This window comes from Variovorax sp. J22G73 (assembly GCF_030317035.1).
Lineage (GTDB): Bacteria > Pseudomonadota > Gammaproteobacteria > Burkholderiales > Burkholderiaceae_C > Variovorax.
This window is the reverse complement of the sequence record NZ_JASZYK010000018.1, coordinates 56,980-111,922: the sequence shown is the minus strand read 5'-3', so window position 1 is coordinate 111,922 and position 54,943 is coordinate 56,980. Positions and strand designations below refer to the sequence as shown.

56 protein-coding genes and 1 pseudogene (2 of these 57 running past the window's edge) are annotated in these 54,943 nt (G+C 68.8%); 37 read left to right on the top strand and 20 right to left on the bottom strand.

Going from position 1 to position 54,943, the window contains the following annotated elements:
• From QTI51_RS35920 to QTI51_RS35910, 3 genes are all read right to left on the bottom strand, one after another.
• A protein-coding gene (locus tag QTI51_RS35920) for a tautomerase family protein (protein ID WP_286517929.1) crosses the window boundary here: on the bottom strand, nucleotides 1-174 show its 5' portion. The gene continues 48 nt to the left of window position 1, outside the view; 174 of the gene's 222 nt are visible here — the first part of the coding sequence; it begins with the start codon at nucleotides 172-174; the stop codon falls past the left edge of the window.
• A 29-nt stretch (nucleotides 175-203) separates the two neighbouring features.
• Complete coding sequence (locus QTI51_RS35915; RefSeq protein WP_286517930.1) at nucleotides 204-953, bottom strand: SDR family NAD(P)-dependent oxidoreductase; 750 nt, start codon at nucleotides 951-953, stop codon at nucleotides 204-206.
• A gap of 125 nt (nucleotides 954-1,078) precedes the next feature.
• The gene (locus QTI51_RS35910) at nucleotides 1,079-2,059 is read right to left on the bottom strand and encodes a LysR family transcriptional regulator (RefSeq protein WP_286517932.1); all 981 of its coding nucleotides are present in this window, start codon (nucleotides 2,057-2,059) and stop codon (nucleotides 1,079-1,081) included.
• A gap of 125 nt (nucleotides 2,060-2,184) precedes the next feature.
• Here QTI51_RS35910 and QTI51_RS35905 point away from each other — a divergent pair, with 125 nt between their 5' ends.
• Entirely contained in the window at nucleotides 2,185-3,456 is a 1,272-nt protein-coding gene (locus tag QTI51_RS35905) for a YbfB/YjiJ family MFS transporter (protein WP_286517933.1), read from the top strand.
• 28 nt (nucleotides 3,457-3,484) lie between these two features.
• Complete coding sequence (locus tag QTI51_RS35900; RefSeq protein WP_286517934.1) at nucleotides 3,485-3,901, top strand: hypothetical protein; 417 nt, start codon at nucleotides 3,485-3,487, stop codon at nucleotides 3,899-3,901.
• A gap of 39 nt (nucleotides 3,902-3,940) precedes the next feature.
• On the opposite strand, the gene QTI51_RS35895 is transcribed toward QTI51_RS35900, so the two are convergent.
• Complete coding sequence (locus QTI51_RS35895) at nucleotides 3,941-4,717, bottom strand: hypothetical protein (protein ID WP_286517935.1); 777 nt, start codon at nucleotides 4,715-4,717, stop codon at nucleotides 3,941-3,943.
• 53 nt (nucleotides 4,718-4,770) lie between these two features.
• The gene (locus QTI51_RS35890) at nucleotides 4,771-5,688 is read right to left on the bottom strand and encodes an alpha/beta hydrolase (RefSeq protein WP_286517936.1); all 918 of its coding nucleotides are present in this window, start codon (nucleotides 5,686-5,688) and stop codon (nucleotides 4,771-4,773) included.
• Nucleotides 5,689-6,006: 318 nt separating this feature from the next.
• Between QTI51_RS35890 and QTI51_RS35885 the strand changes: the two genes are divergently transcribed.
• The gene (locus tag QTI51_RS35885; protein WP_116910591.1) at nucleotides 6,007-6,276 is read left to right on the top strand and encodes a hypothetical protein; all 270 of its coding nucleotides are present in this window, start codon (nucleotides 6,007-6,009) and stop codon (nucleotides 6,274-6,276) included.
• A 28-nt stretch (nucleotides 6,277-6,304) separates the two neighbouring features.
• Here the strand turns inward: QTI51_RS35885 and QTI51_RS35880 are convergent, their stop codons facing one another.
• From QTI51_RS35880 to QTI51_RS35855, 6 genes and pseudogenes are all read right to left on the bottom strand, one after another.
• Nucleotides 6,305-7,300, bottom strand: a complete 996-nt coding sequence (locus tag QTI51_RS35880; RefSeq protein WP_286517938.1) for a TIGR03571 family LLM class oxidoreductase — start codon at nucleotides 7,298-7,300, stop codon at nucleotides 6,305-6,307.
• The gene (locus tag QTI51_RS35875) at nucleotides 7,300-7,656 is read right to left on the bottom strand and encodes a MoaF-related domain-containing protein (protein ID WP_286517939.1); all 357 of its coding nucleotides are present in this window, start codon (nucleotides 7,654-7,656) and stop codon (nucleotides 7,300-7,302) included. The genes QTI51_RS35880 and QTI51_RS35875 overlap by 1 nt, the downstream gene beginning before the upstream one ends.
• A gap of 23 nt (nucleotides 7,657-7,679) precedes the next feature.
• The gene (gene dkgB, locus QTI51_RS35870; protein WP_286517942.1) at nucleotides 7,680-8,495 is read right to left on the bottom strand and encodes a 2,5-didehydrogluconate reductase DkgB; all 816 of its coding nucleotides are present in this window, start codon (nucleotides 8,493-8,495) and stop codon (nucleotides 7,680-7,682) included.
• Between the two features lie 54 nt (nucleotides 8,496-8,549).
• A complete protein-coding gene (locus QTI51_RS35865) occupies nucleotides 8,550-9,752 on the bottom strand; it encodes an MFS transporter (protein WP_116910589.1) in 1,203 nt (400 codons plus the stop codon).
• Nucleotides 9,753-9,847: 95 nt separating this feature from the next.
• On the bottom strand, nucleotides 9,848-10,150 hold the full coding sequence (locus QTI51_RS35860) for a hypothetical protein (protein ID WP_286517944.1): 303 nt from the start codon (nucleotides 10,148-10,150) through the stop codon (nucleotides 9,848-9,850).
• A 95-nt stretch (nucleotides 10,151-10,245) separates the two neighbouring features.
• Nucleotides 10,246-10,464, bottom strand: a pseudogene (locus tag QTI51_RS35855) (transposase); the annotation flags it as partial.
• Here QTI51_RS35855 and QTI51_RS35850 point away from each other — a divergent pair.
• On the top strand, nucleotides 10,415-10,894 hold the full coding sequence (locus QTI51_RS35850) for an MFS transporter (RefSeq protein ID WP_286547700.1): 480 nt from the start codon (nucleotides 10,415-10,417) through the stop codon (nucleotides 10,892-10,894). The pseudogene QTI51_RS35855 and the gene QTI51_RS35850 sit on opposite strands and share 50 nt — an antisense overlap.
• Before the next feature lie 10 nt (nucleotides 10,895-10,904).
• Here QTI51_RS35850 and QTI51_RS35845 read toward each other — a convergent pair whose 3' ends face one another.
• Nucleotides 10,905-11,315: a hypothetical protein gene (locus QTI51_RS35845; protein WP_132748855.1), complete on the bottom strand. Its 411-nt coding sequence runs from the start codon at nucleotides 11,313-11,315 to the stop codon at nucleotides 10,905-10,907.
• Nucleotides 11,316-11,529: 214 nt separating this feature from the next.
• Here QTI51_RS35845 and QTI51_RS35840 point away from each other — a divergent pair, with 214 nt between their 5' ends.
• The 4 genes from QTI51_RS35840 (at nucleotide 11,530) to QTI51_RS35825 (ending at nucleotide 14,287) form a co-directional block, all read left to right on the top strand.
• On the top strand, nucleotides 11,530-12,096 hold the full coding sequence (locus tag QTI51_RS35840; RefSeq protein ID WP_286517948.1) for a DUF3455 domain-containing protein: 567 nt from the start codon (nucleotides 11,530-11,532) through the stop codon (nucleotides 12,094-12,096).
• A 126-nt stretch (nucleotides 12,097-12,222) separates the two neighbouring features.
• Nucleotides 12,223-12,747, top strand: a complete 525-nt coding sequence (locus QTI51_RS35835) for a sigma-70 family RNA polymerase sigma factor (protein WP_207786733.1) — start codon at nucleotides 12,223-12,225, stop codon at nucleotides 12,745-12,747.
• Nucleotides 12,744-13,472: an anti-sigma factor gene (locus QTI51_RS35830; RefSeq protein ID WP_286517950.1), complete on the top strand. Its 729-nt coding sequence runs from the start codon at nucleotides 12,744-12,746 to the stop codon at nucleotides 13,470-13,472. The genes QTI51_RS35835 and QTI51_RS35830 overlap by 4 nt, the downstream gene beginning before the upstream one ends.
• Nucleotides 13,473-13,660: 188 nt before the next feature.
• A complete protein-coding gene (locus QTI51_RS35825) occupies nucleotides 13,661-14,287 on the top strand; it encodes a 2-hydroxychromene-2-carboxylate isomerase (protein ID WP_116910584.1) in 627 nt (208 codons plus the stop codon).
• A 42-nt stretch (nucleotides 14,288-14,329) separates the two neighbouring features.
• Here the strand turns inward: QTI51_RS35825 and QTI51_RS35820 are convergent, their stop codons facing one another.
• Nucleotides 14,330-15,745 carry a HEAT repeat domain-containing protein gene (locus QTI51_RS35820; RefSeq protein WP_286517951.1) on the bottom strand — a complete coding sequence of 472 codons (1,416 nt, stop codon included), beginning with the start codon at nucleotides 15,743-15,745 and terminating at the stop codon, nucleotides 14,330-14,332.
• A 74-nt stretch (nucleotides 15,746-15,819) separates the two neighbouring features.
• Between QTI51_RS35820 and dapF the strand changes: the two genes are divergently transcribed.
• The 6 genes from dapF to QTI51_RS35790 all read left to right on the top strand — a co-directional run bounded on the left by dapF (nucleotide 15,820) and on the right by QTI51_RS35790 (nucleotide 21,448).
• Nucleotides 15,820-16,695 carry a diaminopimelate epimerase gene (gene dapF, locus QTI51_RS35815; RefSeq protein ID WP_286517952.1) on the top strand — a complete coding sequence of 292 codons (876 nt, stop codon included), beginning with the start codon at nucleotides 15,820-15,822 and terminating at the stop codon, nucleotides 16,693-16,695.
• Nucleotides 16,692-17,393, top strand: coding sequence for a DUF484 family protein (locus QTI51_RS35810; RefSeq protein ID WP_286517953.1), 702 nt, complete (start codon nucleotides 16,692-16,694; stop codon nucleotides 17,391-17,393). The genes dapF and QTI51_RS35810 overlap by 4 nt, the downstream gene beginning before the upstream one ends.
• The gene (locus tag QTI51_RS35805; protein ID WP_116910580.1) at nucleotides 17,390-18,025 is read left to right on the top strand and encodes a YdcF family protein; all 636 of its coding nucleotides are present in this window, start codon (nucleotides 17,390-17,392) and stop codon (nucleotides 18,023-18,025) included. The genes QTI51_RS35810 and QTI51_RS35805 overlap by 4 nt, the downstream gene beginning before the upstream one ends.
• Nucleotides 18,000-18,998, top strand: a complete 999-nt coding sequence (locus QTI51_RS35800; protein ID WP_503011575.1) for a tyrosine recombinase XerC — start codon at nucleotides 18,000-18,002, stop codon at nucleotides 18,996-18,998. The genes QTI51_RS35805 and QTI51_RS35800 overlap by 26 nt, the downstream gene beginning before the upstream one ends.
• Nucleotides 18,999-19,002: 4 nt before the next feature.
• Nucleotides 19,003-20,265, top strand: a complete 1,263-nt coding sequence (locus QTI51_RS35795) for a class I SAM-dependent rRNA methyltransferase (RefSeq protein WP_286517956.1) — start codon at nucleotides 19,003-19,005, stop codon at nucleotides 20,263-20,265.
• A 124-nt stretch (nucleotides 20,266-20,389) separates the two neighbouring features.
• Nucleotides 20,390-21,448 carry a CobW family GTP-binding protein gene (locus tag QTI51_RS35790; protein ID WP_286517957.1) on the top strand — a complete coding sequence of 353 codons (1,059 nt, stop codon included), beginning with the start codon at nucleotides 20,390-20,392 and terminating at the stop codon, nucleotides 21,446-21,448.
• Between the two features lie 91 nt (nucleotides 21,449-21,539).
• Here QTI51_RS35790 and QTI51_RS35785 read toward each other — a convergent pair whose 3' ends face one another.
• Nucleotides 21,540-23,060, bottom strand: a complete 1,521-nt coding sequence (locus QTI51_RS35785) for a YdgA family protein (RefSeq protein ID WP_286517958.1) — start codon at nucleotides 23,058-23,060, stop codon at nucleotides 21,540-21,542.
• 404 nt (nucleotides 23,061-23,464) lie between these two features.
• Between QTI51_RS35785 and dksA the strand changes: the two genes are divergently transcribed.
• The 21 genes from dksA (at nucleotide 23,465) to QTI51_RS35680 (ending at nucleotide 48,051) form a co-directional block, all read left to right on the top strand.
• The gene (gene dksA / locus QTI51_RS35780; protein WP_286517960.1) at nucleotides 23,465-24,430 is read left to right on the top strand and encodes an RNA polymerase-binding protein DksA; all 966 of its coding nucleotides are present in this window, start codon (nucleotides 23,465-23,467) and stop codon (nucleotides 24,428-24,430) included.
• A gap of 45 nt (nucleotides 24,431-24,475) precedes the next feature.
• Complete coding sequence (locus QTI51_RS35775) at nucleotides 24,476-26,185, top strand: STAS domain-containing protein (protein ID WP_286517961.1); 1,710 nt, start codon at nucleotides 24,476-24,478, stop codon at nucleotides 26,183-26,185.
• Nucleotides 26,186-26,243: 58 nt separating this feature from the next.
• Complete coding sequence (gene hslV / locus QTI51_RS35770; protein ID WP_042578379.1) at nucleotides 26,244-26,789, top strand: ATP-dependent protease subunit HslV; 546 nt, start codon at nucleotides 26,244-26,246, stop codon at nucleotides 26,787-26,789.
• A gap of 2 nt (nucleotides 26,790-26,791) precedes the next feature.
• Nucleotides 26,792-28,120 carry an ATP-dependent protease ATPase subunit HslU gene (gene hslU / locus QTI51_RS35765; protein WP_286517965.1) on the top strand — a complete coding sequence of 443 codons (1,329 nt, stop codon included), beginning with the start codon at nucleotides 26,792-26,794 and terminating at the stop codon, nucleotides 28,118-28,120.
• Between the two features lie 273 nt (nucleotides 28,121-28,393).
• Nucleotides 28,394-28,822 carry a division/cell wall cluster transcriptional repressor MraZ gene (mraZ, locus tag QTI51_RS35760; protein WP_012746060.1) on the top strand — a complete coding sequence of 143 codons (429 nt, stop codon included), beginning with the start codon at nucleotides 28,394-28,396 and terminating at the stop codon, nucleotides 28,820-28,822.
• Nucleotides 28,823-28,830: 8 nt separating this feature from the next.
• Entirely contained in the window at nucleotides 28,831-29,754 is a 924-nt protein-coding gene (gene rsmH / locus QTI51_RS35755) for a 16S rRNA (cytosine(1402)-N(4))-methyltransferase RsmH (RefSeq protein ID WP_286517966.1), read from the top strand.
• A gap of 2 nt (nucleotides 29,755-29,756) precedes the next feature.
• Nucleotides 29,757-30,146, top strand: a complete 390-nt coding sequence (gene ftsL, locus QTI51_RS35750; RefSeq protein ID WP_286517967.1) for a cell division protein FtsL — start codon at nucleotides 29,757-29,759, stop codon at nucleotides 30,144-30,146.
• A complete protein-coding gene (locus tag QTI51_RS35745; protein WP_286517968.1) occupies nucleotides 30,143-31,891 on the top strand; it encodes a peptidoglycan D,D-transpeptidase FtsI family protein in 1,749 nt (582 codons plus the stop codon). The genes ftsL and QTI51_RS35745 overlap by 4 nt, the downstream gene beginning before the upstream one ends.
• A 2-nt stretch (nucleotides 31,892-31,893) precedes the next feature.
• Nucleotides 31,894-33,489 (top strand): UDP-N-acetylmuramoyl-L-alanyl-D-glutamate--2,6-diaminopimelate ligase, encoded by a 1,596-nt coding sequence (locus tag QTI51_RS35740; protein ID WP_286517969.1) that lies wholly within the window; start codon nucleotides 31,894-31,896, stop codon nucleotides 33,487-33,489.
• Nucleotides 33,486-34,931 (top strand): UDP-N-acetylmuramoyl-tripeptide--D-alanyl-D-alanine ligase, encoded by a 1,446-nt coding sequence (locus tag QTI51_RS35735; protein ID WP_286517970.1) that lies wholly within the window; start codon nucleotides 33,486-33,488, stop codon nucleotides 34,929-34,931. Before QTI51_RS35740 ends, QTI51_RS35735 begins: the two co-directional genes overlap by 4 nt.
• 15 nt (nucleotides 34,932-34,946) lie before the next feature.
• Nucleotides 34,947-36,125, top strand: a complete 1,179-nt coding sequence (gene mraY, locus QTI51_RS35730; RefSeq protein WP_116910568.1) for a phospho-N-acetylmuramoyl-pentapeptide-transferase — start codon at nucleotides 34,947-34,949, stop codon at nucleotides 36,123-36,125.
• Between the two features lie 7 nt (nucleotides 36,126-36,132).
• Nucleotides 36,133-38,352: a UDP-N-acetylmuramoyl-L-alanine--D-glutamate ligase gene (murD, locus tag QTI51_RS35725; protein WP_286517971.1), complete on the top strand. Its 2,220-nt coding sequence runs from the start codon at nucleotides 36,133-36,135 to the stop codon at nucleotides 38,350-38,352.
• Complete coding sequence (ftsW, locus tag QTI51_RS35720; RefSeq protein ID WP_116910566.1) at nucleotides 38,349-39,647, top strand: putative lipid II flippase FtsW; 1,299 nt, start codon at nucleotides 38,349-38,351, stop codon at nucleotides 39,645-39,647. Before murD ends, ftsW begins: the two co-directional genes overlap by 4 nt.
• Complete coding sequence (gene murG, locus QTI51_RS35715) at nucleotides 39,644-40,708, top strand: undecaprenyldiphospho-muramoylpentapeptide beta-N-acetylglucosaminyltransferase (RefSeq protein ID WP_116910565.1); 1,065 nt, start codon at nucleotides 39,644-39,646, stop codon at nucleotides 40,706-40,708. The genes ftsW and murG overlap by 4 nt, the downstream gene beginning before the upstream one ends.
• Nucleotides 40,705-42,198: a UDP-N-acetylmuramate--L-alanine ligase gene (gene murC, locus QTI51_RS35710; protein WP_286517973.1), complete on the top strand. Its 1,494-nt coding sequence runs from the start codon at nucleotides 40,705-40,707 to the stop codon at nucleotides 42,196-42,198. The genes murG and murC overlap by 4 nt, the downstream gene beginning before the upstream one ends.
• Nucleotides 42,195-43,166, top strand: a complete 972-nt coding sequence (locus tag QTI51_RS35705; protein WP_286517976.1) for a D-alanine--D-alanine ligase — start codon at nucleotides 42,195-42,197, stop codon at nucleotides 43,164-43,166. Before murC ends, QTI51_RS35705 begins: the two co-directional genes overlap by 4 nt.
• Nucleotides 43,167-43,168: 2 nt before the next feature.
• Nucleotides 43,169-43,957 carry a cell division protein FtsQ/DivIB gene (locus tag QTI51_RS35700; protein ID WP_116910562.1) on the top strand — a complete coding sequence of 263 codons (789 nt, stop codon included), beginning with the start codon at nucleotides 43,169-43,171 and terminating at the stop codon, nucleotides 43,955-43,957.
• A 28-nt stretch (nucleotides 43,958-43,985) separates the two neighbouring features.
• Nucleotides 43,986-45,215, top strand: coding sequence for a cell division protein FtsA (ftsA, locus tag QTI51_RS35695; protein WP_093126106.1), 1,230 nt, complete (start codon nucleotides 43,986-43,988; stop codon nucleotides 45,213-45,215).
• Between the two features lie 167 nt (nucleotides 45,216-45,382).
• A complete protein-coding gene (gene ftsZ, locus QTI51_RS35690) occupies nucleotides 45,383-46,600 on the top strand; it encodes a cell division protein FtsZ (protein WP_116910561.1) in 1,218 nt (405 codons plus the stop codon).
• A gap of 308 nt (nucleotides 46,601-46,908) precedes the next feature.
• A complete protein-coding gene (gene lpxC, locus QTI51_RS35685) occupies nucleotides 46,909-47,832 on the top strand; it encodes a UDP-3-O-acyl-N-acetylglucosamine deacetylase (protein WP_286517979.1) in 924 nt (307 codons plus the stop codon).
• A 42-nt stretch (nucleotides 47,833-47,874) separates the two neighbouring features.
• Nucleotides 47,875-48,051 (top strand): hypothetical protein, encoded by a 177-nt coding sequence (locus tag QTI51_RS35680; protein WP_165840367.1) that lies wholly within the window; start codon nucleotides 47,875-47,877, stop codon nucleotides 48,049-48,051.
• A gap of 19 nt (nucleotides 48,052-48,070) precedes the next feature.
• Here QTI51_RS35680 and ruvC read toward each other — a convergent pair whose 3' ends face one another.
• The gene (ruvC, locus tag QTI51_RS35675; protein WP_116910559.1) at nucleotides 48,071-48,619 is read right to left on the bottom strand and encodes a crossover junction endodeoxyribonuclease RuvC; all 549 of its coding nucleotides are present in this window, start codon (nucleotides 48,617-48,619) and stop codon (nucleotides 48,071-48,073) included.
• 150 nt (nucleotides 48,620-48,769) lie between these two features.
• Here ruvC and QTI51_RS35670 point away from each other — a divergent pair, with 150 nt between their 5' ends.
• Nucleotides 48,770-50,845: a hypothetical protein gene (locus QTI51_RS35670; RefSeq protein ID WP_286517981.1), complete on the top strand. Its 2,076-nt coding sequence runs from the start codon at nucleotides 48,770-48,772 to the stop codon at nucleotides 50,843-50,845.
• A gap of 43 nt (nucleotides 50,846-50,888) precedes the next feature.
• Here QTI51_RS35670 and QTI51_RS35665 read toward each other — a convergent pair whose 3' ends face one another.
• Nucleotides 50,889-51,878: a phosphatidate cytidylyltransferase gene (locus QTI51_RS35665; protein WP_286517983.1), complete on the bottom strand. Its 990-nt coding sequence runs from the start codon at nucleotides 51,876-51,878 to the stop codon at nucleotides 50,889-50,891.
• Between the two features lies 1 nt (nucleotide 51,879).
• Nucleotides 51,880-52,791, bottom strand: a complete 912-nt coding sequence (locus tag QTI51_RS35660) for a lysophospholipid acyltransferase family protein (protein ID WP_286517985.1) — start codon at nucleotides 52,789-52,791, stop codon at nucleotides 51,880-51,882.
• A gap of 9 nt (nucleotides 52,792-52,800) precedes the next feature.
• Here QTI51_RS35660 and QTI51_RS35655 point away from each other — a divergent pair, with 9 nt between their 5' ends.
• Entirely contained in the window at nucleotides 52,801-53,244 is a 444-nt protein-coding gene (locus tag QTI51_RS35655) for a ribosomal maturation YjgA family protein (protein ID WP_286518038.1), read from the top strand.
• Here QTI51_RS35655 and mtgA read toward each other — a convergent pair.
• The 3 genes in view from mtgA to QTI51_RS35640 are tightly spaced (at most 51 nt apart) and all read right to left on the bottom strand, a layout consistent with a single transcriptional unit that may run on beyond the window.
• On the bottom strand, nucleotides 53,210-53,953 hold the full coding sequence (mtgA, locus tag QTI51_RS35650; protein ID WP_286517987.1) for a monofunctional biosynthetic peptidoglycan transglycosylase: 744 nt from the start codon (nucleotides 53,951-53,953) through the stop codon (nucleotides 53,210-53,212). The genes QTI51_RS35655 and mtgA overlap by 35 nt on opposite strands.
• On the bottom strand, nucleotides 53,950-54,828 hold the full coding sequence (gene aroE / locus QTI51_RS35645) for a shikimate dehydrogenase (protein WP_286517988.1): 879 nt from the start codon (nucleotides 54,826-54,828) through the stop codon (nucleotides 53,950-53,952). The genes mtgA and aroE overlap by 4 nt, the downstream gene beginning before the upstream one ends.
• 51 nt (nucleotides 54,829-54,879) lie before the next feature.
• Nucleotides 54,880-54,943, bottom strand: partial view of an energy transducer TonB gene (locus QTI51_RS35640; RefSeq protein ID WP_116910553.1) — the final stretch only. The gene runs 788 nt beyond the window's last position; 64 of the gene's 852 nt are visible here — the last part of the coding sequence; its start codon lies beyond the right edge, outside the window; the stop codon is at nucleotides 54,880-54,882.

The window sequence follows — 54,943 nt, the reverse complement described above, 5'->3', positions numbered from 1 at the left end:
CGTTTCCCCCGCATAGCCCCAGTTGTCGGTGTCGATCTCGTCGATCACCACGTGCGTCAGCTCGGGCTTCTTGCCCAGCACGCGCTGCAGCGTGTCGGTGATCTCCGCGATGACGGTGGCCTTCTGTTCGCGCGTGACGCCGTCGCGCGTGATGCGTACGTTGACGAATGGCATGGTGTGCTCCTTGCGCTACGCGCCCGTTTTCAGAAGTTGCCCGCCGCCGCGGCGCCGTCCACCGCCAGCACGGCGCCGCTGGTGAAGCCCGCGTTCACCAGGTAGAGCACGGCGTCGGCAATTTCGTCGACCGTGCCCAGGCGGCCGGTCGGCTGCAGGGTCTTCAGGAAGGCATGCGACTCGGCCGGGTGCATCGGGCTGTCGATGATGCCGGGCGCCACCGCGTTCACGCGCACGCCATGCGGCGCCAGTTCGAGCGCCAGCGCGCGCGTGGCCGCGTTGAGCCCGCCCTTGAGCAGCACCGCCATGAAGGCCGGCACATTGCTGCGCGGCTGCAGCGCGATCGATGCGGTGATGTTCACGATGGCGCCCGCGCCGCGGCCGATCATGTGCCTGGCCGCGGCCTGTGACGCGAAGATGGTGCCCTTCACGTTGGTGGCGATCTGCTGCTCGATTTCTTCGGGCGTGAACTCGACGAAGGGCTTGGGCAGGAAGATGCCGGCGTTGTTCACCAGCGCATCGACGCCGCCGAAGCGCGACACCGCATGCCCGACCATCGCCTGCGCCACGCGCGGGTCGGCAATGTCGCCGGCCACGCCGGCAAAGCGGTCGCCCGCGTTCAACTGGCCCGCGGCCTCCTGCAGCCGCGCGTCGCTGCGCGCATTGCCGACGACGTTCCAGCCTTCGGCCAGCAGGCGGCGGGCAATGCCGAAGCCGATGCCGCTGCTGGCGCCGGTGACGACGGCGGTCTTGCCGCCTTGGGGGATCTGCACGGTCATGATGATTTCCTTCCGGTTTCAGCGGGCCGCGAGATGCGGCGCCGTCATGGAAGGAAGTGTGGATTCGACCGGGATAAGAGTGAATAGCCGGCGTTCGGCAATCACTCTTCCTCAATGCGAGCGAATCAGGTGCTCCGCGGCTTCGGAGCGACTTTGGCCCTTGGCCTGGCCGCAGCCTTCTCCTTCGGCGCGCAAGCCTCCGACCACGCCGCGAACCCCGCACGCAGCCGGGGCAACGCGAAGTCGACAAAGGCCCGCACCTTCGGCACCGACAGCCGCCCGTGCGGCGACACCAGGTGCGCCGGCAGCGGCGGCGCCTCGTCGTCGGGCAGGATGATGCGCAGCCGCCCCTGCGCCACCTCGTCCGCCACGTGGTACGAGAACGAGCGCAGCACGCCGCGCCCCTCCGCCGCCGACGCCACCGCCGCGCGCAGGCTGTTGACCACGAAGCGCGGCGCGAACTGCACCGTGCGCGGCATCGTGGAGCCGGCCTGCGGCGGAAAGCTCCACGAGTCGATGCCGAAGTGCGTCATGGCCACCACCTGGTGCTCCGCCAGGTCCGACAGCTGCGCAATGCGCGGGTGCCGCGCCAGGTAGCGCGGCGACGCCGTGAGCACGCGCCTGACCTCGCCAATGGGCAGCGCCACCAGCGTCGAATCGGCCAGGTGCGCGATGCGCAGCGCCACGTCGATGCCCTCGTCGATCAGGTTGGCGGGCCGGTCGAGCAGATGCAGCCGTACCGACACCGTGGGGTGCGCGTTCATGAACTCGTCGAGGATGGGCCTCAGCAGCGCCTCGCCGACGGCCACCGCCGCCGTCACCGTGAGCCGGCCGCGCGGGGCCGAGCGCTCGCCGGCGGCGGCGATGTCGGCTTCTTCCAGGTCGGTGAGGATGCGGCGGCACGCCACCGCGTAGCGCTCGCCCGCGTCACTCAGGCGAATGGAGCGCGTGGTTCGGTGCAGCAGCTCGGCGCCCACGTGCGTTTCCAGGAAGGCGATGGCGCGGCTCACCGCGGCGGGCGACTTGCCCAGCTTGCGCCCCGCGCCGGCCAGGCTGCCTTCGGCCAGCGCTGCGACGAACACCTTCATGGCATCGATGCGGTCCACGATTCTTCCTTGCTGCGAAATACTGAATGCCCAAGCATAGGGATTCACTCGGGCGGCGGCAATTACTAGCATCGAGGCGTCGGTCGGCACACACGTGTGGCCGACGAACAGCAGGAGAAATTCCCATGGCCGCAGCCCACCGCGCCAACCAGGCGAACCCCGCCATCACCGACATCCCCGCAAACCCGACAGGTCGCGCGCACCCCGCCGCGCCGCCGTGGCGCGCCATCCTCGCGGGCTTCTGCGCCACGCTGGTCGGCCTGGGGCTGGCGCGCTTCGGCTACACGCCCTTGCTGCCGGCCATCATCGATGCGCACTGGTTCAGCGCCTCGGCCGCCACCTACCTGGGCGCGGCCAACCTCGTGGGCTACCTGCTGGGCGCATTGCTGGGCGGGCCCATGTCGGCGCGCTGGCCGGTGCGCAGCGTGCTGCGCGCCATGATGCTTGCGACCGCCGCGTCGCTGCTGGCCTGCGCCTGGCCTGTCGACTTCGCGTGGTTCTTCGGCTGGCGCGTGGTCTCGGGCATTGCCGGCGGCGCGCTGATGGTGCTGGCTGCGCCCACGGTGCTCGCGCACGTCACGCCGCAGCAACGCGGGCTGGCCAGCGGCATGGTGTTCGCGGGCATCGGCCTGGGCATCGCGGCCTCGGGCACGCTGGTGCCGCTGCTGCTGCGCCAGGGGCTGGCGGCCACGTGGATCGGGCTGGCGCTGCTGGCGCTGGTGCTCACCGCCGTCGCGTGGCACGGCTGGCCCGCCGCGGCGCCTGTGGCCCCCGGTTCGCAGGCCGCGCACGCTGCGCATGCGGCCAGCGCGCGCCCGCCCATCGCCACGGGCAGGTTGCGCGCGTTGACCCTGTCTTACGCGCTGAACGCCGTGTGCCTGGTGCCGCACATGATCTTTCTGGTCGACTTCGTCGCGCGCGGGCTGGGACAGGGGCTGGCGGTGGGGGCGCAGTACTGGGTGGTGTTCGGCCTGGGCGCCATCGTGGGGCCGGTGCTCAGCGGCTACCTGGCCGACCGCGTGGGCTTCGGCGCCGCGCTGCGCATCGCCTTCGCTGTGCAGGCGCTGGCCTTGGCGCTGCCGGCCTTCGGGGTCATCGGGCATGGCGGGCTCATCGTGTCCAGCGTGGTCATCGGCGCGTTCACGCCGGGCATCGTGCCGCTGGTGCTGGGCCGGGTGCAGGAGCTGCTGGCGCACCACCCCTCGCTGCAGAAGGCCGCATGGAGCCAGGCGACCACCGGTTTCGCGGTGCTGCAGGCCAGCGCGGCGTACGGCATGTCGTGGCTGCTCGGGCACTCGGGTGGTAACTATGCGTTGCTCTTCTCGCTGGGCGGCGGCGCGGTGGTGCTGGCGCTGCTTACAGACCTTGTTGCTGGCAGGCTGCACACCGTGAAGTGATTCGGCGCGCCGCACTTAAACTGCGGCCATGCAAAGCACCGGGGAAGCTCAACGCCGCCTGCAGCCCGTCGTGGAGCTCCGGGAAGAGGGGGCGTCTTTTGCGTACTCCGTGCGCGCCCCCCGCTCCAAGGGCGTGATACCGCCCAGCTCCTACCAGGACTGCGGCTTCGCCAGCCTGGCCGAGTGCCTCAGCGACGTGGCCAAGGCCCTGGGCGGCGACTTCAAGCGCATCTACGTTCGGCTCGACGGCCACTGCGTGGGCGAGCGCGACATCGCCGAGCTGCACCAGTCGCCCGAGCTGGTGGCCGCCGCGTTGCGCAGGGCATGCCCGGCGTTCGATGTGCCGGCGCCGCGCGCCGTGGAGGCCGCCGTTGCTGTCGTTGCGGTTCCGGTTGCTGCTGCTGTCGTTGCCCAGGAAGCCGAAGACCCCACGGCCGTCAGCTGAAGCTTTCAACGCGCTTTACAGGCTTTCGGCCTCACCGCCTTACTCGACATAGCGCACCCACAGGTGCGTGCGCCCCGCGATGCCCTGCGCAAACGTCTCGGCCAGCGCGTCGCGGTCTTCGTCCCCCGCGTTGTAGAGCGCGCAAAGGTCCGCCGCAATCGCCTTTGCCTGCGCCTCGTCTGGCGGCGTTGCACGCAGGTAACCAAGGTAAGACGCTCCCACGCCCACCAGCGCATAGCCGTGCGCACCGTGCAGGTGGCGCGCCACCGCGAAGTTCAGCGACGGCCCCAGGTCGCAGGTGAAGTAGCCGTTGGGAAACGCCGCGAGCGCTTCATGCGCGGGCTGCACCGGCACCACCAGCGCGGACACCGGCTGGTCGAGCAGCGACAGCGGGTCGTTCTGGTAGCCCGTCCATTCCTCCAGCGCCTCGTCGTCCAGCGTGAGCCCGTGCGCGCACGCGTCTTCGAACGACACCGCCGCCGTGTGCTTGCGAAAGTTGTGCAGGCAAATGGCGAACTCGGCCTTGGTGTTCAGGTAGCCCAGGTACTTGCCGTCTTCGAAGCATTCGGCGGGCAGGCCGCTGATGTCGAGCCCGCTCGCGTCGTCCAGTACCAGGTTCATGCGCGCGTGCCCCGAGGTGTAGCGCGCCTGGCCGAAATCATCGAGCGAGAACAGCGGCGTGCAGCCCGGGTGGTCCGCGGCAATCTGCCGGTGGGCCTCGGCCAGCTCCGCAAGGCTGGCGATGTCGCTCAACCGGTATTCGTCGCACAGCCCCTGCGAGGGGTTGGCGTTCGACGTGTTCCCTTGAAATTGCATGTGCATGCGCGCGATGCTCGCACACCGCCATGCATGCCAGGGTAGGCCAAGCGCTACGGCAGCAGCTTGGTGACCGCGTCGTTGAACGAGGGAATGTCGGTCGCCACGTGAATGGTGCTGTACGTCGTTTCCGTGACCACGAACTGCGGGTACGCCCGCGCCAGCAGCCGCTTGTACATGTCGTCGACGTTGCCGAAGTTGCACTCGCGCGGGTTGTCGCAGCGCGTGAGCATCAGCGTGGCGGGCAGCGGCTTGCCGGCCAGCGCGTCGAACATCTTCTGCTCCAGGTCGTTGTTCTGGTCGGTCTGCGAATCGAAGGAGCCTTCGAACGACAGAAAGTAGGAGAAGGTCAGCGTGCCGCTCGCGCCCTCCAGCAGCAGCGCGACGCCCGCCATGCTGCCGCTCAGCGAGAGGCCGGTGAGCATGCGCTTCTTGGTGTCGGCGCGGTATTTGGCCTCGATGAAGGGCACCAGCTCCTGCGTCAGAAAGTCGTGGTACGACCGCGCGCCGGGCAGCAGGTAGTCCGTCTCGCGGCGCGAGGTGCCGCCGATGCCGACCATTACCGCCTGCGTGTGGCGCGTGTCCAGCGTTTGCCTGAAGTTGTCGAAGCGCGTGCCGGGCGGGTTGAAGATGGCGTCGCCGTCCATCGCGTAGATCACCGGGTACGCGGTGCTGCCGGTGTCGTAGGAGGCCGGCAGGTAGATCTGCAGCGGATACGTCGCCCCCGTCTTGGCCGAGGTGATGGTGTCGGACACCACGCGCCCCGGGGCCGTCGAAGGCTGCGCGGGCTCCGCGACAGGCTCCGCCGGTGGCGCCGCGGGCTGGGCCGCGGGGGTGGCGGGCGCAACAGGCAGCACCGGCAACGCGGCTCCGCCGCCACCCCCGCCCCCGCCGCCGCAACTGACCACGGCCAACGCAAACGCCCACCCGAAGGCAGACACCATCCGGCGCATCACTCGTCCCAGCTGCATAGCAACTCCTCGGCTGTCATGGTTGGAAGAAAGACGGAAGAAGACTGAAAGAACACCCGTGAGGGCATCGCTTGATGACGCGCAATCGACGCGCAACTGACGCGAGATGGCGCGCATGGCGACCCCCGATGCAACTCGGCGCGAGGATGGCACGGCACCTGTTTCACAACGGTGATAACTGGGGAGTTTCTGAACTGAAACACTCGTGTCAGCCCTGCGCGGCGCGCTGCTGGCTGCGAGTGCGCGCGGGGCGCCGTCCTACTCCAGCAGGGCGCTTTCGGCGGTTCACGTGTTTTGCGACGGAGCGACAAAACACCCATGTCCACCTATGAATCCGTGCTGCAGGAAACCGGGCGCTTCGAGGTCGTCGATGCGCTCGACAAGACTGCCACCGTGCTCGAGTACACGGAGTGCCTGTACCGCGTGAGCATTTCCAAGCGCTACCCGGCCGTGAGGGGCGCGATCAGCTACAGGCTGAGCGACGGCACGCCGTTGCGAAGGTCGAAGAAGGGCTTCTTCGACACGCTGGACGGTATGCAGCGCTTCTTCGTCGTGCAGGGGGTGGAGATGCCGGAATCGGCTTGCTGACGTTGGTTCTTCAGCCGCAGTCAGCCGCTCAGGCAGCCACAGCCTGCGCCGTGTGGAACACCGGCAGCACGAACTCCCCGATTTCCTGCATCGTCTCGTCCACCGGCCGCTGGTTGCGCCGCATGTGCAGCGCCACGTGCTGCACGCCCGCCGCATGCAGCGCAGCCAGCTCGTGCACCAGCGCGTGCCGGCCCATGCGCCCGCCGAAGCGGTAGCGCTCCAGCGGCGCGTTGGCGTCGTCGGCCAGGTCGAGGTGAATGAAGCTGATGTACGGCTTGAGCTTGGGTGTGCCTTCGCCCGTGGGCGCTGTCACGGCGCGCCACTGCGCCGAACGCCGCGCGTGGTCTTCCGGCGTGCCGGGGTAGGCGAGGCAGCCGTCCATGTGCGCGCCGATCCACTCGGGCGTTTGCTGCGCGAGGCCCGCCACCAGCAAAGGCAGCGGCTGCGCAGGGCGCGGCAGGAGCTCGATGCCTGCGGGCAGGCTACCCGAAGCCCAGCTACGCACCATCGCCACCTGTTCCCTGAAGCGCTCGCCGCGCGAGGCAAAGTCGCGCTCGAAAATCGGGTACTCCACCGGCCGGTCGCCGCTGGCCACGCCCAGCAGCAGGCGACCGTTGCTCAGCTGGTCGACCGTGGCGGCCGACTTCAGCGTGAGCACCGGCTCGCGCAGCGGCAGCACCACCGCGGCGGTGCCCAGCAAGATGCGCTGCGTAACGCCCGCCAGGTAGCCCAGGTAGCTGAACACCTCGAACACCTGCGCTGCGTCGCCGAACGACGGGTCGTACAGCGGCACGTCGCGCGCCCACAGCGCACGAAAGCCCAGCCGGTCGGCCAGCTTCGCGAGCCGCGCGTGCTGCGCGAGGTCGGGCACGCCGAAGGGCCTGCCCGCATCGCCCTCGGCGCGGCGAGCGGCTTCGCGTGCGGGCGACCAGTCGTTGTCCAGCGGCAGCTCCAGCCCGATGCTCGGGCCCGCGCCGTTCGACGACACCAGCGATTGCAGCGCGCCATGCATCGGGCTGCTCATCACGCCGTTGCCTTCACTTCGCGCAGCGTGCCCGCCATGCGCACGAACTCATGCGCGGCCGTGGTGTAGTACGAGCGCGATTGCCCGGCCTCGAAGTCGTCCACGTGCACCACCGTGCCCTTGTCGGCCTCTTGCCACGACAGCGCGTAGAGCCCCGGCGCGAGCTGCTCGCTTTGGTACCGCACCTCGGCGGTCGCGCCGGTGAAGGGGCCGGCCGTGACCTCGTAGCGCATCGTGTGGCCGTCGGCGGCGTAGATGTTCAGCGCCGTCATCGTGTCGCCGTAGCGCACTTCGAAGGTGCGACCAGCGAACGGCAAGGTGGGCAAGGTGGGCAGGGAGGGCAAAGCGGTTCCCATGTCGTTGCTCATGGCGTTGCCGCTCAGTCCCACGCCGGCGACAGGCCGGCCGGGTCGGTCAGGCGCTCGTTGCGGTCCAGCGCGGCCATCTGCGCCATGTCGGCGTCGGTCAGCTTCAGCTGCTGCGCCTTCAGGTTGCCTTCGAGGTTCGCGCGCTTCGTGGACGACGGAATCACCGCGTAGCCCAGTTGCATCGCCCACGCCAGCACCACCTGCGCCGCCGTGGCGCCGTGCGCCTTGGCAATGGCCTCGACCACCGGGTCGTTCAGCACCTTGCCGTAGGCCAGCGTCATATACGAGGTGATGTGGATGCCCTGGCTCTTTGCGAACTCCGCCACCTTGCGGTTCTGCAGGTAGGGGTGCAGCTCGACCTGGTTTGTGGCGATGTTCTGCGCGCCCACTGCCGCGATGGCTTCCTTCATGAGCGCGATGTTGAAGTTGGACACGCCGATGTGCTTCGTGAGCCCCTGCGCCTTGGCCTCGGCCAGCGCGCCCATGAACTCCGCCACCGGCACCGCGTTGCCGGGCGAGGGCCAGTGGATCAGCGTCAGGTCCACTTGGGTTGTGCGCAGCTTGGCCAGGCTGTCTTTCAGGCTGGGCACCAGCTTGGCGGCGGCGTAGTTGTCGGTCCAGATCTTGGTGGTGATGAACAGGTCTTTGCGGGCCACGCCGCTCTCGGCAATGGCCTGGCCCACGTCGGCTTCGTTGCCGTAGATCTGCGCCGTGTCGATCACGCGGTAGCCCACGTCGAGGCCGTTCTTCACCGAGTCGATGACCACCTGGCCCTTCAGGCGGAAGGTGCCGAGGCCGAAGGCGGGAATGGGGTTGTTCGTGTTCATGTGTTGTCCTTGTGCGTTGAAAGAAAAGAATGAGGTCGAGAGAAACGAAGCGGCTCAGTGCCCGACCGGCACCGCACCCGCCGCCCGCACCGGAATGCCGGCACGGCGGTCGAGCGAGCCGCTCCATTGCGTGAGCGCCAGAGACACCAGCACCACCAGCGCGCCGATCCAGGGCGTGTGCATCAGGCCCAGGTGCGTCACGATGAGGCCGCCGGCCCAGGCCGCGCCGGCAATGCCCAGGTTGAAGGCCGCGATGTTCAGGCCCGAGGCCACGTCCACCGCCTGCGGCGTGAAGCGCTCGGCCTGCTTCACCACGTACACCTGCAGGCCCGGCACGTTGCCGAAGGCCACCGCGCCCCACATCATCACCGCCAGCAGCGCCAGCCACTTGTGCGGCGCCGCGAAGTTGAAGACCAGAAGCACCGCGGCCAGCAGCGCGAAGATGATCTTCAGCGCCGGAATGGGGCCCAGCCGGTCGGCCAGCTTGCCGCCCCAGATGTTGCCCACCGCCACCGACACGCCGTACACCAGCATCACCCAGCCCACCGCGCCCGCGCTGAAGCCCGACACGTCGGTGAGGATGGGCGCCAGGAACGTGAACGGAATGAACGAGCCGCCGTAGCCGATGGCCGTCTTGGCATACACCAGCAGCAAGCGCGGCTCCGCCAGCACCTTGGCTTGCTGCGCCAGCGAGGCGGGCGGCGTGTGGCGGATGTTGGAGGGCACGAAGATCCAGCTGCCGATGAACGCGACAACACCCAGCGCCGACACGGCCAGGAAGGTTTCGCGCCAGCCGAAGTGCTGCCCGATGAACGTGCCCAGCGGCACGCCCGTGACCAGCGCGACCGTGAGGCCCGTGAACATCACCGCGATGGCGCTCGCCGCCTTTTCCTTGGGCACCAGGCCCGTGGCGATGGTGGAGCCGATGGAGAAGAACACGCCGTGCGCCAGGCCCGTGAGCACGCGGGCGGCAATCAGCGATTCATAGCTGGGCGCCTTCCACGCCAGCAGGTTGCCGACCGTGAACAGCGCCATGAGCCCGAGCAGCAGCGCCTTGCGCGGCAGCTTGCCCGTGAGGGCGGTGAGCACCGGCGCGCCAATGGCGACGCCCAGCGCGTAGAGGCTGACCAGCAGGCCGGCCGAGGGAAGGCCGATGCCGAGGTCGGCAGCGACGGTGGGAATGAGGCCAACGATGACGAACTCGGTCGTCCCGATGGCGAAGGCGCTGAGGGTCAGCGCGAGTAGGGCGATTGGCATGGGGCACTCCTTCTTGGGATGGGAGGAGTGTCTTGCGGATACCTTTGCGGATTAAGGGGGGATGGGGCAGAAGATAGTTGCGGATAGATCAACAATCAGCTTGGATTGCGTTCTCGTTCAGTGGCTCGAATCAATCTGGAAAGATGAAAGCTCGCGAGATTGATCTCTTCGGCAGAGAGGCGGGCGGGCTCGTTCTGAAGGAATGACGGCAAGGCTTTGGGCTCTAAGACCCATAGATCGCGAAAGCCGCCCGAGTTAGCCACAAACCAACCCGGAAAAACGATGACTGGGCGTGTCTCAAATTTTTTTCCAGTGCTCTGCGATAACAACTGCTTTAGCCAGCTTGCCTGCGCTTTAGGGCTACGCTGAAGTAGCCCCCCTTTTTCTGCATCGAGCATGCTGCACGCTTTGGATTGCGCTGATCGGCACTCAGGGATGGCGGTTTTTGCCGTGTCTGTGCATCGGCGCGCTGCTTTCGGCGGCCTTCTGCGTTTTACGGGCGCACTCGCACCAACAGCAGCCCTCGGCTCTTGTAGATGTTGGCCAGCGCAAGGGCCGTGAATGCCCTGGTCGCGTTCTTGTGAAGTCCACGGTATCGGACCTTGCTGAAGCCCCACAGTCTCTTGACGACACCGAACACGTGCTCGACCTGCGCGCGCACCTTGGACTTGTTGCGGTTGCGTAGCCGCTGGCCCTCATCGGGCACTCCAGCAACCTTCCAGTTTCTGGTGGCGCTGTACCTGCAGAACATCCAGGGCTGGGCGCCGTGGCAAATGGCGCTGGTGCTGCTGGCGGGGCTGTCGGCCTTCGTGCCGTGCTACCTGCTGATGTTCGGCATCGGCCCCGAGCCCGATTTGTGGGGCGTGCTGCTGCCGGCCTCGGTGCTGTGGGGCGCGGGCTTTGCGCTGAGCATCTCCGCGCTGATGGTGGCCGGCACCACGGGCGTCGCCGATGAAGAGCAAGGGCTGGCCGCCGGGCTGCTGAACAGCTCGCTGCAGGTGGGCGGCGCCTGCGGGCTGGCGGTGCTGACGGCGGCGATCGGGCCGGGCACGGCGCTGGCGATGCTGTATCCGGGCGTGGGGGTGATGCTGGGGTTTGCGGTGCTGACGTTGTTGGCGCAGGTGATTCGGGGGAAGGGGTAATTGCCGCGGTTCAACGCGCCGGCGCAATCTCGATCGCGCTGAACGTCTCCGTCAGCTTCACCGCCTGTTTCAGCGAGCCGGTGGTGATCTCCCGCCCGGCCTTGTCGAGGAACTTGGTGTCGGTGTCGACGATGAGGGTCACCGGCACATCGCCGCTGTCGCCGTGCCACACCGCCCGGAACTCGTAGGGCCCCATGCGCGCGCCGCCCAGGTGCGGCATCGCCGCATCGGAGATGCGCACGCCTGAGCCGGCGTCGTCGATCTTCAGCGTGCCGAGCACGAACTTCTCGAACGCCGGCCTGGCCTTGAGCAGCGGCCGAATGTCCGACTCGAAGCTGACGGTGCCATCGGCCCAGGCGGGCGCTGTCGCAAGGAAGAGAGTGCTGAGCGCGATGAGCATCGAGCCGTATCGTGGCTTCATGGGCGGGGGGCTTTCGTGGGCGTGTTGTTGCGGCGCAGGCCCGGATTCTGGGGCCGTGCCACGCATCAGCCGCACACCAGCCGCCTGGAAAAAGCCCCGCAACCACCAGCAGCAGAAATTTTTCAAAACTGCCTGCATCCAAACCCGCCCCCCGGCGTGTAGACCCTACAGCAGCGAGGAGCTGCTGACCCTCTACCACCCCAGGAGAACTTCCATGCACACCTCCCGTACCACCCGTTCCGTCGCCGTGCTCGGCGCCGTTTCCGCCGCCGCCTTCCTCACCGCCTGCGGCTCGATGTCGATGGCACCCGCGTTCAACCAGTCGAGCCTGCCGCCGACCATCCAGGTGCCGGCCGGCAACAAGGTCGCCATGGAAACCGTGGGCAAGGGCGACATCACCTACGAATGCCGCGACAAGGCCAACGCCCCCGGCCAGACCGAGTGGGTGTTCGTCGGCCCCGACGCCAAGCTGTGGGACCGCAGCGGCAAGCAGGTCGGCAAGTACTACGGCCCGCCGGCCACCTGGGAATCGAACGACGGCTCCAAGCTGACCGCCACGCAACTGGCCGTCGCACCGTCGGGCCCCACGAGCCTGCCGTTCCAGCTCGTCAAGGCCAACCCCGCCACCGGCTCGGGCGCGATGACCGGCGTGACCTACATCCAGCGCGTGGCCCTGCAAGGCGGCGTGGCACCGGCGGCCATGCCCTGCACGCCGGCCACCAAGGGCCAGAAGCAAGTGGTGCAGTACCAGGCCGACTACATCTTCTGGAAGGCGTCCTGATCGGGGGGTGAATGCGGGGCGAGGGCGGGGGCTGCGACTACCATCGGGCCCTTGCCCGATCCCCGCAACCCGCCGACGCTCACCACCTTGCCCGCCGCAGACCCCTTCGACTACGACGCCGCACTCATGGCCTGCGCCCGCGGCGACCGCCAGGCCCTCCAGCAGCTCTACCAGCGCGAGAGCCGCTACCTGATGGGGGTGGCCCTGCGCATCGTGCGCCAGCGCCAGCAGGCTGAAGACGTGCTGCACGACGCCTTCATCAGCATCTGGCAGCGCGCGGAAACCTTCAACCCCGCGCGCGGCGAAGGCCGCGGCTGGATCTACAGCGTGGTGCGCAACGCCGCGCTGAACATGGTGCGCAGCGGCGCGCGTCAGGTGCATGTGAGCGAAGAAGCGGTGGAAGCCATCGACGACCAGGCCGCGATGGCGGCCTATGCCTCGTCGGCCGACCCGTTCGAGCTGCGCGCCGACCTGGGCAAGCTCGAAGGCTGCCTGGGCGGCCTGGAGCCGGCGCGGCGCGACTGCATCCTGTATGCGTACGTGGAAGGCTGCTCGCACGGCGAGATTGCCGAGCGGCTGCAGACGCCGCTGGGCACGGTCAAGTCCTGGATACAGCGCGGCATGCGCGCGCTGAGGGAGTGCATGGCATGAGCACGACCCCGGGCAACAGCAACAATTTCGAAGACATCGACGCGCTGGCGGGCGAGTACGTGCTGGGCACGTTGTCGGCCGCGGCCCGTGCGTCGGTGGACGCGCGCATGCGCGACGAACCCGCGCTGCGCGACGCCGTGCAGGCCTGGGAAGCGCGCCTGCTGCCGCTGACCACGCTCGCGCCGCCGGCCGAGCCGTCGCCCGCGCTGTGGTCGCGCATCGAGCGAAGCCTGGGGCCGGTGCTCGGTGCCAGGACGCGGCCTGCGGGCACGTCGGCGTTCTCCAATTGGTGGAACAACCTGAACCTGTGGCGCGGCCTGGCCGCCGGCGGTTTCGCCGCCGCCGCGCTGATGGTGGCGGTGATGGTCACGCGGCCGCTGCCCACGCCGCAGTACATGGTGGTGCTGGTCGCGCCGCAGGACAAGGCGCCTGGCTGGGTGATACAGACCAGCGCGTCGCGCCAGCTGAGCCTGGTGCCGCTGGGCACCTTCGAGGTGCCGCCGCAGAAGACGCTGCAGTTCTGGACCAAGGCCGACCAGTGGCGCGGCCCGGTGTCGCTGGGCCTGGTCAAGCAGGGCCAGTCGCTGCGCATTCCCATCGACAAGCTGCCGCCGCTGGAACCCAACCAGCTGTTCGAACTGACGCTGGAGCCCGAGAACGGCTCGCCGATCGACCGGCCGACCGGGCCGATCCAGTTCATCGGGCGTGCGGTGAAGGTGCTGTAGCAGACGCGCGTTTGCGTTGCATTGCATCGCTCCTTCCCCCTCTGGGGGAAGGCCGGGATGGGGGCAGGCACGGCGCCCCGTGGATGCGCCGCGTGCCCCCACCCCCGCCCTCCCCCGGGAGGGGAGGGAGCAAAACTTGGGCTCGCGGCTGACATGGCAGGCGCGTGAGCGCCGCAAATAATCCGCCCATGATCGCCCTCGACTGCTACTACAGCCTCTCCTCCCCCTGGGCCTACCTCGGCGGCCCGCGGCTGCAGGACATCGTGCGCCGCCACCATGTGCGGCTCGTGCTCAAGCCCTACGACTTCCAGTCGGTGGTGCCGCAGACCGGCGGCATTCCGCTGAAGACGCGCCCCGAGCCGCGCCGCACGTACCACGCGCTGGAGCTGGCGCGCTGGAGCGAGTACCTCGGCATGCCGATGAACCTGGCGCCCGCGCACTACCCCAAGGGCGCGCCCGCCGACCCGAACTGGAACAAGTACCCGGGCTGGATGGTGATCGCCGCGCAGCTGCGCGGGCTCGACGCGCAGCCGCTGTCGCATGCACTGCTGCGCGCGCTGTGGGCGGAAGAGCGCGACACCGCGCAGGCCGACGTGCGCATTGCCGTGGCCATCGAGAACGGCTACGACGGCGCCTCGCTGCAGGCGATGGAGCAGTCGGCCGAGGTGCTGGCGGCGTACCGCGTGAACAGCGCCGAGGCGGTGGAGGCGGGCGTGTTCGGCTCGCCCACGTTCCTGCTGAACGGCGAGCGCTTCTGGGGGCAAGACCGGCTGGGCTTCCTGGACCGGGCGCTGGACAAGCTGCGCGCGGGCTGAACCTCAGGCCTGAATCTCAAGCCTGAATTTCAAACCTGAACTTCAATCGTCGCCGTCGAGCACCGACTGCGCGGCGGTGCGCACGCGCTCGCTGGCGTCGTTCCGCGCGGCCTCTTCGAGCGCGGCGTGCCAGGGTTTCCCTTCGACTTTCCAGTCGCCGATGCCCGTGACGGCCGTCCATCGCACGTCGGCGTCGTCGTCTTGCGCGGCGCGTTCGGCCAGCACGGGCAGCACGCGCTGGCCGATGGCGCTGCCCAGCCCGCGCTCCCCGCACAGGCTGGCCGCGTGCAGGCGAATGAAGGCGTGCGGCGAAGCCAGGCCGCGCAGCGCCTCGTCGACCTCGCCCGGGCGCAGTTCGCAGTAGCTGCTGCCGGGCCGCAGGATCTCGCGCACAAGGGCGACGGTGGCCGGCGGCGCCGCGAGCAACGCCTCCAACGGGCGGTAGTCCAGCGGCAGCGGCGTCGGGTCGCGAAACGACGAGCAGGGCGCGCACAGGCCTTCGATGGCCATCCTGGCGGCGTCGGGCAGGTTGTCGCCGTCTTGAGGCTCTTGCATCACCTTTTTCAGCTGCGCCAGCAACCAGTCGCTCTGGCCCAGGTAGGCCAGCGCCCGCGCGGCCCAGGCGCGTCCGGGTTCGTCGCGGGAGGCCGCCATTTGCGTCTTCAGCGCGTCCAGCACCTCGGGCGTGGCCACGCCGATGCGCCCGAGCATCAGGGCGGCGTGCCAGCCGCGGGGGCTCTTGCGCTTGCCGTTTTCCAGGCGCGCGAGCAGCGCGGGCACGGCCGGCGCGCCAATGGCGCAGAGCTGGTCGCAGGCCTCCTCGGCGCCGATGGAGCCGTTCGGGCGGTCCAGGCAGGTGACCAGGAACTCGACGCGCTCGGCCACGGGCAGCGCGGCCACGCGGGTGCGTTCGCGGTCGTCGCGGGCGTCTTTTTCGAACAGGCGCTCGAAGGTGGCGTCGCCGAGGCAGCGGCGGGCCAGGGCGGTGGCGTATTCCTCGTCGTTCACGAACATGACGAAGTCGGGCGTGAGCTGGAGCGAATCGCTGACTGAATCGCCGAGCGCCTGGCGCACCTTGTGCGCCGCCGACACCAGCATGTCGAAGCAGTCCTTCTCGGCCTGCAGCCAGTCGGCGCGCGAGCCCTGGCGGGCGGCCTGGTCGGCCGCGTCGGCGGCTTCCTTGAGCGCGTCGCTCTCGAACTCGACCAGCTCGTGCGCCCAGTCGGCCGGGTTCCAGTCGGCGTCCCAGAAGTCGATGGAAGCGCGCGCTTCGTCCTCGCGCGCGGACACGGTGTTGGCGCCCAGCGAGGGCAGGGCGATGATGCCGTCGCACTCGCGGTACACGCCGTGGAAGGCGGCCACGTAGAAGCGCTCGTCGGGGTTTTCCTGCATCAGGGCGCGCAAGGCGCGCAGGGCGTCCTCGACGATCAGCGGTTCCAGTGCTTTCCAGTGGTTCATTCGCAGGCCTCTCCCCCGTGGTTTCATTTGGGCCTGCGATCGTAAGGGGCGGTGCCGGTGGCGATAATCCCGGGATGCGAATCCGCTTTACCAAGATGCAGGGGGCCGGCAACGACTTCGTCGTGCTGGACGAAACACGCGGCACGCTGGGCCTCAGCGCCGCGCAATACCGCTTTCTGGCCGACCGCCATTTCGGCGTCGGCGCCGACCAGATCCTGACCGTGCGGCCATCGCCTTCGGAAGGCATCGACTTTCAATACGTGATCCACAACGCCGACGGCGGCGAGGTGGAGCAGTGCGGCAACGGCGCGCGCTGCTTCATGCGCTTCGTCAGCGAACACAAGCTCACGGCCAAGGACACGGTGCGCGTGCAGACGCTGGCCGGCGTGATCGAGCCGCGCCTGGGCGCCGACGGCCGCGTGACGGTCGACATGGGCGCCCCGGTGTTCGAGCCCGCGCGCGTGCCCTTCGACCCCGCCGGGCTCAGCCCGCAGCCCGACGGCGCGTGGGAAAAGTGGCACCTGGCGCTGGGCACGCATGCCGGCAGCGCCATCGTCTCGGTGGCGGTGCTGTCGATGGGCAACCCGCACGCGGTGCAGGTGGTGGACAACGTCGACACCGCGCCGGTGGCCGAGCAGGGCCCGCAGATCGAGCACCACCCGCGCTTTCCGCAGCGGGTGAACGCGGGCTTCATGCAGGTGGTCGACCGCACGCACATCAAGTTGCGGGTGTTCGAGCGCGGCGCCGGCGAAACGCTGGCCTGCGGCACGGGCGCCTGCGCGGCGGTGGTGGCGGGCATACGGCTGGGGCTGCTGGAGCGCAGGGTCGACGTGCAGACGCACGGCGGCATTCTCACGATCGAATGGCAGGGCGAGGGTCAGCCGGTGCTGATGACCGGGCCGGCCACGACGGTTTTCGAAGGCGACATCGAGGTTCCCGATCTGACATGACTTCCTCCCACAACAACAACGACGCCAACGCCATGAATCCGATCACCGAGGACGACATCGCCAACTACCTGGCGAACACCCCCGACTTCTTCGAGCGCCATGCCCAGTTGCTGGCGCAGGTGCAGCTCACCAGCCCGCATGGCAACCGCGCCGTGAGCCTGCAGGAGCGCCAGGCCGAGATGCTGCGCGAGAAGATCAAGGCGCTGGAGCACCGCCTGATGGACATGGTGCGCCACGGCACCGAGAACGTGGTCATCGCCGACCGCCTGCAGCGCTGGACCAAGGGCCTGTTGACCACGCGCGACCCGCGCAGCCTGCCGTACCGCATCGCGGTCGACCTGCAGTCGCTGTTCCTGGTGCCGCAAACGGCCATCAAGGTGTGGGACTGCAGCAGCGAATACCTGAACGAGGCCTACGCCCAGTGGGTGAGCGACGACGTGAAGGCGCTGGCCACCTCGCTGACCTCTCCGTACTGCGGCCTCAACGCGGGCTTCGAGGCGGCCAACTGGCTGCCCGAGCCGCAGTCGGCCATGTCGATCGCGCTGATTCCGCTGCGCGCCGACCCCGAGTCGCCGGCCTTCGGCATGCTGGTGCTGGCGTCGCCCGACGCGCAGCGCTTCAACGCCGAGATGGGCACCGACTTTCTGGAGCGCATCGCCGAGCTGGCCTCGGGCGGACTGTCGCGGCTGCGTCCTTGACGCGTCCGCGCGGGTTGCGCCGGCGCTGGCAGGTGCTGCTGGCGGTCGTGCTGACGGGCGGGGTGCTGGCGTATGCCGCCCTCGGGGCCTTCGTGTGGTGGCAGGCCGAAGCGCTGCTGGCGAACCCGCCGCAGCGCCCGGCCGATGCGGCGCTGGTGCTGGGCAGCCGCGCCTACCTGGACGGCAAGCCGCACCCGTGCCTGTCGGGCCGGGTCGATACGGCGGTGGCGCTGGCCCATGCCGGCACCGTCAAGCTGCTGGCCTTCACCGGCGGCGTGGATTCGGAAGACGGCCGCATCGAGGCCAAGGTGATGCAGGAGCGCGCCGTGGCCGAGGGCTTCGCCGGCCCGATGCTGCAGGAGCCGGCCTCCACCTCGACGCGGCAGAACCTGTCGCTGTCGCTCCCGCTGTTGCAGGTGGCCGGCGTGCGCAGCGTGGTGATCGTGTCGGAGCCCTTTCATTTGTGGCGCGTGCAGCGGCTGGTGAAGATGAGCGGCTTCGACCGCAGCTTCGACGTGCAGTACGCGGCCGCCCCCACTTCGTGCTGGAACGCGCTGGGGCCGTTGTCGAAGGGCGCATTGCGCGAGCCGGCGGCCATCGTGAACAATGCCTTCCGTGGATTCCTCTTCTGAAGCCGCGCCGCCAGCCGATTCGGGCTGGATCGACAAGTACCTCGCGCATGTGCGCGTGGAGCGCCGCCTTGCGGCACGCACGCTGGAGCTGTATTCCTTTCACCTGAAGGCGCTGACCGACAACGCCGCTGAGGCGAAGCTGTCGCTGGACCGCGTGCAGGCCGCGCACGTTCGCCGCTGGATGGCGCAGCTGCACAGCGCCGGGCGCGAGCCGCGCGGCATTGCGCTGGTGCTGTCGTGCTGGCGCAGCTTCTACCGCTGGCTGGGCCACGAGGGCCTGATCGGCTTCAACCCGGTGCAGGACGTGCACGCCCCCAAGGCCGGCAGGCCGCTGCCCAAGGCGCTGGGCGTGGACGACGCGGTGCGCCTGGCCGAGCTGTACGACCCCGAGGCCGACCCCTGGACCGAGGCGCGCGATGGCGCCATCGTCGAGGTGCTGTACGGCTGCGGCCTGCGCGTGAGCGAGCTCACGGGGCTCGACGCCCAGCCCAGCGGCACCGCGCGCGGCTGGATCGACCTGGACGCAGCCGAGGCCAATGTGCTCGGCAAGGGCAGCAAGCGCCGCATCGTGCCGCTGGGCAGCAAGGCGGCCGAAGCCGTGCGCGACTGGCTCGCGGTGCGCGGCGAGTGCGCCGCCATCACCGTGGCCCAGGTGCGCGACCCGCAGGCGGCGGCCGCGCTTTTCATCAGCGCCAAGGGCGTGCGCATGACGTCGCAGGCGGTGTGGAAGCTGCTGCGCGAGCGCAGCCTGAAGGCGGGGCTGGCCGCGCCGGTGCACCCGCACATGCTGCGCCATTCGTTCGCCAGCCACGTGCTGCAGTCGAGCAGCGACCTGCGCGCGGTGCAGGAGCTGCTGGGGCACGCGAGCATCACGACCACGCAGGTCTATACGCGGCTGGATTTCCAGCACCTGGCCAAGGTCTATGACCAGGCCCACCCGAGAGCGAAATCTCGCGAAGACAAAGACAAATAAACACATGAAAACCCTTCGCCTCAAACCCGGCAAGGAGCGCTCGCTGCAGCGCCGCCACCCCTGGATCTTCGAGTCCGCCATCGCACGCGGCGCCGCCGATCCGGGCGAGACGGTGCGCGTGGAGTCGCACGACGGCGCCTTCCTGGCCTGGGCTTCTTTCAGCCCGGCTTCCAAGATCCGCGCGCGGGCCTGGAGCTTCGTGGAAACGCAGCGCATCGACGCGGCCTTCCTGGCCTCGGTGTGCGTGCGCGCCGTGAAGGCCCGCGGCCTGTTCGACCTGCAGAGCGACGGCGTGCGCGTGATTCACGGGGAGGCCGACGGGCTGCCGGGGCTCATCGTCGACCGTTATGGCGACACATTGGTGGCGCAGTTCCTGTCCGCCGGCGTGGAGCGCTGGAAAGACGCGCTGGCCGACGCGCTGCTCGCGGCCACCGGCCTCGGCAAGCTCTACGAGCGCTCCGACGCCAGCGGGCGCGAGCGCGAAGGGCTGAAACCGATCACGGGCTGGCTGCGCGGCGAGGGCGCGACCGACATCACCATCCGCGAGCACGACTGGCAGCTGTCGCTGAACATCGCGACCGGCCACAAGACCGGCTTCTACCTCGACCAGCGCGACAGCCGCCAGCGCTTCGCGGAGCTGGCGCAGCACCGGCGCTTCAGGCGCGTGCTGAACTGCTTCTGCTACACGGGCGGCTTCACGGTGGCGGCGCTGGCGGGGCTGAAGGCCGCGGGCGCGCTGGAGGGCGCCGAGCTGGTGTCGGTCGATTCGTCGCTGCCGGCGCTGAACCTGGCGCGCGCGAACGTGGCGCTGAACGGCTTCGGCGGCGGTCAAGGTGAAGGTGAAGGTGAAGGTGAAGGTCAAGGCGATGCGGGTTCGGGCGCGAAGACGGAGTTTCTGGACGCCAACGTCAACACGCTGCTGCGCGAGTTCATCGACCAGGGCCGCACCTTCGACGCCATCGTGCTCGACCCGCCCAAGTTCGCGCCCACGGTGGCGCACGCCGAGCGCGCCGCACGGGCCTACAAGGACATCAACCGGCTGGCGCTCAAGCTGCTGGAGCCGGGCGGCGTGCTGCTCACTTTCTCTTGCTCGGGCGGCATCGGCGCCGACCTGTTCCACAAGATCGTGGCCTCGGCGGGGCTGGACGCGGGCGTGGACGGCTACATCAGCGAGCGCCTGGGCGCGGCGCCGGACCACCCGATGACCATCGAATTCCCGGAGGGCGAGTACCTCAAGGGGCTGGTGGTGGTCAGGAAGCCGGCCTGAAACCGCTGGCGCCAACATCGCGTTGACCCCTTCGGCAACGCAACTCAGTGGCATTGGCTAAACTGCCCGCCACGTCTGCTTTTCGCCCCTTTTTCCTGTTTTCCGCTTCCGGAGCACTTTCCCCATGGCCCTCATTCCCGCGACCATCCTCACCGGCTTTCTCGGCTCGGGCAAGACCACCCTGCTCAAACGCATCCTGACCGAAGCCCACGGCCAGAAGATCGCGGTCATCGAGAACGAGTTCGGCGAGGAGAACATCGACAGCGACATCCTGGTGACGGAGTCGAAGGAGCAGATCGTGCAGATGAGCAACGGCTGCGTGTGCTGCACCATCCGCGAAGACCTGCGCGAAGCGCTGCAGCTGCTGGCCGCCAAGAAGCGCCAGGGCCTGCTGGACTTCGACCGCGTGGTGATCGAGACCACCGGCCTGGCCGACCCCGGCCCGGTGGCGCAGACCTTCTTCATGGACGACGAGATCGCCGAGAGCTACCTGCTCGACTCGATCCTCACGCTGGTGGACGCCAAGCACGCGCCGCAGCAGCTCAACGACCGCCAGGAAGCGCGCCGCCAGGTGGGCTTTGCCGACCAGATCTTCATCAGCAAGAGCGAGCTGGTGTCGGCCGAGGAAACCGAGGCGCTCATCCACCGCCTGAAGCACATGAACCCGCGCGCGCCGCAGCAGAAGGCGCACTTCGGCGACGTGCCGCTGAAGGACATCTTCGACCTGCGCGGCTTCAACCTGAACGCCAAGCTGGACATCGACCCCGACTTCCTGAAGGAAGACGACCACGGCCACGAGCATCACGACCATGACCATGCGCATGGCGAGGCCTGCGACCACCCCTCCCACAAGCACGAGGGCCACGGCCACCACCACCACACCGACGACGACGTGAAGAGCTTCGTCTACAAGGCCGACCGCCCCTTCGACCCGGCCAAGCTGGAAGACTTCCTGGGCGCGATCGTGAACATCTACGGCCCGCGCATGCTGCGCTACAAGGGCGTGCTGAACATGAAGGGCACCGAGCGCAAGGTGATCTTCCAGGGCGTGCACCAGCTGATGGGCAGCGACCTGGGCCCGGAATGGGGCCAGGACGAGGCGCGCCAGAGCCGCATGGTGTTCATCGGCATCGAGCTGCCGCGCGAAATCCTGGAGCAGGGGCTGGAGCAGTGCCTGGTGTGAGCCGGCGGCCTCGTTGAAATCAAAAAAAGGGCGCCGACCGCGAGGTCGGCGCCCTTTTTGCATTCAAGGCGTCGTGCGTTGCTTGAAGAAATTACCGGCCCGGCGCGCCCATCGGCTTGCCGTTGATCTTCAGGCTGCCGTCGCTGTACTCGACCTGGGCGGTCACGTCGTCGCCTTCGCGCTTCACGAAGCCCTTTTCCTCGCCTTGCTCGACCAGGCCCGCCACCATTTCGGGCGGGGGCGTCTGGCCGCTCTCGGCGCCGGTTTCGGCGAGCTTCTCGAGCCACTTCATGGGCAGGCGGGCGTTGGCCTTGAGCGCGCCGCGCTTCATGAGCAGGGCGGTGCCGGGCAGTTGCAGGTCTTCGTCGGTCACGCCGGCCATGCCGGCCATGTAGCTGATTTCACCGCGCTTGCCGTCGATCTCGACGACCATCTTGTCGACGCCGGCCTCGGGGCTGAACTTGGCCATGGCCTTCAGGTCGGGCGCGAGCTGGTCGGCCAGCGCCTGCATCGCGGCCTGCGATGCCTTGCTGCCGCCCTTGCCGCAGCCGTTGACGGCGCTGGACTGCATCCACGCGTCGGCCAGCTTCTTGTAGCCGGCGGCCTGGATGCGCCGCGCGCTGCTGGTCAGCTCGAACTTGTCGATCTTGGTCGCGCCGATGGTGCCGTTGCCCTTGACGGTGCCGCTGGAGGCATAGAGACCGTCCTTGATGGTGGCTTCGCCGAGCATGTCCAGGCCCTGCAGCAGCACGGTGGTCACCAACTTGGGCGGGGTGTCGGCCGGCACGGCGGCGGCGCCCAGCGGGCCGCCGGTCTTCTTCACGACGAGCTCCAGCGTGTCGAGCTTGCCCTCGGTCTTGCCGGTGGCCAGGAACCAGCCGGCGCTGCTGTCCATGTCGGCTTTGGCGGTGAGCTTGCCCATCTTCAGGGTGGTGCCGGTGCGGGCGTCGCTGAAGTCCAGGCCGGGCATGGCCAGGTCGTAGCGCACCTGGGTGCGCGCGGCGTTCACGTCCATGCGCATCTGCGCGCCCTGCCAGGCGAACTGGCCCTTGCCGGCTTCGGTGAGCTTGGCCGGCGCCACGGTCATGTCGGTGGTGAAGGCGCCGCCGAAGCCGACCTGGGTGCGCGCGCTCAGGGGCTTGGCATCGCCGAAGAGCTTCTTCGCGTCGGCCTGGGTCTTGGCGTCGAGCACCAGTTCGCTGTCGATGGTGGCCGCGGCCAGCGAGCCGCCGGCGATCGGGCCGTGGTGGATGGTGTCGCGGATGGTGAAGCGCAGCGGCTTGGGCGGCGTGGCGTCTGCCTGCGCTTCGGCTTCCTCGTCGGCTTCGGCTTCTTCACCCTCGGCGGGCGGGGTCGGCGCGGCAGGCGTGGCCGCGGCCGTGGCGTCCGGCGCGCAGCCGATCTCCAGGGTCACGGTGCTCACGGCGCCGAAGAAGCCGCGCTCGTATTGGCGGTCGGTCACGCGCACCAGCGCGGTCTGCTTCGGCAACTCGTCCAGCGCGGTGTCGTAGCGCGACTTGATCTGCGACCCGGCGTACCAGGTGCTGCCGCCGTAGGCCACCGCGATGGCCGCGGCCAATGCACCCACTCCCAGAACTGCTTTATTGCTCAAGGTTTTTCTCTCTCTTGTGTCGAATGATCGGATAGGCCCCCGCCGCCGTACGGACAAAGCAGGACAGGGCGCGGACCCGCGTTGCCCCCTCGACAACGCCGGGCGATGCTAACGGAGTTGCCGGCGGCGCCGGCCGCGGCGCACGCACATCGCCCGCGCTGCCGAGTTCTCTATACAATCGCGCGCCTGTTCCGGCAGCCACTCCTCGTCCCCATGGACAAGATGTGACTTCCGGCACGGGGCGCCGCACGTTTCTGGCGGGCTTTCGGGGGTATAACCCCGGGGTTCGTCACTGGCGGGCACCCCGACAACGGAGACATCGCGCGGCCTGAAAGCCGCAGGGTCTCCATGGGAGGAGACACCCAGTGAAAGCGCGTTCCAGTTCGTCAAAGGAGCCAGTCACCGTGAAGAAACCCGCCGCCAAGGCCACGCCAGCAACCAAGCCCGCCGCAACGAAGGCGCCGGCTGCGAAGCAGGCTGTACCTGCGGCAAAAAAGGTTTCCGCCGCTGCACATGACTCCCCCGCGAAGGAGAAAAGCGCATCCAAAAAGCCCGCAGCAGCCCCGGCCAAGGCCGAGACCGCTGCAAAGAAGTCCGCCAAGCCTGCCACTGCTGCGACCAAGACCGCAGGCGCGGGCGCCTCGTCATCCAAACCCGTCGGCCGCCCTGCTGCCGTTACTTCCGTCCCCTCGAGTCCCATGAAAAAAACGGCTGCCGCCTCCACTTCCGCCCCGGCGACACCCTCGATGCCCGCTCAAACCGCCACGCCCGCTCCCGCGCGTGGTGGCCGCGTGTCCCGGCTGTCGCAATTGACCGTCCCCTCGATGCCGCAATCCGTGGCGTCGACGGCCGCCAAATCCAGCTTCTCGCAGGCGCCGTCCACCGCGCTGGTGCCGCCGCCGCCCCTGGCCGTCAAGAAAGACCCGAAGCTGGCCAACAACTGGAAGACCAAGACGCCCGCCGAGCTGAGCGACGCCGAAGTCATCGCGATGCCCGACGACGAGTACATGAACGACAAGCAGATGGCGTTCTTTCGCCTGAAGCTCGCCGAACTCAAGCGCGGCATCCTGGAAAACGCCGGCGAGACCACCGAGCACCTGCGTGAAGACACCGTGGTCGTGCCCGACCCGGCCGACCGCGCCACCATCGAGGAAGAACACGCCCTCGAGCTGCGCACGCGCGACCGCGAACGCAAGCTGCTGAAGAAGATCGAGCAGTCGATCCAGCGCATCGACGCCGGCGACTACGGCTACTGCGACGAAACCGGCGAACCCATCGGCGTGGGCCGCCTGCTGGCCCGCCCGACGGCCACGCTGTCGCTCGAAGCGCAGCAGCGCCGCGAGCTCAAGCAGAAGATGTTCGGGGATTGACCGAGAGCACCCCCGGGACACTTTCCGTTCGATAGTCTTCACCGCATGGCCAAGGAAGAATCGGGCCGCCTTTTTTCGAAGGTGGCCAAGTTTGTTCGCAATCCCCTGAAGGATTGGTCGGAGCTCGACGCGCCGGCCGCGTCCGATTCCTCGCTGCCCGACCAGACCTACAGCCGCGAGATGCTGAAGGAAATGATCGAGCGGCGCCAGCGCAACGACTTCGTGCGCCGGCGCGAGTTCGACATGCTGCGCAAGCTGCGCCAGCGCGAAGCCGCCGCGCACGCCTTCGACGGCACGGTGACGCCGTCGTCGTTCAACGTCAACAGTTCTTCCGGCAAGCAGGAAGGCCGCGCGCTCACGCTCAAGAAGATCGACGAGATCGAAGAGCAGATGTCCCAGCAGTGGTGGAAGGGCCGCGGGCCGAACGGCGAAGCGCTGTCCACCCCGCCGCCGGACGCCGGTGCCGAAACGCTGCCGCCCGTGCTCGACGACGAGGCGGCCGAAGGGCAGCCGGCGGCCCAGCCTTCGGTTCAAACCGTTGCGCATGCGGCCCACGGACCAGCCGATGCGCCTGTGTCGGCACCCGTTTCATCGCCTGACACGACACCGGCCGCCGCCAGCACGCCGCTGACCTCTTCGCACCTCTCGCACGACGGCGCCCTGGAAGAAGCGGTGATCCGCTTCGCGCACGGCGACGACACCGGCGCGGAAGCTATCCTGCTGCAGGCGCTGGCCTCCGAGAGCGCGCCGCCCGAGTCCGAGAACGGCCAGCACGCCTCGATGGCCGAGCGCGACGACGACCGCTGGCGTGCCTTGTTCGATCTCTACCGCGCCACGGGTGCCGCCGCCAAGTTCGCGGCCGCCCGCATGCGCTACGCCCAGCGCATGCGGCGCATGGGCCCCGACTGGGTCTCGCTCGAGGAGCTGGCCCGCAGCGTCAAGGCCGTGACCGCCAGCGAAGAGGCGGCAGGTGCCGCCGCCGAGGGCGACGCCCACGCCGACTGGGCCAGCCCGCCGCGCCTGGCGCGCGAGGGGCTGGTGGCGCTCACGCGCGCGCTGTCGAAGGCGGGCTCGGTGTGGACGCTCGACTGGCGCAGCCTGGGCGGCATCGAGCTCGAGGCCGCCGCGCCGTTGCGCGTGCTGTTCAACCACTGGTCCGACTCGCCGGTGCAACTGCGCTTCATGGGCTCGGCCCAGCTGCTGGCCGTGCTGGCCGAGGCCTCTCCCAACAACGATCGCAGTACCGAGGATGTGTGGTGGCAGCTGCACATGGCCGCGCTGCGGCTCATGCACCTGCCCGACGACTTCGAGCTGGTGGCGCTGAATTACTGCATCACCTACGAGGTGTCGCCACCTTCGTGGCAGGACCCGCGCGGCGAATGCACCGCGCTGGCCGCGCCAGCGGTGAACCGGCACAGCTCGGTGTGGTCGCTGCTGTCGGTCGGCGGCGATTCGGAGAGCTTTCCGTCCACCGACAGCGGCTTTGCCGCGCTGGCGGGCGACCTGCGGGGCGAGTCGCTGTCGAACTGGCAGCGGCTGGACCACGACCTGCGCCACACCACCGCGCCGGTCATCTCGTGCGCGGCGCTGCTGCGCATGGACCTGGCTGCCGCCGGCACGCTGCTGAGCTGGGTGCGGGCGCGCGACGCCAACGGCGAGCGCGTGCAGTTCGTGGATGCGCATCGCCTGATTGCCGCGCTGTTCAACCTGGTAGGCATTGCCGATCACGCCACGGTGGCGGTTAGGAAAAACTAAGGGCCCGGCCCGCCCTTGCGCGGGTTGCATTGCCTGTGGCCATCCCCAAGTGGCTTCGATGGAACAGTTTCACGGCACCACCATCGTGAGCGTGCGCCGCAAGACCCCCCAAGGCGATCAGGTCGCCATCGGTGGGGACGGGCAGGTCACTCTCGGCAATATCGTCATCAAGGGCACGGCGCGCAAAGTGCGCCGGCTGTATCACGGCAAGGTGCTCGCCGGCTTTGCCGGCGCCACGGCCGACGCGTTCACGCTCTTCGAGCGCTTCGAGGCCAAGCTCGAAAAGCACCAGGGCCACCTCACCCGCGCGGCGGTCGAGCTCACCAAGGACTGGCGCACCGACCGCGTGCTGCGCAAGCTCGAGGCCATGCTGGCCGTGGCCGACGCCACCACCTCGCTCATCATCACCGGCAACGGCGATGTGCTGGAGCCCGAAGACGGCGTGATCGCCATCGGCTCGGGCGGTGCCTACGCCCAGTCGGCGGCCAAGGCGCTGATCGACAACACCGATCTTTCGGCCGAGCAGATCGTGCGCAAATCGCTGGCGATCGCCGGAGAAATCTGCATTTACACGAACATGAACCACACCGTGGAAGCGCTCTGACCATGTCCATGACCCCCCAGGAAATCGTCTCCGAGCTCGACAACCACATCGTCGGGCAGCCGGCCGCCAAGCGCGCCGTGGCCATCGCCCTGCGCAACCGCTGGCGCCGCCAGCAGGTCGACGAAAAGCTGCGCCACGAGATCACGCCCAAGAACATCCTCATGATCGGCCCCACGGGCGTGGGCAAGACCGAGATCGCGCGCCGCCTGGCCCGCCTGGCGGACGCGCCCTTCATCAAGGTCGAGGCCACCAAGTTCACCGAGGTGGGCTACGTGGGCAAGGACGTCGATTCGATCATTCGCGACCTTGCCGAAATCGCGGTCAAGCAAACGCGTGAATCGGAAAGCGTCAAGGTGCGCGCGCGCGCCGAAGACGCGGCCGAGGAACGCATCCTCGACGTGCTGCTGCCGCCCGCGCGCGGTGCCGACGGCGCCACGCCCGCGCTGGACGGCCCCAACCCCACGCGCCAGGCCTTCCGCAAGAAGCTGCGCGAGCACCAGCTCGACGACAAGGAGATCGAGCTCGACCTGGCAGAGACGCGCGCCCCGCTCGAAATCATGGGCCCGGCCGGCATGGAGGAAATGACCGAGCAACTGCGCGGCATGTTCGGCCAGATGGGCGGTGGCAAGCGCAAGACGCGCAAGCTGAAGATCGGCGAGGCCATGCGCCTGCTGATCGACGAAGAGGCGGGCAAGCTGATCAACGAGGAAGAGATCCGCGCGCAGGCCATCACCAACGCCGAGCAGAACGGCATCGTCTTCATCGACGAGATCGACAAGGTCGCCACGCGCAGCGACGCGCAGGGCTCCGACGTGTCGCGCCAGGGCGTGCAGCGCGACCTGCTGCCGCTGGTGGAGGGCACGGCCGTGAGCACCAAGTACGGCGTAGTGCGCACCGACCACATGCTGTTCATTGCGAGCGGTGCGTTCCACCTGAGCAAGCCCAGCGACCTGATTCCCGAGCTGCAGGGCCGCATGCCGATTCGCGTCGAGCTGCAGTCGCTGTCGGTGGCCGACTTCGAAAGCATCCTCACGCAGACGCGCGCGTCGCTCGTGAAGCAGTACCAGGCGCTGCTGGCCACCGAGGGCGTCACGCTCGAATTCACGCCCGACGGCGTGAACCGCCTGGCCACCATTGCGTACGAGGTGAACGAGCGCACCGAGAACATCGGCGCGCGCCGTTTGTCGACCGTGATGGAGCGTTTGCTGGATGAGGTAAGCTTCGACGCGACCCGCCTGGAAGGCCAATCGATCCGCATCGATGCCGCCTACGTCGACCAGCGCCTTGCGGCACTAAGTCACGACGAAGACCTCTCGCGCTTCATCCTCTGAAGCCGCTTCTCTTGCCCCTGTAACGGCGGCAATGCTTCACGCATCACTTTCACTGCGTGAGCTAAGTAGTTCATTCTCAACGAAATTCGCCGATTCCATGCATTTGGAATCGGCGCTAAGTCGTTGATTCCATTACAAAAAATACCACCAACGGCCAGTTGCTTCCTAAGTGTTTCCTGCTACAGTGCAAAAAAGTGCAGTTAAGTGGGAGAAAGTGCGGGTAGTGCCCCCTTCGGGTGCTGCGGCAGCTCCCAACACAGGGGTTTCGTGGTCGTGTTTCAAGGCGCTTCATCGCTCAGTCTGGATGCCAAGGGGCGGCTCTCAGTGCCGACCCGGCATCGCGACGTCCTGAGCGCCACGGCAGGCGGCCAGCTCACGATCACCAAGCATCCGCACGGATGCCTCATGGTGTTCCCCCGTCCCGAATGGGAAAAATTCCGCGAACGCATTGCCGCGCTGCCGATGTCGGCGCAGTGGTGGAAGCGCGTCTTCCTGGGCAACGCCATGGACGTCGAGATGGACGGCACCGGCCGCATCCTGGTTTCTCCCGAACTGCGCGCCGCCACCGGCATCGTGCGTGACACGCTGCTGCTGGGCATGGGCAACCACTTCGAACTCTGGGACAAGGCCACCTACGAGGCCAAGGAGGCCGAGGCCACCCAGGGCGAGATGCCGGATGTGTTTCAGGACTTCGCGTTCTGAGGACTCACGTGAACACCCCATGGACCCATACGACCGTCTTGCTGAACGAAGCGGTGGAAGCTCTTCTTTCAGGCAGCACGGATGCCGCCGGCACCTACGTGGACGCCACCTTCGGGCGGGGAGGGCACGCGCGCGCCATCCTCGCGAGGCTGGGGCCGCAGGGCAAGCTGATCGCATTCGACAAGGATGCGGAAGCAGTGGCCGAAGCAGCGCGCATCTCCGATGCGCGTTTTTCCATCCGGCACCAGGGATTCCGCTCGCTGGGCGAACTGCCCGATGCGAGCGTCGACGGCTTGTTGATGGACCTGGGCGTGAGTTCGCCGCAGATCGACAACCCGGTGCGCGGTTTCAGTTTTCGTTTCGACGGCCCGCTCGACATGCGCATGGACACCACGCGCGGCGAGAGCGTGGCCGAATGGCTGGCAACGGCCGAACTCCAGCAGATTGCAGAGGTGATCCGTGACTATGGCGAAGAACGGTTTGCTGTTCAGGTTGCAAAGGCGATTGTTGCTCGCCGACAAGAACGGGGCCCAATTTCAACCACCACCGAACTGGCCGAGCTCGTGGCTGGCACGGTCAAAACCCGCGAGCAGGGCCAGAACCCTGCAACGCGCACATTTCAGGCTTTTCGGATTTTCATCAACGCCGAGCTTGAAGAGCTGCAACAGGCGCTAGAAGCGAGCCTTTCCGTGCTCAAGCCCGGCGGCCGTCTCGCGGTGATCAGCTTCCATTCGCTGGAAGACCGCATCGTGAAGCAGTTCATCGCGAAGCACTCCAAGGAGGTCTACGACCGCCGCGCGCCCTTTGCCGCGCCCAAGGTGATGAAGCTGAACGCGCTGGAGCGCATCAAGCCGTCCGACGACGAAGTGCGCGGCAACCCGCGCTCGCGCAGCGCCATCCTTCGCGTCGCCGAACGCACCGAGGCGAGCTGAGCATGGCCCGCATCAACCTGCTCCTGCTGCTGGCCGTCGTCGCGACGGCGCTGTACCTCGTGCACACGCAGTACCAGTCACGCCAGCTCTACACCGAGCTGGACCGCGTGCAGCAGGAAGCCCGTCGCCTCGAGCTGGACCGCGACCGCCTGCAGGTCGAGAAGCGCGCCCAGGCCACGCCGTTGCGCGTGGAAAAGCTCGCCAAGGAGCAACTGCAGATGCGCACCACCTCGCCGGCCATCACGCAGTACGTGCGCCCCGACGGCTCGGTGATTCCGGCCGTCGCGCCCGTGGCGCCGGCCATGCCCGCGACCACCGGTGCCAAGCCCGCCGCCAAGCCGCCAGCCAAGCCGGCCGCCAGGCCCGTGACCGCCACGAGGGCCGCGCCATGACCCGCCGCAGCGTGCGCTACACCACCAGCCCCCTGCTGGCGAGCAAGACGCCGGTCTGGCGCAGCAAGTTCATCGTCGCGGGCATCGCGCTCGGCTTCGTCATGCTGGCGGGCCGGGCCGCTTACGTGCAGGTGCTGAACAACAGCTTCTTCCAGCGCCAGGGCGAAGTGCGCTTCGCCCGCACGCTGGAGCTGCCGGCCAACCGCGGCCGCATCCTGGACCGCAACGGCCTCATCCTCGCGTCCAGCGTGGTGGCGCCCAGCATCTGGGCCATTCCGGAAGACATCGAGCGCGACGACCCCGAAGTGCGCGCCAAGCTCAAGCAGGTCGCCAAGCTGCTCGAGATGCCGCAGAAGGACTTCGACAAGAAGCTCGAGGACGAGGACAAGACCTTCGTCTGGGTCAAGCGCCAGGTCGACGAGCCCATCGCCAAGCAGATCGCCGCCCTGAACATCAAGGGCATCTACCAGCGCCGTGAATACAAGCGCCAGTACCCCGAGGGCGAGGCCGCCGCGCACGTGGTGGGCTTCACCAGCGTGGAAGACAACGGGCAGGAGGGCATCGAGCTCGCGTTCAACAAGGACCTGGCCGGCAAGGCCGGCTCGCGCCGCGTCATCAAGGATCGACTGGGCCGCGTGGTCGAGGGCGTGGGCGACACCGTGCCGCCGCTGGACGGCAAGGACATCCAGCTGAGCGTGGACAGCAAGGTGCAGTTCTTCGCCTACCAGAAGCTGCGCGACGCCGTCACGGCGCGCAAGGCCAAGGCCGGCAGCGTGGTGGTGCTCGACAGCACCACCGGCGAAGTGCTGGCGCTGGCCAACTACCCGAGCTACGTGCCCGACAAGCGCCAGGACCTCACCGGCGAGCAGCTGCGCAACCGCGCGCTCACCGACACCTTCGAGCCCGGCTCGACCATGAAGCCCATCACCGTGGCCATGGCGCTGGAGGCCGGCCGCGTGAAGCCCGCGACGCTCATCGAGACGGGCCCCGGCCGTTTCCAGATCGGCGGCTTCACCATCAGCGACACGCACAACTACGGCACGCTGACGGTCGAGGGCGTGATCCAGAAGTCGAGCAACGTCGGCGCGCTCAAGATCGCCCAGAAGATGACCCCGCACGAGATGTGGGACACCTACACCGCGCTCGGCTACGGCCAGAAGCCGCAGATCCAGTTCCCCGGCGCGGTCACCGGCCGGCTGCGCCCGTGGAAGACCTGGAAGCCGGTCGAGCAAGCCACCATGGCCTACGGCTACGGCCTGTCGGCGTCGCTGTTCCAGATGGCGCATTCGTACACCTCGTTCGCGCACGACGGCTCGCTCATTCCGGTCACCATCCTGAAGAACACCGAGCCGCCGGTAGGCGTGCGGGTGTTCTCGCCGTCGAACGCGCTGGCGGTGCGCAAGATGCTGCAGATGGCCGCCGGCCCCGGTGGCACCGGCACGCGCGCACAGACGGTCGGCTACTCGGTCGGCGGCAAGTCGGGCACGGCGCACAAGCAGGTTGGCAAGGGTTACGCGAGTAACAAATACCGCGCGTGGTTCACCGGCATGGCGCCCATCGAGAAGCCGCGCATCATCGTGGCCGTGATGATCGACGAGCCCAGCGACGGCCAGTATTTCGGCGGCGTGGCCGCGGCCCCCGTGTTCAGCGAAGTTGTTCAGCAGACGCTGCGCATGATGAACGTACCGCCCGACCTGGCGGTCAAACCGCTTGTGATGACGCAGGGCGTCGACGAGAGTTTCTGAACATGCTGACCTTCACTTCCCCCCCATTGGCCGCGGCCTGGCTCAAGGAGCGCGCGCCGCAGGGCGCCATGCACGCCGACAGCCGTGCCGTGGGCGCGGGCGACATCTTCATCGCCTGGCCCGGCGCCGCCACCGACGGCCGCAAGCACGTGGCCGCCGCGCTGGCGCAGGGCGCGGCCGCGTGCCTGGTGGAGCACGAAGGCGTGGAAGCCTTCGGCTTCGATGGCGATGAACGCATCGTGAGCTACCCCGGCCTGAAGGCCGCCACCGGCCCGATCGCCTCGGCCTTCTACGACAACCCCTCGGCGCTGCTCGACGTGCTGGCCGTGACCGGCACCAACGGCAAGACCTCCACCGCCTGGTGGCTGGCCGAGTCGCTTTCCACGCTGCGCGCGGCGGGCGGTGTTCGCGCCATGAAGCCCGACGGCACCGTGCAGCGCGACGCGCCTTCGCCGTGCGCCGTGATGGGCACGCTGGGCATCGGCATGCCGCCCGCGCTGACCTACACCGGCCTGACCACGCCCGACCCCGTGATGATGCAGCGCGAGCTGCGCGCGCTGGTGGAGCGCGGCTTCGGCGCCTGCGCCATCGAGGCCTCGTCCATCGGCATCGCTGAGCGCCGGCTCGACGGCGCGCAGATCGCGGTGGCCGTGTTCACCAACTTCACGCAGGACCACCTCGACTACCACGGCAGCATGGACGCCTACTGGCAGGCCAAGGCCGAGCTGTTCCGCTGGCCCGGCCTGCGCGCCGCGGTGATCAACATCGACGACACGCACGGCGCGAGCCTGTGCGCCAACCTGATCGACGCCGGCATCGGCGCGCTCGACGTGTGGACCGTGTCCGCCGAGGGCAAGCCGGCCCGCCTGATGGCGCGCGACATCGGCTACGACGCGCAGGGCCTGCAGTTTTCCGTGGCTGAGCACGGCACGGCCGAGGTGCAGCGCCTGTCGACCGGCCTCATCGGCCAGTACAACGTGGCCAACCTGCTGGGCGTGCTGGGCACGCTGCGCGCGCTGGGCCTGTCGCTGGAGCGGGCCGTGGCCGCCTGCGCCAACCTCACCAGCGTGCCGGGCCGCATGGACCGCGCCGGCACCGGGGAGGGCGCGCCGCTGGCCGTGGTCGACTACGCCCACACGCCCGACGCGCTCGACAAGGCCCTCATCGGCCTGCGCCCGCTCGCGAAGCAGCGTGGCGGCGCGCTGTGGTGCCTGTTCGGCTGCGGCGGCGACCGCGACCCGATCAAGCGCCCGATGATGGCCGCCGTGGCCGAGGGCCAGGCCGACCACGTGGTCGTCACCAGCGACAACCCACGCAGCGAAAAACCCGACGCGATCATCGCGCAGGTGCTGCGCGGCTTCTCGCGCCCCGAGGCCGCCCAGGTGCAGCCCGACCGCGCCATGGCCATTGCCGACGTGCTCGCGCAGGCGGCCCCGCAAGACGTGGTGCTCATCGCCGGCAAGGGCCACGAGGCGTGGCAGGAAATTGCCGGCCAGCGCATCGAGTTTTCCGACAAGGCCCATGCGCTGCAGGCGCTGGCACGCAGGGTGAACCCGGGTAACCCCGGTAACCCGGCACACACCGGGAGCGTGGCATGACCGACACCACGCCGCTCAACCTCACGCTGGCCCAGGTGCAGCAATGGATTCCGGGGTCGCGCCTGGTCGGCGACGGCGCGACCGTCATCGCCCGCGTGCACACCGACACGCGCACGCTCGCGAGCGGCGACCTGTTCGTCGCGCTCAAGGGCGAGCGCTTCGACGCCAACGAATTCCTCGCCGACGCGAAGGCGCAGGGCGCCGTGGCCGCCATTGCGCACCATGGCCTCGAAGCCGCCGGCCTGGCCGGGCTCGAGGTGCCCGATTCGCTGGCCGCGCTCGGCGCGCTCGGCGCCGGCTGGCGCGCGCAGTTCACGCTGCCGCTCATTGCCGTCACCGGCAGCAATGGCAAGACCACGGTCACGCAGATGATCGCGGCGGTGCTGTTCGCGTCCGCCGCCGAACGTGCTGAACGGGCCGAACGTGCGCTGGCCACGGCCGGCAACTTCAACAACGAGATCGGCGTGCCGCTCACGCTGCTGCGCCTGCGCGCGGAGCACCGCCGCGCGGTGCTCGAGCTGGGCATGAACCATCCGGGCGAAATTGCGCGGCTGGCCGCCATCTCGCGCCCGACCATCGCGCTGGTGAACAACGCGCAGCGCGAGCACCAGGAGTTCATGGCCAGCGTCGAGGCGGTGGCCGTGGAAAACGCCGCCGTGTTCGCGGCGCTGCCCGACGACGGCACGGCCGTGTTCCCGTACGGCGACACCTTCACCGCGCTGTGGACCGACATGGCGCGCGCCGGCGGTTCGCGCCGCTGCATGACGTTCGGCGAAGCGCAGGACGCCGACATCTCGCTCGAGAGCGCCGAATGGGCGCAGGGCGCGTGGGCCGTGCGCATCCGCACGCCGCTGGGCGCCTTCGCCACCCGGCTGCACATCGCCGGGCGCCACAACGTGGTGAACGCGCTGGCGGCCACCGCCTGCGCGCTGGCGGCCGGCGTGTCGCTGGAAACCATTGCCGCGGGCCTGGACGCTTTCGTGCCGGTCAAGGGCCGCTCGCGCGCCAGCGAGGTGGTGCTGGCCGGCGGCCACGCGCTCACGCTGGTGGACGACAGCTACAACGCCAACCCCGATTCCGTGATCGCCGCCATCGACGTGCTCGCCGCCCTGCCGGCGCCGCGCCTGCTGGTGCTCGGCGAAATGGGCGAGGTGGGGAACCGCTCGCCGGAGTTCCACGCCGAGGTCGGCGCCTGGGCCCGGCAACGCGGCATCGAGTCGGTCTACACGCTGGGCGCCGCCACGGCGCATGCCGCCACCGCCTTCCAGGGCGGTGCGGACGGACGACATTTCGACGAGTTCGACGCGCTGGGCGCGGCCGTGCTCGCGCGCCTGCCGCAGGTCGGCAGCGTGCTGGTCAAGGGATCCCGCTTCATGAAGATGGAGCGCATCGTGCAGGCCATCGAGGCACAACAACAAAAGGAGGCCGGTCATGACGCATGAGCCGCGCGAAAACACATGCTGCTGACTCTCGCCCAATGGCTGCAGACGCTGTCGCCCGAATTCGGGTTCCTGCGCGTCTTCCAGTACCTCACCTTCCGCGCGCTGATGGCCGCGGTGACCGCGCTCGTGGTCGGCCTGGTGGCCGGCCCCTTCGTCATCCGCCGGCTCGCCGCGCTCAAGATCGGCCAGCCGGTGCGCGGCTACGGCATGGAAACGCACCTGACCAAGAGCGGCACGCCCACCATGGGCGGCGTGCTGGTGCTGTTCGCCATCGCCTTCGCCACGCTGCTGTGGTTCGATATTTCGAACCGGTTCGTGTGGATCGTGCTGTGGGTCACCATGGGCTTCGGCGCCATCGGCTGGGTCGACGACTGGCGCAAGGTGGTCCGCAAGGACCCCGAAGGCATGCGCTCGCGCGAGAAGTATTTCTGGCAGTCGGTGGTGGGCCTGCTGGCGGGCTTCTACCTGCTGTTCAGCATTTCTGAAAGCTCCAACTGGCGCGTGCTGCAGCTGTTCTTCGCCTGGGTGCAGTCGGGGTTCGACCTCGACTTTCCGCCCAAGATCAACCTGCTGGTGCCCTTCTTCAAGGAAGTGAGCTACCCGCTGGGCGGCATCGGCTTCGTGATCCTCACGTACCTGGTGATCGTGGGCGCGAGCAACGCGGTGAACCTCACCGACGGGCTGGACGGCCTGGCGATCATGCCGGTGGTGATGGTGGGCTCGGCGCTGGGCGTGTTCGCCTATGTGACGGGCAGCGCGGTGTACTCCAAGTACCTGCTGTTCCCCAACATCCCGGGCTCGGGTGAGCTGCTGGTGTTCTGCTCGGCCATGGCCGGCGCGGGCCTGGCCTTCCTGTGGTTCAACACGCACCCGGCGCAGGTCTTCATGGGCGACGTGGGCGCGCTGGCGCTGGGCGGCGCGCTGGGCACCATCGCGGTCATCGTGCGCCAGGAAATCGTGTTCTTCATCATGGGCGGCATCTTCGTGGTCGAGGCGATCTCGGTGATGGCGCAGGTGATGTACTTCAAGTACACCAAGAAGCGCTACGGCGAAGGCCGCCGCGTGCTCAAGATGGCGCCGCTGCACCATCACTTCGAGAAGAGCGGCTGGCGCGAGACGCAGGTCGTGGTGCGCTTCTGGATCATCACGATGCTGCTGTGCCTCGTGGGCCTGTCGACGCTGAAGCTGCGGTAATAAAAACATGCGGCACCTTCAAGACCTCCCCGTTCTCATCCTCGGCCTCGGCGCGTCCGGGCTGGCGATGGCGCGCTGGTGCGCGCGCCACGGCGCGGTCGTGACCGTGGCGGATACGCGCGAGGCGCCGGCGCAGCTGGCCACGCTGAAGGCCGAGCTGCCCGATGTGGTTTTTGTCGGCGGGCCGTTCTCGGCCGCGCTGGTCGAAGGCACGCCGATTCGCGCGGTTTACCGCTCGCCGGGCCTGTCGCCCGAGACCATCGCGCCGGTGGCCGATGCGGCACGCGCCATGGGGCTGCCGGTCGGCGGCGAGCTGGACCTGTTCGCGCGCGCGCTGCTCGATCTGCAGACCGTCGATGTGCCGGTGGTCGAAGCCGAGGCCGACGCCGAGCCTGCGTTGGAAGCCGTGCCTGAAGTCGTCGGCGAAGCCGAGCAAGCTGAAGCACAGGCCGAACTGCCGCTCGAAGCGGCAGCCGTCGAAGCTGTCGAAGAGGTTGCAGAGGTCGAAGCTGCCCAGGCCGCAGAACCAGAGCCGACGACCGAAACCGCCGAAGCACAACCCGAACCGACCGTGCCCGCGATGGCCGAGGCCATGCCGCGCGATCCATCGATCAGCGTGGCCGTGCCTGCGCCGACCGAGGCACCTGACGCGCCCGTGGCCGCAGAGCCTGAAGCCGTGCCGCAAGACGCAGCCGCCGAAACGCCGGCATCGGAAGTCACTGCGACGGAAGCCTCCGCAACAGAGGCCACCGCTGCAGCATCCGAAGCCGCCGATTCCAGCAGCCCCGAATCCGAAGCACTGGAAGCACCGGACGCTCTCGAAGCCCCCGCTGCTTCAACTGCACCCGCCACCGTTTCCCGCCTGCCCACCACCGGCAAGCCCTACGTCCCCACCGCCGCCAGGGAGGCCGCCGAGTTCGTCGCCAAGATCGCCGAACTCGCCGCCTCCAACCCAGCCTCGGCCGCCGTGGAAGAGGAAACGCCGCAGCTCGAGCTGGCACCGCCCGTCGAGCCCGAAGCGCCCAAGGGCTACAAGCCGGCCGTGCTCGCCATCACCGGCACCAACGGCAAGACCACCGTCACCTCGCTCACCGGCCAGCTGGTCGAGCGCGCGGGCAAGACCGTGGCCGTGGCCGGCAACATCGGCCCGACGCTGCTGGACACGCTCAGCGCGCACATCGACGCCGACACGCTGCCCGACGTGTGGGTGCTGGAGCTCTCCAGCTTCCAGCTGGACGGCGTGCAGGGCTTCGAGCCCACCGCCGCCACCGTGCTCAACCTCACGCAGGACCACCTCGACTGGCACGGCGACATGAAGGGCTACGCCGCGGCCAAGGCGCGCATCTTCGGCGCGCGCGGCCTCATGGTGCTGAACCGCGACGACGAGGGCGTGATGGCCATGCTGCCCGCGCCGGTGCGCGTGAAGCTGCAGCGCCCGCAGATCCGCACGCACGTCACCTTCGGCTCGGCGATGCCGCTGCGCCCGGGCGACTACGGCATCGAGCGCGTCAACGGCATGACCTGGCTGGTGCGCGCGCTGGAAGCCGACGAAACGCAGAAGCGCAAGCGCGGCGCGGTGGTGGAAGAAGAAATTTTCCTGCAGCGCCTGATGCCCGCCGACGCGCTGCGCATCCGCGGCCGCCACAACGCGCTGAACGCGCTGGCCGCGCTGGCGCTCGCCACGGCCGCCGACTGCGCGCTGGGCCCGATGCTCTATGGCCTGCGCGAGTACCGCGGCGAGCCGCACCGCGTGGAGCCCGTCGCCATCGTGGACGAGGTCGAGTTCTTCGACGACAGCAAGGGCACCAACGTGGGCGCCACCGTGGCCGCGCTCGTGGGCCTGGGCGAAGAGCGCCGCGTGGTCGTCATCCTCGGCGGCGAAGGCAAGGGACAGGATTTCGAGCCGCTGGCCGAGCCGGTGCGCCAGTACGCGCGCGCCGTGGTGCTCATCGGCCGCGACGCGCCGATCATCGAGGCCGCGCTGGCGTCCACCGGCGTCTCGCTGCTGCACGCTGCGTCGATGCACGAGGCCGTGACGCTGGCCGGCAAGCGCGCCAACCCGGGTGACGCCGTGCTGCTGTCGCCGGCCTGCGCGAGCTTCGACATGTTCAAGGACTACGCCCACCGCGCCGAGGTGTTCCGCGAGGCCGTGCAGGCCTGGGAAGACAGCCCGCGCGGGCTGGTGGAAGACCCCGCGTCCGATGCTTCGACGGAGGAACCACTTTGAACCCCGCAACCGCAGGCGCCACGTCCAACACCCGCACCGGCCGCTTCAGCGGCTGGTTCAGGCGCGCCCGCAGCGGCATCGACGCGCTGCCCGTGCACCTGCCCGTGCGGCTGGGCGGCGCCGGCATCGCGCAGACCAAGGCCACGCCCATGCGCGTGCTGGGCTTCGACCAGGCGCTGGTGTGGGTCACGGTCGCGCTGCTGACCTGGGGCCTGATCATGGTGTATTCGGCCTCCATCGCGCTGCCCGACAACCCGCGCTTCGCGCGCGCCGGCTACAGCGCGTCGTACTTCCTTACGCGGCATGCGGCCTCGGTGGCGTTCGCCTTCGTCGCCGCGCTGCTGACCTTCCAGATTCCCATGAAGACCTGGGAGCGCGCCGCGCCCTGGCTCTTCGTCGCCTCGCTGCTGCTGCTGGTGGCCGTGCTCATTCCGCACATCGGCATCAACGTGAACGGCGCGCGCCGCTGGCTGCCGATGGGCTTCATGCGCTTCCAGCCGTCGGAGCTGGCCAAGCTGGCGATGGTGCTGTACGCCGCCAGCTACATGGTGCGCAAGATGGAGATCAAGGAGCGCTTCTTCCGCGCCGTGCTGCCGATGGGCATCGCGGTGGTGGTGGTCGGCATGCTGGTGATGGCCGAGCCCGACATGGGCGCGTTCATGGTGATTGCCGTGATCGCCATGGGCATCCTGTTCCTGGGCGGCGTGAACGCGCGCATGTTCTTCGTGATTGCCGCGCTGGTGGTGGTGGCCTTCGGCAGCATCGTCGCGAGCAGCCCGTGGCGGCGCGAGCGCATCTTCGCGTACCTCGATCCGTGGAGCGAGGAGCATGCGCTGGGCAAGGGCTACCAGCTGTCGCACTCGCTGATCGCCATCGGGCGTGGCGAGGTGTTCGGCGTGGGCCTGGGCGGCAGCGTGGAAAAGCTGCACTGGCTGCCCGAGGCGCACACCGACTTCCTGCTCGCGGTGATCGGCGAGGAGTTCGGCCTGGTCGGCGTGCTGCTGATCATCGGCATGTTCCTCTGGCTCACACGCCGCATCATGCACATCGGCCGCCAGGCCATCGCGCTCGACCGCGTGTTCTCCGGCCTCGTGGCCCAGGGCGTGGGCGTGTGGCTCGGCTTCCAGACCTTCATCAACATGGGCGTGAACCTGGGCGCGCTGCCGACCAAGGGCCTGACGCTGCCGCTGATGAGCTTCGGCGGCTCGGCCATCCTGATGAACCTGGTGGCGCTGGCCATCGTGCTGCGCATCGACTACGAGAACCGGGTGCTGATGCGGGGAGGCCGCGTATGACCGGCAAGACTGCACTCGTCATGGCGGGCGGCACGGGCGGCCACATCTTCCCCGGACTGGCCGTGGCCGAGGCCCTGCGCGAGCGCGGCTGGCGGGTGCACTGGCTGGGCGCGCCCGGCAGCATGGAAGAAAAACTGGTGCCCCCGCGCGGCTTCGCCTTCGAGCCGGTGCAGTTCGGCGGCGTGCGCGGCAAGGGCCCGCTCACGCTGTTCCTGCTGCCGCTGAAGCTGCTGCGCGCGTTCTGGCAGAGCCTGGGCGTGGTGCGCCGCGTGAAGCCCGACGTGCTGGTGGGCCTGGGCGGCTACATCACCTTTCCGGGCGGAATGATGGGCGTGCTCATGGGCAAGCCGCTGGTGCTGCACGAGCAGAACTCGGTCGCCGGCCTGGCCAACAAGGTGCTGGCCGGCGTGGCCGACCGCGTGTTCACGGCCTTTCCCAACGTGCTGAAGAAGGCCCAATGGGTGGGCAACCCGCTGCGCGCGGCCTTCACCTCGCAGCCCGAGCCGGCCGCGCGGTTCGCGGGCCGCACCGGTCCGCTGAAGTTGCTGGTGGTCGGCGGCAGCCTGGGGGCGCGCGGCCTCAACACCGTGGTGCCGCAGGCGCTGGCCCGCATCGCGAGCGAAGCCCGCCCGCAGGTGCTGCACCAGAGCGGCGCCAAGCAGATCGACGAGCTGCGCGCCAACTACGCGGCCGCCGGCGTCGAGGGCGAGCTCACGCCCTTCATCGAAGACACGGCGCAGGCCTATGCGGACGCCGACTTCATCGTCGCGCGCGCCGGTGCCAGCACCGTCACAGAAATCGCGGCCGTCGGCGCAGCAGCGCTGTTCGTGCCTTTCCCTTCGGCGGTCGACGACCACCAGACCACCAACGCGCGCTTCCTTGTGGACGCGGGCGGCGGATGGCTGGTGCAGCAGGCCGACCTCACTCCTGAATTGCTGGCTGATTTGCTACAGAAAACCGGGCGCACCGCGCTGATCGACAAGGCCGCCAAGGCCAAGACCCTGCAGAAGACCGAAGCCGTCGAGGCGGTCGTCCGCGCTTGCGAGGAGCTTGCCAAATGAAGCACGCGATTCGTCACATCCATTTCGTCGGCGTCGGCGGCTCGGGCATGAGCGGCATCGCCGAAGTGCTGCTGAACCTGGGCTACAGGATCACCGGCTCCGACCTGGCCGACAGCGCCACGCTGCGCCGGCTCGCGGGCCTGGGCATCGGCACCTTCGTGGGCCATGCGGCCGCGCACATCGAGGGTGCCGACGCGGTCGTCACCTCCACCGCCGTGCAGTCGGACAACCCCGAGGTGCTGGCCGCGCGCGAGAAGCGCATTCCGGTGGTGCCCCGCGCGGTGATGCTGGCCGAGCTGATGCGCCTGAAGCAGGGCATCGCCATTGCCGGCACGCACGGCAAGACCACCACCACCAGCCTGGTGGCGAGCGTGCTCGCCGCCGCCGGGCTCGACCCGACCTTCGTGATCGGCGGGCGGCTGAACAGCGCCGGCGCCAACGCGCAGCTCGGCAGCGGCGACTACATCGTGGTCGAGGCCGACGAGTCGGACGCGTCGTTCCTGAACCTGCTGCCCGTGATGGCGGTGGTCACGAACATCGACGCCGACCACATGGAAACCTACGGGCACGACTTCGGCAAGCTGAAGAAGGCCTTCGTCGAGTTCCTGCACCGCATGCCGTTCTACGGCGTGGCCATTCTCTGCACCGACGATCCGGCGGTGCGCGAGATTGCGGCCGACGTGAACTGCCCCGTGACCAGCTACGGCTTCAACGAAGACGCGCAGGTGCGCGCCATCGACGTGCGCGCCGTCGGCAGCCAGATGCACTTCACCGCGCAGCGCCGCAACGGCGTGACGCTGCCCGACCTGCCCATCGTGCTGAACCTGCCGGGCGAGCACAACGTGCGCAATGCGCTGTCGGTGATCGCCGTGGCCGTGGAGCTCGGCATCGCCGACGAGGCGGTGCAGCGCGGGCTCGAAGGCTTCAAGGGCGTGGGCCGGCGCTTTCAGAGCTACGGCGACATCCACGTGCAGGGCGAGGCCGGCAACGGCACCTTCACCGTGATCGACGACTACGGCCACCACCCGGTGGAGATGGCCGCGACCATCGCCGCCGCACGCGGCGCGTTCCCGGGGCGCCGGCTGGTGCTGGCCTTTCAGCCGCACCGCTACACCCGCACGCGCGACTGCTTCGAAGACTTCGTGAAGGTCATCGGCACGGCCGACGCGGTGCTGCTCGGCGAGGTGTACGCCGCCGGCGAGGCGCCCATCGTGGCCGCCGACGGCCGCACGCTGGCGCGCGCGCTGCGCGTGGCCGGCAAGGTCGAGCCGGTGTTCGTCGACGACATCGCGGCCATGCCGCGCGCCATCCTCGACAACGCCCGCGCGGGCGACGTCATTCTTTCCATGGGCGCCGGCTCCATCGGCGCGGTGCCGGGCAAGGTCGTCGAGCTCGGCAACGCCAACGCCTCGGCCACCTCCACTGCCACCGCCGCCATCGCGGCGTCCCCCACATCGCAGCGCGATTCGCGCGAAGGGAGGGCCTCGTGAGCCTTCAGAACCCCCAGCTTTTCGGCAAGGTCGCCGTGCTGTTCGGCGGCAGTTCCGCCGAACGCGAAGTCTCCTTGATGTCCGGCACCGGCGTGCTCGAGGCCCTGCGTTCGCGCGGCGTCGACGCGCACGCCTTCGACCCCTCGCAGCGCGAGCTGGCCGACCTGAAGCGCGAAGGCTTCGCGCGCTGCTTCGTCGCGCTGCACGGCCGCCACGGCGAAGACGGCACCGTGCAGGGCGCGCTCGAGCTGCTCGGCATTCCCTACACCGGCTCGGGCGTGATGGCCTCGAGCGTGGCCATGGATAAGGTCATGACCAAGCGCATCTGGCAGGCCGACGGCCTGCCGACGCCCAAGTACGTGCGCCTGGCCTTCGACCAGCAAAGCCGCGAGCAGGTCATGGCCGTGCCCGACGTGCTGGGCCTGCCGCTGATCGTGAAGCCGCCGCGCGAGGGCTCGTCCATCGGCGTGACCAAGGTCGAGGGTTACTCGCAGATGCAGGACGCGATCACCCTGTCGGCCAGGTACGACGCCGACGTGCTGTGCGAGGAGTTCATCGAGGGCGAGGAAGTGACCTGCGCCGTGCTCGGCCACGGGCTCGATGCCCGCGCGCTGCCGGTGGTGCGCATCAGCGCGCCCGAAGGTGCCTACGACTACCAGAACAAGTACTTCACCGACGACGTGAAGTACCAGTGCCCGAGCGGCCTGTCGGACGCCGAGGAGCACGAGATCCAGCGCATCACGCTGGCCGCGTACCGCACGCTCGGATGCCGCGGCTGGGGCCGAGCCGACGTGATGATCCGCGCCAGCGACCGCAAGCCCTTCCTGCTGGAGATGAACACCTCGCCCGGCATGACCAGCCATTCGCTGGTGCCGATGTCCGCGCGCGCCGCGGGCATCGCCTACGAAGAACTGTGCGTGCGCGTGCTGGCCTCGGCCACGCTCGACGCCACGGGAGGCTCGCAATAGCCATGGCCGACAGCATTCCCGCACCCTTCGACGTCAAGCTCATGAACATCGTCGCGAACATCGCCTTCGTGATGGTCACGCTCATGCTGCTGGCGGCGGGTGCCTGGTGGGTGCTGCGCCAACCTTTCTTCCCGCTGGCCGGCATCAAGGTCGACGGCGAGGTCACGCACAACAACGCGGTGACCCTGCGCGCCAACGTGGCGCCGCAGCTGAACGGCAACTTCTTCACCATCGACCTGTCGCGCGCCCGCGCGGCGTTCGAGTCGGTGCCGTGGGTGCGCAGCGCGGTGGTGCGGCGCGAGTTTCCGAACAAGCTGCACGTCACGCTGACCGAGCAGGTACCGGTGGCCACCTGGGGCGACGACGCGGGCTCCAAGCTCATCAACGGTTTCGGCGATGTGTTCGAGGCCAACGTGGCGGAGGTGGACGACAACCTGCCGCGCCTGGACGGCCCGATCGAGCAGGCCGGGCAGGTGCTGGGCATGTACCGCGTGCTGCAGCCGCAGTTCCAGCCCTACGACCTGGCCATCGACGAGCTCACGCTGTCGAGCCGGGGCAGCTGGAAGGTGGTGCTGGACAGCGGCGCGGAAATCGAACTCGGCCGCGGCCAGAGCGAGGAAGTGACGGCCCGGTTGCAGCGGTTCCTGAAGACCGTGACCCAGGTCTCGGCCCAGTACCGCCGCTCGATGGCCGATGTCGAAGGCGCCGATCTGCGCCACAACGACGCGTATGCCCTGCGGCTGCGCGGCGTCACCACGGTCTCGCCCGAGACCCCAAGAAAAATCAAGTAGCGAACACCGAGGAATCGAGGACATATCAATGCCCAAAGAATACAAAGACCTGGTCGTAGGACTCGACATCGGCACCGCCAAGGTCATGGTGGTGGTGGCCGAGGTGCTGCCCGGCGGCGAGCTCAAGCTGGCCGGCCTCGGCATCGCGCCGAGCAACGGGCTCAAGCGCGGCGTGGTGGTGAACATCGACGCCACGGTGCAGAGCATCCAGCAGGCCTTGAAGGAGGCCGAGCTGATGGCCGACTGCAAGATCAGCCGCGTGTACACGGGCATCACCGGCAGCCACATCCGCGGCATCAACTCCAGCGGCATGGTGGCGGTGAAGGACAAGGAAGTCACGCCCGCCGACGTGGCCCGCGTGGTGGAGACGGCGCGCGCCATCAACATCTCCAGCGACCAGCGCCTGCTGCTGGTGGAGCCGCAGGAGTTCGTGATCGACGGCCAGGACGTGAAGGAGCCGATCGGCATGAGCGGCATGCGCCTGGAAGCCAAGGTGCACATCGTGACCGGCGCGCAGAGCGCGGCCGAGAACATCATCAAGTGCGTGCGCCGCTGCGGCCTGGAAGTCGACCAGCTGATGCTCAACCCGCTGGCCTCCAGCCAGGCGGTGCTGACCGAGGACGAGCGCGAGCTGGGCGTGGTGCTGGTGGACATCGGCGCGGGCACCACCGACGTGGCCATCTTCACCAACGGCGCGATCCGCCACACGGCCGTGATCCCGATCGCGGGCGACCTCATCACGAGCGACATCGCGATGGCGCTGCGCACGCCGACCAAGGACGCGGAAGACATCAAGGTCGAGCACGGCTATGCCAAGCAGCTGCTGGCCGACCCCGAGTCGCAGGTCGAGGTGCCGGGCCTCGGCGACCGCGGCCCGCGCATGCTGAGCAAGCAGGCGCTGGCCGGCGTGATCGAGCCGCGCATCGAGGAAATCTTCTCGCTCGTGCAGCAGGTGGTGCGCGAGTCGGGCTATGAAGAAGTGCTGTCCTCGGGCGTGGTGCTCACGGGCGGCAGCGCGGTGATGCCGGGCATGGTCGAGCTCGGTGAAGACATCTTCCTGAAGCCCGTGCGCCGAGGCATTCCGAAGTATTCCAGCGCGTTGTCCGACATGGTCGCGCAGCCTCGCGCCGCTACAGTCATGGGCCTTCTCGAGGAGGCTCGCTTCGCACGCATGCGCGGCTTCAAGGTGGCACAGAAGAATGGGTCGGTAAAGACTGCATTCGGACGTTTCAAGGACTTCATTGTGGGGAATTTCTAGCCATGATCAAGTCTCCACTCTGGCTCGCACGCGGCAGCCCCCCTTTGCATTTCAACGAGCGATGGCGACGCACAGGTCCACCATCGTGACGCTCGAACGTTGAGCGCGTCAGGCACAAGAACATTCACAGATACATAACGGCAACTGCAAGATTCAAGGAGTTAAAAATGACCATCGAAATGATCGAAGTCGAAGAGTTCAATCAGGGCACGCAGATCAAGGTGATCGGTGTCGGCGGTGGCGGCGGCAATGCAGTCGCCCACATGATGGAGCGCGGCGTGCAGGGCGTTCAGTTCGTCTGCGCGAACACCGACGCACAGGCACTGCAACGCAGCAACGCGCACAAGATCATCCAGCTCGGCACCAGCGGCCTGGGCGCCGGCAGCAAGCCCGACAAGGGCCGTGAAGCAGCCGAGCTCGCGGTGGACGACATTCGCGCGGCCATCGACGGCGCGCACATGCTGTTCATCACCGCCGGCATGGGCGGCGGCACCGGCACCGGCGCGGCCCCCGTGATCGCGCGCGTGGCCAAGGAAATGGGCATCCTCACCGTGGGCGTGGTGACCAAGCCCTTCGACTGGGAAGGCGGCCGCCGCATGACCAACGCCGACGCCGGCCTGACCGAGCTCGAAGCCAACGTCGACTCGCTGATCGTCGTGCTCAACGAGAAGCTGCTCGACGTGCTGGGCGAAGACGTGACGCAGGACGAAGCCTTCGCGCAAGCCAACGACGTGCTGAAGAACGCCGTGGGCGGCATCTCGGAAATCATCAACGAGTACGGCGGCGTGAACGTCGACTTCGAAGACGTGCGCACCGTGATGGGCGAACCCGGCAAGGCCATGATGGGCACGGCCGCGGCCGCGGGCCCCGACCGTGCGCGCATCGCCGCCGAGCAGGCCGTGGCCTGCCCGCTGCTGGAAGGCATCGACCTGTCGGGCGCCAAGGGCGTGCTGGTGCTGGTGACGGCATCGAAGGGCTCGCTGAAGCTGAACGAGTCGAAGCTGGCGATGAACACCATCCGCGCCTACGCTTCGCCGGACGCGCACGTGATCTACGGCGCGGCCTACGACGACACACTGGGCGACGAAATGCGCGTGACCGTGGTGGCCACGGGCCTGTCGCGCGCCGACGCGCGCCGCCAGGCACCGACGCTGGAAGTGATCCGCACCGGCACCGACAACATCCCGTTCACCGTGCCGACGCTCGGTGGCATGGGCCACGCCAGCAGCGGCGGCCACGGCAGCCAGCCCAACTACGACGGCATGGCCGTGCCCAGCGTGTGGCGCACCAACCGCACGATGGCCGCTGCCAAGGTCGATGCGCTGTCCTCGGGCGGCATGGACGACTTCGAGATCCCGGCCTTCCTGCGCCGCCAGGCCGACTGAACCTGGCTCGCCGCCAGGCTGCGCGCACTTCGTGCCGCTTCGCCGACCCCCTGCCGGGGGCGACGCCCGCGGACCGGCCCAGCCGGTTCCGCTGTGTTGTGCGAAGTGGCTGACCAGACGCAGCGAGCACGAAGGTTCGCAAGGGGCACGGGGAGACCTGAAAGGGACTTCCACCGGCCCTACGCGCTGCGTTCGCTTCGTGCCCGTTGCGTCCATCATTCGCCTGGTCATTCATAGAACCCATGTCTATCGGTGCCATAGCCAGGGGCATAGGCCGCCACGCGCGTGGCGCGCCTAAAATCCCCGGCGTGCTGCAACAACGAACCCTCAAGTCGATCAGCCGCGCCGTGGGCGTGGGGCTTCACAGCGGGCAACGCGTGGAACTGACCCTGCGACCGGCCCCGGCCGACACGGGCATCGTGTTTCGCCGCGTCGACCTGCCCGAGCCGGTCGAGATCCGCATGACCGCCGAAGCGGTCACCGACACGCGCCTGGCCTCCACCGTCTCCGAAGGCGGTGCCAAGGTGCAGACGGTCGAGCACCTGATGTCCGCCTGCGCGGGCCTGGGCATCGACAACCTCTACATCGACATCACGGCAGACGAAGTGCCGATCCTCGACGGATCGGCTTCGTCCTTCGTGTTCCTGCTGCAAAGCGCGGGCATCGCGCTGCAGAAGGCGCCGCGCCGCTTCATTCGCGTGACCCGCAAGGTCGAGGTGCGCGAAGGCGAGGGCGGCAACGAGAAGTGGGCGAGCCTGGAGCCGTACCACGGCTTCAAGCTGGCCTTCGAGATCGACTTCGACCACCGCGTGGTGAACTCCACCGGCCAGCGCGTGGAGTTCGACCTGGGCACCGACTCGTACAGCCGCGACATCGCACGCGCGCGCACCTTCGGCTTCACGAAAGAAGTCGAGTACATGCGCAGCAAGGGCCTCGCGCTCGGCGGCGGGCTGGACAACGCCATCGTCATGGACGACACCAAGGTTCTCAATGCCGGCGGCCTGCGCTACGACGACGAGTTCGTGAAGCACAAGATCCTCGACGCCATGGGCGACCTGTACGTGGTCGGCAAGCCGCTGCTGGCGGCCTACACGGCGTTCCGCTCGGGCCATGCGCTGAACAACAAGCTGCTGCGCGAGCTGCTCTCGCACAGCGATGCCTACGAGGTCGTGAGCTTCGACGACGAGAAGCGCGCACCGCGCGGCTTCAACGAAGTGGCGCGCGCCTGGTAGGCGCAACGCCTCTCGACGCTCGCAACGCCGGCAACCTCCCCGATGCTTCTCTTCCGCTGGGCCATCCTGCTGCTGCTTCTGGTGGCGGGCGTGTCGTTCGCGTTCTATGCCGGCACCGGCCAGGCCAAGTACCGGCGCTTCGGCTGGATCGTGCTGAAGTGGACGCTGCTCGCGGCCTTCGGCTTCTTCGCGGTGCTGATCGCGGAGCGCGTGGCCTGAACGTGCGTCCGGGCCCGCGCTAGCGCGAACGGCCTTGCCGGTACGTGCCGGCATGCGTCTTCGACAGCTCCGCGGCCTGCGCCAGCCGCGCCATCGAGCGCCCCACCTGCGCATGCGTGATGGCGATGCCCAAGGCGTCCGCCGCATCGGCGCCGGGCACGCCGGGCAGGTCGAGCAGGCGGCGCACCATCTCCTGCACCTGCGCCTTGGCCGCGCCGCCATGGCCGGCCACGGCCTTCTTCATCTGCAGCGCCGTGTACTCGGCCACCGACAGATTGTTCGTCACCAGGGCCGTGACGCAGGCGCCGCGCGCCTGCCCCAGCAGCAGCGTCGACTGCGGGTTGACGTTGACGAAGATGATTTCCACCGCCGACGCATCGGGCTGGTAGCGCGCGGTGATCTCCGCGATGCCGTCGAACAGCACCTTCAGGCGTGCCGGCAGGTTGCCGGTGCCCAGGTGCCGCGTGCTGATGGTGCCGCTGGCCACGTAGCGCAGCGCATGGCCGTCCGCGTCGACCACGCCGAAGCCGGTGGTCTGCAAGCCGGGGTCGATGCCAAGAATGCGCATGAAAGGAAACGTAAAGGCCTAAGCCCGGGTAAAGAGAGCAGAAAGAGCTGCGAAAGCTTGTGTGAAACCGGTTCGATCACGGGCAGAATCCGGCCCGGTTCGTACAGTCCACCCCGCCGCGCGCGGCGCGCGCCACACAAGGAAGCGAATGTGAATGTAGTCGAGTCCTCCGCGCGCCGGCAAACGCACGAGGCGCAGGCCCTGCCCGACGCACACGCGGCGTCGCCCTCGGAGCGCGTCGTCGCGGGCTTTCGCCGCGCCGAGCTGCTCAACGAGATGGGCCGCCGCGGCGAAGCGCTGGCCGCCTGCGGCCGGCTGCTGGAGGAGTTCGGCGCCATGCCCGGGGCCGACGTGGTGGCCCCTTGCTGCCAGGCGCTGCGCCTCATCGCGCACATGCTGCGGCAGATGCACCGCTCGGCAGACGCGCTGACCACGCTCGACCGCCTGCTGGCCGCGCACGGCCATCGCAGCGAACCCGAGATCCGCTTGCAGATCGCTGACGCGCTGTTCCAGCGCACCTGGCTGCTCGACGACCCCGAGGCCCGCTGCGAGGCCTGCGATGCCATGAGCGAGCTGCTCGACACCAAGGCCGACGCCGCGCTCGATGCCCAGCGCGTGGAGGCCCGGCTGCGCAAGGCCGAGGTCGAGCACCACCGAGGCCTTCCGCAGCAGGCCCTGGCCACGCTGGAGGCCGCCGTGGAGCGCTTCGACGCCAGCACCGACCCCGACGTGGTGCTGCGCGTGGCGCGGGCGCGGCTGGCCTCGGTGCTGAACCTGCGCGAGCTGGCGCAGCACACGCAGGCGCAGGTGCTGTGCCTGCAGGTGGCCGACCAGATCGAGGCGAGCCTGTCGGATGCGGCCGCCGAGCTGCGCGTGGAAGGCGTGCGCGCGCTGGCGCTGTTCTTCGACGGACTGGGCTTCGAGGAGCAGGCGCGGCGCGCCGAGCTGGTGGGCTGGCTGCTCGAGCGCTACGGGCGCGATGCGTCGTCGCAGGTGCGCCGCATGGCGGCGGTGCGCGCCTACGACTGGGCCGTGGGCCTGCGCGACCGCGGCGACGGCGAGGCGGCGCTGGCCGCCTGCGACCGCATGCTCGCTGCCTTCGCCGACGACACCGACGTCGCGGTGCAGCGCACCGTGACCAGCGCGCTGCTCAACAAGGGCCATGTGCTGCTCGAACTGCTGGGCCGGGCCGAGGAAGCGCTGGCCGTGTACGGGCAGCTCGTGGCGGCGCTGCGCGACGCCAGCGCGCCCGAGCACCAGGTGACGCTCGGCAAGGCCTCGAGCGGGCGCGCGGCCTGCATGCGGCGTTTGCGCAGGGCAGGGCCTGCCGATGCGGGCGAGCTGCCTGGCGAGCTGCGCGATGCGGTGCGCGAAAAAATCAGGCAGGGCCGCACGCTCGGCGATGCGGGTCAGCCGCTGGAGGCCGTCGCGCTGTTCGACGAGGTGCTGGCCGCGCACGCCGCATCGCCGCACCCCGAGCTGCGCCGCCAGTGCGCGCGTGCGCTGGTGCACAAGGCCTTCTGCCTGGTCGCGCTGGGGCGCTTCGCCGACGTGGTCGAGGCCGCCGATGCCATGGACGCCAGCTACGGCGCCGACGCCTCCACCGCCATGCAGGAGCAGGTGGCGCTGTGCCTGCAGTACAAGAGCACGGCGCTCGACCGCCTCGGCCAGCGCGACGAAGAGGTGCGGGTGCACGACCAGATCGTCGCGCGCTGGGGCAACTCCGAGCTGCCCGAGCTGCGCGCGCGCGTGGCCGGCGCGTTGTTCCGCAAGGGGGCCGCGCTGCGCCAGGCCGGGCGGCTCGGTGACGCTGTTGCCTGCTACGACGAAGTGGTCGCGCGCACCGCGGTCGCGCGCGAGAGCGCGCTGCAGCTGTGGGCCGCCAGGTCGATGGTCAACAAGGCCAAGGTGCTCGAGAAGCTCGGCGACGCCACGGGCCAGGCCAAGGCCTACCGCGTGCTGATCGCGCGCTTCGGCGAATCGGGCGACGCGGCGCTGCGCGAGCGCGTGGCCAATGCCTGCGAATGGCTGGCCGAGGCCGAAGGGCGGCAGGGGCGCGTGGAGCAGCAGCGCGCGGCGCTCGAACAGGCGCTGGGGCGTTTCGGCACCGCGCTGTCGGCGGAGCAGCGCACGCGCATGTCGCGCGAACTGCAGGCGCTGAAGGCCAAGGCGCTGGGACGCATGGCGAAGCAGGCCCTGGCCCGGGTGATGCGGCGCAAGGCCTGAGCGCAGGCGCCGCGCCTTGCGTGCTGCATGCGCTGCATGCGCTTCAGGCGTTGAAGTACCAGCGGATCGAGTGGAAGAAGATCGGTGCCGCAAAGCACAGCGCGTCGACGCGGTCCAGCAGCCCGTTGGCCCCCGTCACGCCCACGCCCTTCTTGCCCCAGTTGGGAATGCCGCGGTCGCGCTTGAGCGCCTTCATCACCAGGTGCCCCATCGAGCCCGCGATGCAGGCAATGACCGACACCGCCAGCGCCTGGCCGAACTTGAACGGCGTGATGAACGAGAACAGCGCGCCCACCAGGCTGGCCACCGCGATGCCGATGCCCCAGCTGGTCCAGTTGAAGCTGCGGCTCACGTTGGGCGCGAAGGGCGTGCGCTGCATGCGGCGCGAGATCAGGTGCTGCACCAGCACCGAGGTCTGCACCACGAACACCAGGAAGAACACGAGGAACGCGCTCTTGCCTTCGTAGCCCGGAAAGCTCAACAGCAGCAGCGCCGGCACGTGGCTCATGCCGTAGACGCAGACCATGATCCCCCACTGCAGCTTGGCGTTGCGCTCCAGGAAGTGGCTGGCGTCGTTCGACAGCGCGCTGGCCACCGGAATGGCCAGGAACACGTAGACCGGGATGAACACGGTGAACAGGTCGAAGCGCGCCGTGGCCACCAGCCAGAACTGGATCGGCAGCACCACGAAGAACGCGAGGATCAGGCTGCGGTGGTCGCCGCGCCGCGTGGGCGAGAGCGTGATGAACTCGCGCAGCGCGAAGAACGAGATCAGCGCGAACAGCACCGTGGCCACCGTCTCGCCCAGCGCCCAGCCGACCCAGAAGATCACCACCATGAACCATGTGGTGCCCAGCAGGCCGCGAAAGTGCGCCAGCTCGGCCTGCCAGGCGGCGTCGTGCACGGGGTTGCGGCGCTCCCTGAACGACAGGAAGAAGGCCGTGGTGCTCACGATGACCAGCACGCCGAAGACGATGAGGAAGAGGGCCGCGACCTGGTGCGTCGGGCTGAGGTTGCGCAGGAACTGGTTCATGTCAGACGTCGCGCAAGGCGATCACCGCGGCGCGTGCGCGGTCGAGGAAAGGCCGGCGCTCTTCGCCTTCTTCCACACGAAGCGGCGCGCCGAAAGTGACGGAGCAAAGAATGGGCACGGGCACGATCTCGCCCTTGGGCATGACGCGCTGCACGTTGTCGATCCAGGCCGGCACCAGCACCACCTCGGGAAACATCGTGGCGAGCGCGTACAGGCCCGACTTGAACTTCTGCGGCTCGCCGGTGTGGCCGCGCGTGCCTTCGGGAAAGATGATGATCGAGTCGCCGCTGCGCAGAGCCTCGATGAGCGGGGCCAGCGGGTCGGCGGCGGGCGGTGCGTCGGCCGGCGGTGTCTCGGGCTGGGTGGCTGCCGGTGGTGCTTCAGGTGCGGGTGAAGCAGGCGGTGGTGGTGGCGCAGGAAGGTCGAGTTGCCCCTGCACTTCGTTCATGACCTCCACGGACGCGTCGGCGAAGGGCAGCGACATGGGGAGCAGCGGCTCCATCGACGGCTCGATGCGCTCGGCGGGCGACGCTGCTGCGGCGCGTGATGCCGTCGGTGCCGGTGCCGGTGCCGGTGCCGGAACATCCGCCGGAGCTGCTGAAGCACCTGGAGCCACGGGCACGACAGGCGTCGTCGCCGCGCGCTCCACGTACACCGCGTTGAACACCTCCGTCGTGATCCATCGCTTGAACGGCGTGTTGGCCCAGTAGTCGCGCGCCGCGATGGGCCGCGTGATGCTGCGCAATTCTTCGGGCAGCGCCGCCCAGATCATCACGAGGTCGGCGTGGCTCTGGTGGTTGGCGAAATAGATGCGTTGCTCGGCCTTCGGCGGACACCCGTACCAGCGCGCTTGCGCGCCCGTGAGCAACCGGACGATTCCCAACAACAACCAACCTGTGAGCTTAGCCAGCATATGGGCGCGATGATACGGGCCATGCGATGGCGTTTCGATCCTCTTTCCCTGGCGTGGGCGGTGGCCCTTTTTGTTCTGCTCATGCTGCTGGCCACCGTCGGCGCGCGATGGGGCTGGGTGCGCAGCTTCTTCGGCGACGTGCTCGCCGTGGTGTGGGTGTACTTCGTGTTCAAGACAGCGATCGGCGCGCGCGCGTGGCCGCTGGCGCTGGCCGCGCTGGGCGTGGGGTGCGCGGTCGAACTCGGGCAGTACCTGGCGTCGGCGTGGCACCTGCGCATTTCGAATCGCGCGCTGCGCATCGTGCTCGGCAGCACGGCCGACTGGTGGGACGTGGTGGCCTACGTGATCGGCTTCGCGGCGGTGCTGGCGCTCGAAGCCCTGCGCAACGCAGTTCGGTCGCTCAGGGAGGCCAAGGCGATCAAGGCAGTTCGGCCGAAGACATCCGCGCCATGACCGTCGAGGCGCGGCCGCTCAGGTAGGGCGAGCCGGGCCGGCGCTCGAAGAACTTGGGGCTCGGCAGCATCACCGCGAGGCGCGCGGCCTCGTTCGCGCTCAGGCGCGCCGCGGGCTTCCTGAAGTAGTACTGCGACGCGGCCTCCGCGCCGAACACGCCTTCGCCCCACTCGACGTTGTTGAGGTAGAGCTCCAGGATGCGCTGCTTGCCGAGGAACACCTCGAGCAGCGTGGCGAGTACCAGCTCCTGGCCCTTGCGCAGCATGGTGCGTTCGCCCGACAGCAGCAGGTTCTTGGCCAGCTGCTGCGTGATGGTCGAGCCGCCGCGCAGGCGCACCGGCTGCACCGGCTTGCCGCGCGCCACCGCGCGTGCGGCGCGCTTGGCGGCCAGTTCCTCGGCCTTGGCGTTGCGCTGGCGCGCGCGCTCAATGGCTTCCCACTCCACGCCGTTGTGGTCGACGAAGCCCGCGTCCTCGCTCGCGATGACGGCGCGCTTGAGCGTGTCGTTAATCTGGCCGTAGGGCACCCACTGCTGCCGCCAGCCGCCTTCGCTGCCCTGGTGGATGGCGATCTGCCAGGCCTCGGAGCGCTGGAAGGCCGTGCTCTGCGGATCGACCACGGCCATGGCCGCGATGCGCACCACGAAGAACAGCTCCAGGGCCACGCCCGCCACCACGAGGCAGGCGATCAGGCGCAGCACGGCTTTCATGCGGCGGGGCGCTTGGCCACGGCCAGCGCCGCAAGCTCGGCGCGAATCTCCGCCAGCACCTGCGCCGAAGGCGGGCGCACGCCGCGCCAGATCTCGAAGGCTTCAGCCGCCTGCTCGACCAGCATGCCCAGCCCGTCGCGCGCCGTGGCGCCATGCGCCTCGGCCCATGCCATGAAGCCCGCTGCCGCGGGGCCGTACATCATGTCGACCGCCAGCCCGCCCGGGCGCAGCACGCTCGCGTTCACGGGCACGGCATCGCCGGCGAGGCTGGAGGCGGTGGCGTTCACCACCACGTCGAAGCTGCCCGGTACCTCGTCGAGCGCCCAGGCCTCGAGCGCGGCGCCTTGGCGCAGCGCGATGGCCGCATGCAGGCGCACCAGCTCGACGGCCTTGCCCACCGTGCGGTTGGCCACCACCACGCGCGAAGCGCCTGCGTCGAGCAGCGGGCCCAGCACGCCGGCCGCCGCGCCGCCCGCGCCGATCAGCAGCAGCGCCTTGCCCTGCAGCGGCACCGCCGCGTTGCGCTCGATGTCGTTCACCAGGCCGATGCCGTCGGTGTTGTCGGCGTGGATGCCGCCGTCGTCCGCGAAGCGCAGCGTGTTCACCGCCTGCGCGAGCGTGGCGCGCTCGCTGGTGTGCTGCGCCAGCGCGGCGGCGTCGAACTTGAAAGGCACGGTTACGTTGCAGCCGCGCGCGGTGTCGCCGCGCTCGGCGGCTTCACGGCGAAAGGCGGCGATGTGCTCGGCGAAGGCGCCCAGCGGCACCAGCCGCCGGCCGTAGTCCATCTGCTGGCCGCAGAGTTCGGCAAAGCGCGCGTGGATGCGCGGCGAGCGGCTGTGCTCGACGGGGTTGCCCATTACGCAGTACAGGTCCATGGCCTTGTGTCTCCGCTGCCGCCGGTGGCGTGCTCTTGTGGTGTGGGGGGCTTACTGGGACGAGAGCTCGATGGTCTCGTCGCGCGTGAACTTGAAGCGCGACTGCAGCACGATC

Coding starts and splice junctions, on each gene's coding strand:
- QTI51_RS35915 (WP_286517930.1), bottom strand. CDS start 953: ATGACCGTGCAGATCCCCCAAGGCGGCAAGACCGCCGTCGTCACCGGC.
- QTI51_RS35905 (WP_286517933.1), top strand. CDS start 2,185: ATGGCCGCAGCCCACCGCGCCAACCAGGCGAACCCCGCCATCACCGAC.
- QTI51_RS35900 (WP_286517934.1), top strand. CDS start 3,485: ATGCAAAGCACCGGGGAAGCTCAACGCCGCCTGCAGCCCGTCGTGGAG.
- QTI51_RS35895 (WP_286517935.1), bottom strand. CDS start 4,717: ATGCAATTTCAAGGGAACACGTCGAACGCCAACCCCTCGCAGGGGCTG.
- QTI51_RS35890 (WP_286517936.1), bottom strand. CDS start 5,688: ATGCAGCTGGGACGAGTGATGCGCCGGATGGTGTCTGCCTTCGGGTGG.
- QTI51_RS35885 (WP_116910591.1), top strand. CDS start 6,007: ATGTCCACCTATGAATCCGTGCTGCAGGAAACCGGGCGCTTCGAGGTC.
- QTI51_RS35880 (WP_286517938.1), bottom strand. CDS start 7,300: ATGAGCAGCCCGATGCATGGCGCGCTGCAATCGCTGGTGTCGTCGAAC.
- QTI51_RS35875 (WP_286517939.1), bottom strand. CDS start 7,656: ATGGGAACCGCTTTGCCCTCCCTGCCCACCTTGCCCACCTTGCCGTTC.
- dkgB (WP_286517942.1), bottom strand. CDS start 8,495: ATGAACACGAACAACCCCATTCCCGCCTTCGGCCTCGGCACCTTCCGC.
- QTI51_RS35865 (WP_116910589.1), bottom strand. CDS start 9,752: ATGCCAATCGCCCTACTCGCGCTGACCCTCAGCGCCTTCGCCATCGGG.
- QTI51_RS35860 (WP_286517944.1), bottom strand. CDS start 10,150: ATGCTCGATGCAGAAAAAGGGGGGCTACTTCAGCGTAGCCCTAAAGCG.
- QTI51_RS35845 (WP_132748855.1), bottom strand. CDS start 11,315: ATGAAGCCACGATACGGCTCGATGCTCATCGCGCTCAGCACTCTCTTC.
- QTI51_RS35840 (WP_286517948.1), top strand. CDS start 11,530: ATGCACACCTCCCGTACCACCCGTTCCGTCGCCGTGCTCGGCGCCGTT.
- QTI51_RS35835 (WP_207786733.1), top strand. CDS start 12,223: ATGGCCTGCGCCCGCGGCGACCGCCAGGCCCTCCAGCAGCTCTACCAG.
- QTI51_RS35830 (WP_286517950.1), top strand. CDS start 12,744: ATGAGCACGACCCCGGGCAACAGCAACAATTTCGAAGACATCGACGCG.
- QTI51_RS35825 (WP_116910584.1), top strand. CDS start 13,661: ATGATCGCCCTCGACTGCTACTACAGCCTCTCCTCCCCCTGGGCCTAC.
- QTI51_RS35820 (WP_286517951.1), bottom strand. CDS start 15,745: ATGAACCACTGGAAAGCACTGGAACCGCTGATCGTCGAGGACGCCCTG.
- dapF (WP_286517952.1), top strand. CDS start 15,820: ATGCGAATCCGCTTTACCAAGATGCAGGGGGCCGGCAACGACTTCGTC.
- QTI51_RS35810 (WP_286517953.1), top strand. CDS start 16,692: ATGACTTCCTCCCACAACAACAACGACGCCAACGCCATGAATCCGATC.
- QTI51_RS35800 (WP_503011575.1), top strand. CDS start 18,000: ATGCCTTCCGTGGATTCCTCTTCTGAAGCCGCGCCGCCAGCCGATTCG.
- QTI51_RS35795 (WP_286517956.1), top strand. CDS start 19,003: ATGAAAACCCTTCGCCTCAAACCCGGCAAGGAGCGCTCGCTGCAGCGC.
- QTI51_RS35790 (WP_286517957.1), top strand. CDS start 20,390: ATGGCCCTCATTCCCGCGACCATCCTCACCGGCTTTCTCGGCTCGGGC.
- QTI51_RS35775 (WP_286517961.1), top strand. CDS start 24,476: ATGGCCAAGGAAGAATCGGGCCGCCTTTTTTCGAAGGTGGCCAAGTTT.
- hslV (WP_042578379.1), top strand. CDS start 26,244: ATGGAACAGTTTCACGGCACCACCATCGTGAGCGTGCGCCGCAAGACC.
- hslU (WP_286517965.1), top strand. CDS start 26,792: ATGTCCATGACCCCCCAGGAAATCGTCTCCGAGCTCGACAACCACATC.
- ftsL (WP_286517967.1), top strand. CDS start 29,757: ATGGCCCGCATCAACCTGCTCCTGCTGCTGGCCGTCGTCGCGACGGCG.
- QTI51_RS35745 (WP_286517968.1), top strand. CDS start 30,143: ATGACCCGCCGCAGCGTGCGCTACACCACCAGCCCCCTGCTGGCGAGC.
- QTI51_RS35740 (WP_286517969.1), top strand. CDS start 31,894: ATGCTGACCTTCACTTCCCCCCCATTGGCCGCGGCCTGGCTCAAGGAG.
- QTI51_RS35735 (WP_286517970.1), top strand. CDS start 33,486: ATGACCGACACCACGCCGCTCAACCTCACGCTGGCCCAGGTGCAGCAA.
- mraY (WP_116910568.1), top strand. CDS start 34,947: ATGCTGCTGACTCTCGCCCAATGGCTGCAGACGCTGTCGCCCGAATTC.
- murD (WP_286517971.1), top strand. CDS start 36,133: ATGCGGCACCTTCAAGACCTCCCCGTTCTCATCCTCGGCCTCGGCGCG.
- murG (WP_116910565.1), top strand. CDS start 39,644: ATGACCGGCAAGACTGCACTCGTCATGGCGGGCGGCACGGGCGGCCAC.
- murC (WP_286517973.1), top strand. CDS start 40,705: ATGAAGCACGCGATTCGTCACATCCATTTCGTCGGCGTCGGCGGCTCG.
- QTI51_RS35700 (WP_116910562.1), top strand. CDS start 43,169: ATGGCCGACAGCATTCCCGCACCCTTCGACGTCAAGCTCATGAACATC.
- ftsA (WP_093126106.1), top strand. CDS start 43,986: ATGCCCAAAGAATACAAAGACCTGGTCGTAGGACTCGACATCGGCACC.
- ftsZ (WP_116910561.1), top strand. CDS start 45,383: ATGACCATCGAAATGATCGAAGTCGAAGAGTTCAATCAGGGCACGCAG.
- QTI51_RS35680 (WP_165840367.1), top strand. CDS start 47,875: ATGCTTCTCTTCCGCTGGGCCATCCTGCTGCTGCTTCTGGTGGCGGGC.
- ruvC (WP_116910559.1), bottom strand. CDS start 48,619: ATGCGCATTCTTGGCATCGACCCCGGCTTGCAGACCACCGGCTTCGGC.
- QTI51_RS35665 (WP_286517983.1), bottom strand. CDS start 51,878: ATGAACCAGTTCCTGCGCAACCTCAGCCCGACGCACCAGGTCGCGGCC.
- QTI51_RS35660 (WP_286517985.1), bottom strand. CDS start 52,791: ATGCTGGCTAAGCTCACAGGTTGGTTGTTGTTGGGAATCGTCCGGTTG.
- QTI51_RS35655 (WP_286518038.1), top strand. CDS start 52,801: ATGATACGGGCCATGCGATGGCGTTTCGATCCTCTTTCCCTGGCGTGG.
- mtgA (WP_286517987.1), bottom strand. CDS start 53,953: ATGAAAGCCGTGCTGCGCCTGATCGCCTGCCTCGTGGTGGCGGGCGTG.
- aroE (WP_286517988.1), bottom strand. CDS start 54,828: ATGGACCTGTACTGCGTAATGGGCAACCCCGTCGAGCACAGCCGCTCG.